General features: G+C 69.8%; 52 protein-coding genes, 2 tRNA genes and 3 pseudogenes (2 of these 57 running past the window's edge). 35 read left to right on the forward strand and 22 right to left on the reverse strand.

Annotated elements, in window-relative coordinates; translation table 11 throughout:
- Positions 1-422, forward strand: the 3' end of a protein-coding gene (locus ACRVYW_RS07425; RefSeq protein WP_431803186.1) for a DNA polymerase III subunit gamma and tau. 1819 nt of this gene lie to the left of the window's left edge; the window shows 422 of its 2241 coding nt (coding positions 1820-2241); the start codon falls outside the window, past its left edge; its stop codon occupies positions 420-422.
- Positions 423-425: 3 nt separating this feature from the next.
- On the forward strand, positions 426-1019 hold the full coding sequence (recR, locus tag ACRVYW_RS07430; RefSeq protein WP_431803188.1) for a recombination mediator RecR: 594 nt from the start codon (positions 426-428) through the stop codon (positions 1017-1019).
- Positions 1020-1060: 41 nt separating this feature from the next.
- Here the strand turns inward: recR and ACRVYW_RS07435 are convergent, their stop codons facing one another.
- A complete protein-coding gene (locus ACRVYW_RS07435; RefSeq protein ID WP_431803190.1) occupies positions 1061-1549 on the reverse strand; it encodes a hypothetical protein in 489 nt (162 codons plus the stop codon).
- A 153-nt stretch (positions 1550-1702) separates the two neighbouring features.
- Here ACRVYW_RS07435 and ACRVYW_RS07440 point away from each other — a divergent pair, with 153 nt between their 5' ends.
- The 4 genes from ACRVYW_RS07440 (at position 1703) to ACRVYW_RS07455 (ending at position 6469) form a co-directional block, all read left to right on the forward strand.
- Positions 1703-3001, forward strand: coding sequence for an aspartate kinase (locus ACRVYW_RS07440; RefSeq protein WP_431803192.1), 1299 nt, complete (start codon positions 1703-1705; stop codon positions 2999-3001).
- Between the two features lie 210 nt (positions 3002-3211).
- On the forward strand, positions 3212-4285 hold the full coding sequence (locus ACRVYW_RS07445) for an aspartate-semialdehyde dehydrogenase (protein ID WP_431803194.1): 1074 nt from the start codon (positions 3212-3214) through the stop codon (positions 4283-4285).
- A gap of 125 nt (positions 4286-4410) precedes the next feature.
- Positions 4411-5859 carry a malate dehydrogenase (quinone) gene (gene mqo / locus ACRVYW_RS07450; RefSeq protein ID WP_431803196.1) on the forward strand — a complete coding sequence of 483 codons (1449 nt, stop codon included), beginning with the start codon at positions 4411-4413 and terminating at the stop codon, positions 5857-5859.
- Positions 5860-5866: 7 nt separating this feature from the next.
- Positions 5867-6469 (forward strand): thymidine kinase, encoded by a 603-nt coding sequence (locus tag ACRVYW_RS07455; protein WP_431803198.1) that lies wholly within the window; start codon positions 5867-5869, stop codon positions 6467-6469.
- On the opposite strand, the gene ACRVYW_RS07460 is transcribed toward ACRVYW_RS07455, so the two are convergent.
- Positions 6462-7301: a DUF1295 domain-containing protein gene (locus ACRVYW_RS07460; protein WP_431803200.1), complete on the reverse strand. Its 840-nt coding sequence runs from the start codon at positions 7299-7301 to the stop codon at positions 6462-6464. The two genes, ACRVYW_RS07455 and ACRVYW_RS07460, sit on opposite strands and share 8 nt — an antisense overlap.
- A gap of 124 nt (positions 7302-7425) precedes the next feature.
- On the opposite strand from ACRVYW_RS07460, the gene ACRVYW_RS07465 reads away from it, so the two are divergent.
- Both ACRVYW_RS07465 and ACRVYW_RS07470 read left to right on the forward strand, forming a co-directional pair.
- Entirely contained in the window at positions 7426-8169 is a 744-nt protein-coding gene (locus ACRVYW_RS07465) for a FadR/GntR family transcriptional regulator (protein WP_431803343.1), read from the forward strand.
- 52 nt (positions 8170-8221) lie between these two features.
- Positions 8222-9484 (forward strand): alpha-hydroxy acid oxidase, encoded by a 1263-nt coding sequence (locus ACRVYW_RS07470; RefSeq protein ID WP_431803202.1) that lies wholly within the window; start codon positions 8222-8224, stop codon positions 9482-9484.
- A gap of 15 nt (positions 9485-9499) precedes the next feature.
- Here ACRVYW_RS07470 and ACRVYW_RS07475 read toward each other — a convergent pair whose 3' ends face one another.
- The 4 genes from ACRVYW_RS07475 to ACRVYW_RS07490 form a co-directional block, all read right to left on the reverse strand.
- Positions 9500-10264, reverse strand: a complete 765-nt coding sequence (locus ACRVYW_RS07475) for an HAD-IIB family hydrolase (protein ID WP_431803204.1) — start codon at positions 10262-10264, stop codon at positions 9500-9502.
- Positions 10265-10345: 81 nt separating this feature from the next.
- A tRNA-Pro gene (locus tag ACRVYW_RS07480) sits at positions 10346-10419 on the reverse strand.
- 48 nt (positions 10420-10467) lie between these two features.
- Complete coding sequence (locus ACRVYW_RS07485) at positions 10468-11427, reverse strand: metallophosphoesterase (protein WP_431803206.1); 960 nt, start codon at positions 11425-11427, stop codon at positions 10468-10470.
- On the reverse strand, positions 11424-14042 hold the full coding sequence (locus ACRVYW_RS07490; RefSeq protein WP_431803208.1) for a transglycosylase domain-containing protein: 2619 nt from the start codon (positions 14040-14042) through the stop codon (positions 11424-11426). Before ACRVYW_RS07490 ends, ACRVYW_RS07485 begins: the two co-directional genes overlap by 4 nt.
- An 86-nt stretch (positions 14043-14128) precedes the next feature.
- On the opposite strand from ACRVYW_RS07490, the gene ACRVYW_RS07495 reads away from it, so the two are divergent.
- Both ACRVYW_RS07495 and ACRVYW_RS07500 read left to right on the forward strand, forming a co-directional pair.
- Complete coding sequence (locus tag ACRVYW_RS07495; RefSeq protein ID WP_431803210.1) at positions 14129-14347, forward strand: hypothetical protein; 219 nt, start codon at positions 14129-14131, stop codon at positions 14345-14347.
- A complete protein-coding gene (locus ACRVYW_RS07500) occupies positions 14344-14811 on the forward strand; it encodes a RidA family protein (RefSeq protein WP_431803212.1) in 468 nt (155 codons plus the stop codon). Before ACRVYW_RS07495 ends, ACRVYW_RS07500 begins: the two co-directional genes overlap by 4 nt.
- A gap of 44 nt (positions 14812-14855) precedes the next feature.
- Here the strand turns inward: ACRVYW_RS07500 and ACRVYW_RS07505 are convergent, their stop codons facing one another.
- On the reverse strand, positions 14856-16700 hold the full coding sequence (locus ACRVYW_RS07505) for a hypothetical protein (RefSeq protein WP_431803214.1): 1845 nt from the start codon (positions 16698-16700) through the stop codon (positions 14856-14858).
- Positions 16701-16840: 140 nt separating this feature from the next.
- Between ACRVYW_RS07505 and ACRVYW_RS07510 the strand changes: the two genes are divergently transcribed.
- Positions 16841-17431 carry a TetR family transcriptional regulator gene (locus ACRVYW_RS07510; RefSeq protein WP_431803216.1) on the forward strand — a complete coding sequence of 197 codons (591 nt, stop codon included), beginning with the start codon at positions 16841-16843 and terminating at the stop codon, positions 17429-17431.
- Between the two features lie 46 nt (positions 17432-17477).
- Here the strand turns inward: ACRVYW_RS07510 and acs are convergent, their stop codons facing one another.
- Positions 17478-19442, reverse strand: coding sequence for an acetate--CoA ligase (acs, locus tag ACRVYW_RS07515; RefSeq protein WP_431803218.1), 1965 nt, complete (start codon positions 19440-19442; stop codon positions 17478-17480).
- Positions 19443-19869: 427 nt separating this feature from the next.
- Here acs and ACRVYW_RS07520 point away from each other — a divergent pair, with 427 nt between their 5' ends.
- The 5 genes from ACRVYW_RS07520 to ACRVYW_RS07540 all read left to right on the forward strand — a co-directional run bounded on the left by ACRVYW_RS07520 (position 19870) and on the right by ACRVYW_RS07540 (position 22907).
- Complete coding sequence (locus ACRVYW_RS07520) at positions 19870-20976, forward strand: TadA family conjugal transfer-associated ATPase (RefSeq protein ID WP_431803220.1); 1107 nt, start codon at positions 19870-19872, stop codon at positions 20974-20976.
- The gene (locus tag ACRVYW_RS07525) at positions 20973-21914 is read left to right on the forward strand and encodes a type II secretion system F family protein (RefSeq protein WP_431803222.1); all 942 of its coding nucleotides are present in this window, start codon (positions 20973-20975) and stop codon (positions 21912-21914) included. The genes ACRVYW_RS07520 and ACRVYW_RS07525 overlap by 4 nt, the downstream gene beginning before the upstream one ends.
- Before the next feature lie 98 nt (positions 21915-22012).
- Positions 22013-22249, forward strand: a complete 237-nt coding sequence (locus tag ACRVYW_RS07530; RefSeq protein ID WP_431803345.1) for a DUF4244 domain-containing protein — start codon at positions 22013-22015, stop codon at positions 22247-22249.
- Complete coding sequence (locus tag ACRVYW_RS07535) at positions 22246-22584, forward strand: TadE family type IV pilus minor pilin (protein ID WP_431803224.1); 339 nt, start codon at positions 22246-22248, stop codon at positions 22582-22584. Before ACRVYW_RS07530 ends, ACRVYW_RS07535 begins: the two co-directional genes overlap by 4 nt.
- The gene (locus ACRVYW_RS07540) at positions 22584-22907 is read left to right on the forward strand and encodes an Rv3654c family TadE-like protein (RefSeq protein ID WP_431803226.1); all 324 of its coding nucleotides are present in this window, start codon (positions 22584-22586) and stop codon (positions 22905-22907) included. The genes ACRVYW_RS07535 and ACRVYW_RS07540 overlap by 1 nt, the downstream gene beginning before the upstream one ends.
- A gap of 88 nt (positions 22908-22995) precedes the next feature.
- Here ACRVYW_RS07540 and ACRVYW_RS07545 read toward each other — a convergent pair whose 3' ends face one another.
- Positions 22996-23754: an alpha/beta hydrolase gene (locus ACRVYW_RS07545; RefSeq protein ID WP_431803228.1), complete on the reverse strand. Its 759-nt coding sequence runs from the start codon at positions 23752-23754 to the stop codon at positions 22996-22998.
- A 74-nt stretch (positions 23755-23828) separates the two neighbouring features.
- Between ACRVYW_RS07545 and topA the strand changes: the two genes are divergently transcribed.
- The 4 genes from topA to ACRVYW_RS07565 all read left to right on the forward strand — a co-directional run bounded on the left by topA (position 23829) and on the right by ACRVYW_RS07565 (position 29979).
- Positions 23829-26567: a type I DNA topoisomerase gene (gene topA, locus ACRVYW_RS07550; protein WP_431803230.1), complete on the forward strand. Its 2739-nt coding sequence runs from the start codon at positions 23829-23831 to the stop codon at positions 26565-26567.
- Positions 26567-27199 carry a dTMP kinase gene (gene tmk / locus ACRVYW_RS07555; RefSeq protein WP_431803232.1) on the forward strand — a complete coding sequence of 211 codons (633 nt, stop codon included), beginning with the start codon at positions 26567-26569 and terminating at the stop codon, positions 27197-27199. Before topA ends, tmk begins: the two co-directional genes overlap by 1 nt.
- Before the next feature lie 51 nt (positions 27200-27250).
- Positions 27251-28405, forward strand: coding sequence for a DNA polymerase III subunit delta' (locus tag ACRVYW_RS07560; RefSeq protein ID WP_431803234.1), 1155 nt, complete (start codon positions 27251-27253; stop codon positions 28403-28405).
- Between the two features lie 68 nt (positions 28406-28473).
- Positions 28474-29979 carry an alpha/beta hydrolase gene (locus ACRVYW_RS07565; RefSeq protein ID WP_431803347.1) on the forward strand — a complete coding sequence of 502 codons (1506 nt, stop codon included), beginning with the start codon at positions 28474-28476 and terminating at the stop codon, positions 29977-29979.
- A 39-nt stretch (positions 29980-30018) separates the two neighbouring features.
- Here ACRVYW_RS07565 and ACRVYW_RS07570 read toward each other — a convergent pair whose 3' ends face one another.
- From ACRVYW_RS07570 to ACRVYW_RS07580, 3 genes and pseudogenes are all read right to left on the reverse strand, one after another.
- A complete protein-coding gene (locus tag ACRVYW_RS07570; RefSeq protein ID WP_431803236.1) occupies positions 30019-30678 on the reverse strand; it encodes a methionine ABC transporter permease in 660 nt (219 codons plus the stop codon).
- Positions 30671-31709: pseudogene (locus tag ACRVYW_RS07575) on the reverse strand (methionine ABC transporter ATP-binding protein). Before ACRVYW_RS07575 ends, ACRVYW_RS07570 begins: the two are co-directional and overlap by 8 nt.
- 112 nt (positions 31710-31821) lie before the next feature.
- Positions 31822-32726: pseudogene (locus ACRVYW_RS07580) on the reverse strand (MetQ/NlpA family ABC transporter substrate-binding protein).
- 278 nt (positions 32727-33004) lie between these two features.
- On the opposite strand from ACRVYW_RS07580, the gene ACRVYW_RS07585 reads away from it, so the two are divergent.
- A tRNA-Thr gene (locus ACRVYW_RS07585) sits at positions 33005-33080 on the forward strand.
- A 70-nt stretch (positions 33081-33150) separates the two neighbouring features.
- On the opposite strand, the gene ACRVYW_RS07590 is transcribed toward ACRVYW_RS07585, so the two are convergent.
- On the reverse strand, positions 33151-34269 hold the full coding sequence (locus ACRVYW_RS07590; protein ID WP_431803238.1) for an alcohol dehydrogenase catalytic domain-containing protein: 1119 nt from the start codon (positions 34267-34269) through the stop codon (positions 33151-33153).
- Between the two features lie 245 nt (positions 34270-34514).
- On the opposite strand from ACRVYW_RS07590, the gene ACRVYW_RS07595 reads away from it, so the two are divergent.
- Entirely contained in the window at positions 34515-34922 is a 408-nt protein-coding gene (locus ACRVYW_RS07595; protein ID WP_431803240.1) for a hypothetical protein, read from the forward strand.
- Between the two features lie 19 nt (positions 34923-34941).
- On the opposite strand, the gene ACRVYW_RS07600 is transcribed toward ACRVYW_RS07595, so the two are convergent.
- Positions 34942-35850 (reverse strand): EamA/RhaT family transporter, encoded by a 909-nt coding sequence (locus tag ACRVYW_RS07600; protein WP_431803242.1) that lies wholly within the window; start codon positions 35848-35850, stop codon positions 34942-34944.
- A gap of 75 nt (positions 35851-35925) precedes the next feature.
- On the opposite strand from ACRVYW_RS07600, the gene ACRVYW_RS07605 reads away from it, so the two are divergent.
- From ACRVYW_RS07605 to ACRVYW_RS07640, 8 genes and pseudogenes are all read left to right on the forward strand, one after another.
- A complete protein-coding gene (locus ACRVYW_RS07605) occupies positions 35926-38274 on the forward strand; it encodes an MMPL family transporter (RefSeq protein WP_431803244.1) in 2349 nt (782 codons plus the stop codon).
- A 39-nt stretch (positions 38275-38313) separates the two neighbouring features.
- Positions 38314-38895, forward strand: coding sequence for an isochorismatase family protein (locus tag ACRVYW_RS07610; RefSeq protein WP_431803246.1), 582 nt, complete (start codon positions 38314-38316; stop codon positions 38893-38895).
- Positions 38892-38987, forward strand: a pseudogene (locus ACRVYW_RS07615) (DUF2510 domain-containing protein); the annotation flags it as partial. The gene ACRVYW_RS07610 and the pseudogene ACRVYW_RS07615, both read left to right, overlap by 4 nt.
- 255 nt (positions 38988-39242) lie before the next feature.
- Positions 39243-39761 (forward strand): hypothetical protein, encoded by a 519-nt coding sequence (locus tag ACRVYW_RS07620; protein ID WP_431803349.1) that lies wholly within the window; start codon positions 39243-39245, stop codon positions 39759-39761.
- Positions 39758-40606, forward strand: coding sequence for a PhzF family phenazine biosynthesis protein (locus tag ACRVYW_RS07625; protein WP_431803248.1), 849 nt, complete (start codon positions 39758-39760; stop codon positions 40604-40606). Before ACRVYW_RS07620 ends, ACRVYW_RS07625 begins: the two co-directional genes overlap by 4 nt.
- Positions 40607-40725: 119 nt before the next feature.
- Positions 40726-41202, forward strand: a complete 477-nt coding sequence (locus ACRVYW_RS07630; RefSeq protein WP_431803250.1) for a DUF2975 domain-containing protein — start codon at positions 40726-40728, stop codon at positions 41200-41202.
- On the forward strand, positions 41202-41438 hold the full coding sequence (locus ACRVYW_RS07635) for a helix-turn-helix domain-containing protein (protein WP_431803252.1): 237 nt from the start codon (positions 41202-41204) through the stop codon (positions 41436-41438). The genes ACRVYW_RS07630 and ACRVYW_RS07635 overlap by 1 nt, the downstream gene beginning before the upstream one ends.
- Before the next feature lie 510 nt (positions 41439-41948).
- Entirely contained in the window at positions 41949-42431 is a 483-nt protein-coding gene (locus ACRVYW_RS07640) for a hypothetical protein (protein WP_431803254.1), read from the forward strand.
- 153 nt (positions 42432-42584) lie between these two features.
- On the opposite strand, the gene ACRVYW_RS07645 is transcribed toward ACRVYW_RS07640, so the two are convergent.
- Positions 42585-43247: a fasciclin domain-containing protein gene (locus ACRVYW_RS07645; RefSeq protein ID WP_431803256.1), complete on the reverse strand. Its 663-nt coding sequence runs from the start codon at positions 43245-43247 to the stop codon at positions 42585-42587.
- Between the two features lie 163 nt (positions 43248-43410).
- Between ACRVYW_RS07645 and ACRVYW_RS07650 the strand changes: the two genes are divergently transcribed.
- From ACRVYW_RS07650 to ACRVYW_RS07670, 5 genes are all read left to right on the forward strand, one after another.
- Positions 43411-45138 carry a cytochrome c biogenesis protein CcdA gene (locus ACRVYW_RS07650; RefSeq protein WP_431803258.1) on the forward strand — a complete coding sequence of 576 codons (1728 nt, stop codon included), beginning with the start codon at positions 43411-43413 and terminating at the stop codon, positions 45136-45138.
- Positions 45139-45194: 56 nt separating this feature from the next.
- Positions 45195-45806 (forward strand): ECF RNA polymerase sigma factor SigK, encoded by a 612-nt coding sequence (sigK, locus tag ACRVYW_RS07655; protein WP_431803260.1) that lies wholly within the window; start codon positions 45195-45197, stop codon positions 45804-45806.
- On the forward strand, positions 45803-46597 hold the full coding sequence (locus ACRVYW_RS07660) for an anti-sigma factor (RefSeq protein WP_431803262.1): 795 nt from the start codon (positions 45803-45805) through the stop codon (positions 46595-46597). The genes sigK and ACRVYW_RS07660 overlap by 4 nt, the downstream gene beginning before the upstream one ends.
- Positions 46598-46646: 49 nt before the next feature.
- Complete coding sequence (locus ACRVYW_RS07665; protein ID WP_431803264.1) at positions 46647-47285, forward strand: DNA-directed RNA polymerase subunit beta; 639 nt, start codon at positions 46647-46649, stop codon at positions 47283-47285.
- Between the two features lie 215 nt (positions 47286-47500).
- Positions 47501-48385: an aminodeoxychorismate lyase gene (locus ACRVYW_RS07670; RefSeq protein WP_431803266.1), complete on the forward strand. Its 885-nt coding sequence runs from the start codon at positions 47501-47503 to the stop codon at positions 48383-48385.
- A 125-nt stretch (positions 48386-48510) separates the two neighbouring features.
- On the opposite strand, the gene ACRVYW_RS07675 is transcribed toward ACRVYW_RS07670, so the two are convergent.
- The 7 genes from ACRVYW_RS07675 to ACRVYW_RS07705 form a co-directional block, all read right to left on the reverse strand.
- Complete coding sequence (locus tag ACRVYW_RS07675; RefSeq protein ID WP_431803268.1) at positions 48511-49335, reverse strand: DUF559 domain-containing protein; 825 nt, start codon at positions 49333-49335, stop codon at positions 48511-48513.
- Positions 49336-49566: 231 nt separating this feature from the next.
- Positions 49567-50346 (reverse strand): phosphate ABC transporter ATP-binding protein PstB, encoded by a 780-nt coding sequence (pstB, locus tag ACRVYW_RS07680; RefSeq protein ID WP_431803270.1) that lies wholly within the window; start codon positions 50344-50346, stop codon positions 49567-49569.
- 41 nt (positions 50347-50387) lie between these two features.
- Entirely contained in the window at positions 50388-51485 is a 1098-nt protein-coding gene (gene pstA, locus ACRVYW_RS07685; RefSeq protein ID WP_431803272.1) for a phosphate ABC transporter permease PstA, read from the reverse strand.
- Position 51486: 1 nt separating this feature from the next.
- Positions 51487-52437 carry a phosphate ABC transporter permease subunit PstC gene (gene pstC, locus ACRVYW_RS07690; RefSeq protein ID WP_431803274.1) on the reverse strand — a complete coding sequence of 317 codons (951 nt, stop codon included), beginning with the start codon at positions 52435-52437 and terminating at the stop codon, positions 51487-51489.
- Positions 52438-52529: 92 nt separating this feature from the next.
- A complete protein-coding gene (pstS, locus tag ACRVYW_RS07695) occupies positions 52530-53636 on the reverse strand; it encodes a phosphate ABC transporter substrate-binding protein PstS (protein WP_431803276.1) in 1107 nt (368 codons plus the stop codon).
- A gap of 113 nt (positions 53637-53749) precedes the next feature.
- Positions 53750-54688 (reverse strand): NUDIX hydrolase, encoded by a 939-nt coding sequence (locus ACRVYW_RS07700; RefSeq protein ID WP_431803278.1) that lies wholly within the window; start codon positions 54686-54688, stop codon positions 53750-53752.
- Positions 54685-56082, reverse strand: partial view of an RNA degradosome polyphosphate kinase gene (locus ACRVYW_RS07705; RefSeq protein ID WP_431803280.1) — the 3' portion only. The gene runs 780 nt beyond the window's last position; 1398 of the gene's 2178 nt are visible here — the last part of the coding sequence; its start codon lies off the right edge, out of view; it ends in the stop codon at positions 54685-54687. Before ACRVYW_RS07705 ends, ACRVYW_RS07700 begins: the two co-directional genes overlap by 4 nt.

Below are 56082 nucleotides of genomic sequence, written 5' to 3' on the forward strand. Positions count from 1 at the left end.
CCTCCTCCCCGGGCCCCGCGCAGGCCGCGGCGGCGCCCGTGACCGAATGGGCCGTCGCGGCCATCCCCGCCGGCGACGGTCCCGCCCCGCAGTTCGCGGTCGACGACGAGCCCGAGGACGCGGCCGCCCCCGCGGGCACCCTGACCCTCACCCGCACGGCTCTTCCCGATCGCGACGGCGAGATCATCCCCGACGCCGACGTCCCGCCCGACGAGGACGACGCGCCTCCGCCGCCCGACGACGACGCCCCCGTGCCGCCGCGCGCCCCCGTCGCGCGCGAGAATGCCGCTCCCGTCGCGCCGGCGGCGCGCGCCCCGCGCACGAACGGCATCGAGAGGGTCGGCGAGTCCGTCGTCCGCCAGGTCCTCGGCGCGACGTTCGTGCGCGAAGAGCCGCACGCGACCCCCACGAGGTTCAACTAGTCCATGTACGACGGCATCGTCCAAGACCTGATCGACGAGTTCGGCCGCCTTCCCGGCATCGGCCCGAAGTCGGCGCAGCGCATCGCGTTCCACATCCTGCAGACCCCGACCTTCGACGTGACGCGCCTGTCGCAGCTGCTCGGCGAACTCCGCGAGCGCGTGCGCTTCTGCGAGATCTGCGGCAACGTCAGCGAGCAGGAGCGGTGCGCCATCTGCCGTGACCCCCGCCGCGACCAGACCTTCATCTGCGTCGTCGAGGATGCGAAGGACGTCTCCGCGATCGAGCGCACGCGCGAGTTCCGGGGCCTCTACCACGTGCTCGGCGGCGCGATCAGCCCGATCGCGGGCGTCGGTCCCGACGACCTCCGCATCACCCAGCTCATGCAGCGCCTCGCCGACGGCACCGTGCAGGAAGTCATCCTCGCGACCAACCCGAATCTCGAGGGCGAGGCGACGGCGACCTACCTCAGCCGACTGCTGCACTCGCTCGAGATCCGGGTGACCCGCCTCGCCTCGGGCCTGCCCGTCGGCGGCGACCTCGAGTACGCCGACGAGGTCACGCTCGGCCGGGCCTTCGAGGGGCGACGGAGCATCTGAGGCGCGACCCGCGCGATCCGAGGCCTCAGCGATCCGAGACCTCAGCGCAGCACTTCGACCAGCACGACCCACGAGATGATGAGCGCCGCGATGATCGCGAGGATCGACCCGGCTGCGAAGAGCACGTAACCGGACGGCGCTCCGGCGATGAGCAGCACCGCGCCGACGAGATATGCCAGCGGCGCGACGAAACCCACGCCCGCCTTCACCGGTCGCGCCCTATGCGTGTGATCCGGATTCTGGTACACCCGCCGGGTCGCCTCGACCGGGAAGACCAGCGCGAGCACCGCGGCGACGGCGACGGTCACGCCGTAGGCGAGCGACGAGATGCCCGGGAAGAGGCCCACCGCCGAGGCCGTGAGCGCCAGGACCAGACCGGCGATGCCGGAACCCAGTCGAGACGTGAGCGAGGGAACCTTGACGATGTAACCGATGTTCACGCTCGCGGCGACGATGACGAGACCTGCGAGAGCGGAAGTCGCCCCCACCATCGCGACATCGAAGTCGTGCCAGCCCTCCGCGGCATCCATTCTCGGATCGTAGCGGGACCCACCTGCGCCGGCGAGCGTCACATGGTCGGGTGCGAATGCGCGCGTCCCTAGAATGGTGCGCGGAGCGCCCGATCGCGCTCGGCGCGGCATCCCGCCGCCCCCTCTCCTCCCGCCTTCATCGGAGTTCCACACGTGGCGCTGATCGTCCAGAAGTACGGCGGCTCGTCCGTCGCCGACGCCGAGAGTATCAAGCGCGTCGCCAAGCGCATCGTCGACACCCGTCGCGCCGGACACGACGTCGTCGTCGCCGTGTCGGCGATGGGCGACACGACCGACGAGCTCCTCGACCTCGCCCACCAGGTGGCGCCCATCTCCGCCCCGCGCGAGCTCGACATGCTGCTGAGCTCGGGGGAGCGCATCTCGATGGCGCTCCTCGCGATGGCCATCCACTCGATGGGCTTCGAGGCGCGCTCGTTCACCGGCAGCCAGGCGGGCATGATCACCGACGCCACTCACGGCGCGGCGCGGATCGTCGATGTCACTCCGGTGCGTCTGCGCGAGGCGCTCGACGAGGGCGCGATCGTCATCGTCGCGGGGTTCCAGGGCTTCAACCGCGACACGCGGGACGTGACCACCCTCGGCCGCGGCGGGTCGGACACGACCGCCGTCGCCCTCGCGGCGGCGCTGGATGCCGACGTGTGCGAGATCTACAGCGACGTCGACGGCATCTTCACGGCCGATCCGCGGGTCGTCCCGCGGGCCCGCAAACTGAGCGTGATCTCCGCCGAGGAGATGCTCGAACTCGCCGCGAACGGCGCCAAGGTCCTCTACATCCGCGCCGTCGAGTACGCGCGCCGCCACGGCGTCATGATCAACGCCCGCTCCACCTTCAGCCTCAGCCAGGGCACCTTCGTGCTCGGCGCCGGGATGTCCGTTCCGGCCGCGATCGCGGCCACGTCAGAGGAGACCGCCATGGAAGAACCCATCGTCGCCGGTGTCGCCACCGACCTGGGGCAGGCGAAGATCACGGTCATCGGTGTGCCGGACGTGCCCGGCAAGGCCGCCGAGATCTTCTCCGTCGTCGCCAAGAGCGGCGCGAACGTCGACATGATCGTGCAGAACGTCTCGGCCGCAGCGACCGGGCGCACCGACATCTCGTTCACGTTGCCGAAGTCGGATGCCTCGACGGCCCTGCGCGCCCTGGCCGGCGAGCAGCCCTCGATCGGATTCGAGAGCCTCGTCCACGACGACCAGATCGGCAAGCTGTCGGTCGTTGGTGCGGGCATGCGCACCCACTCGGGGGTCTCGGCGACGCTCTTCGAGGCGCTGTCGACGGCGGGCGTGAACATCGAGATGATCTCGACCTCCGAGATCCGCATCTCGGTCGTCGTCCGCGGCGACGACCTCGCCGAGGCGGCGCGCGTCGTGCACAGTGCGTTCGGCCTCGACGGCGAGATCGAGGCGACCGTGTACGCCGGCACCGGCCGCTGAGGCATCCTTCACCCTTTCGCGGGGCTCCGCGCCGCGCGCGTTCTTCGGAGATCGGGCGTTCTTCGGACGTTCCGGCGCGAAAACCTCCGAAGAACCGAGGATCTCCGAAGATCTCGCGCCAGCCCCTCCCGCCGCGCACGCCAGTAGACTCACCGACAACCCGCGCACCACACCGCCCGCACCCACCCGACCCCACTTCGAGGACCCGCCATGACCCGCATCTCCGATTCAGGACTCACTGTCGCCGTCGTCGGCGCGACCGGACAGGTCGGCACCGTGATGCGCGAGATCCTCGCCGAGCGGTCGTTCCCGATCCGCGAGCTGCGCCTGTTCGCCACGGCTCGCAGCGCCGGCCAGGCGATCGAGTTCGGCGGCGAGACCGTGATCGTCGAAGACGTCGCGACCGCCGACCCGCGCGGCATCGACATCGCCCTCTTCTCCGCGGGAGCGACCGGCTCGCGCGCGCACGCCCCGCGCTTCGCGGAGGCGGGCGCCGTCGTCATCGACAACTCCTCCGCCTGGCGCATGGACCCCGAGGTCCCCCTCGTCGTCAGCGAGGTCAACCCGCATGCGATCGACGACCTCCCGAAGGGCATCATCGCGAACCCGAACTGCACGACGATGGCCGCGATGCCCGTCATCAAGCCGCTGCACGACGCCGCGGGCCTCGAGCGCCTCATCGTGAGCACCTACCAGGCGGTCTCGGGCTCCGGCCTCGCCGGTGCGCAGGAGCTCCTCGGCCAGGTCGAGGGCGTCCTCGCGCAGAACCACACGCTCGACCTCGTCCACGACGGATCGGCGGTGGACTTCCCCCAGCCCGAGAAGTACATCGCGCCGATCGCGTTCGATGTGATCCCGTTCGCCGGCAACCTCGTCGACGACGGTCTGAACGAGACCGACGAGGAGAAGAAGCTCCGGAACGAGTCGCGGAAGATCCTCGAGCTCCCGGACCTCCGGGTCGCCGGCACCTGCGTGCGCGTTCCGGTCTTCACTGGTCACTCGCTGTCGATCCACGCCGAGTTCGCGGGCGACATCACGCCCGACCAGGCGCGCGAGATCCTGGCGTCCGCCCCCGGCGTCGCCCTCGAAGAGGTGCCGACGCCCCTGCAGGCCGCCGGTGCGGACCCGAGCTTCGTGGGCCGCATCCGCGTCGACCAGTCGGCACCCGAGGGCAAGGGCCTCGTGCTGTTCCTCTCGAACGACAATCTCCGCAAGGGCGCTGCGCTCAACGCCGTGCAGATCGCCGAGCTCGTCGCAGCCCGCCTCGGCGCACACGCCGCCTGAGGATCCCGGCGGACTCGGTCCTCACGGGGCCAAGCTTCACGGAGGGGCAAGAAGTTCGATCCTTGACGCGCGTGGATGCCGCGGACGTCGATCCTCTCCGGAAACGCGGCCTAGACTGGGACATCGTGAGTGAACCCGTAGACGTCGTCCTGATCGGCGGTGGCATCATGAGTGCCACCCTCGGAACCCTGCTCAAGCACCTCCAGCCGGACTGGAAGATCGTGGTGCTGGAGCGTCTCAGCGAGGTCGCCGAGGAGTCCTCCAACGCGTGGAACAACGCCGGCACCGGCCACTCGGCCCTGTGCGAGCTCAACTACATGCCCGACCCGTCCGACCCGGCGAAGGCCGTCGGCATCAACGAGCAGTTCCAGGAGAGCCGGGAGCTGTGGACCTCGCTCGTCGAGCGGGGTGTCCTCGACGCGCCGAAGACGTTCATCAACCCGACGCCGCACATGACGTTCGTCCGGGGCGAGAAGGACGTCGCCTACCTGAAGGCCCGCTACGAGACGCTCAAGAAGCAGCCGCTCTTCTCGACGATCGAGTACTCCGAGGACTCGCGCGTCATCAACGAGTGGGCACCGCTGCTCATGGACAAGCGCCGCAAGGCGGACGAGCCGTTCGCGGCGACCCGTGTGACGGCGGGCACCGACGTCGACTTCGGCTCGCTCACCCGTCAGCTCCTCGCGCACCTCGGTGAGCAGGGCGTCGATGTCCTCACGAACATCGAGGCCAAGAAGCTCCGCAAGCAGAAGGACGGCACCTGGAAGGTGTCGTACCGGCACTCCCTCGGCCGCACGCCGGGCGAGCTGAACGCGCGGTTCGTCTTCGTCGGCGCGGGCGGCTGGGCCATCAAGCTGCTGCAGTCGTCGGGCATCGACGAGATCAAGGGCTACGGCGTCTTCCCGATCGGCGGCCAGTGGCTGAAGACGTCCAACCCGGCGATCGTCGCCCGCCACAAGGCGAAGGTGTACTCGCAGGCCGCGGTCGGCGCCCCGCCGATGTCGGTGCCGCACCTCGACACGCGCGTCGTCGACGGCGAGACCTCGCTGCTGTTCGGCCCGTTCGCGACGTTCAGCCCCAAGTTCCTGAAGAACGGGCACTGGTGGGACATCATCGCGCAGGTGCGTCCGTCGAACCTCTTCAGCATGCTGAAGGTCGGGGCCACGAACCTCGACCTGGTGAAGTACCTCGTCTCCGAGCTCGCCAAGACCCACAAGCGCAAGGTCGACAGCCTGCGCGAGTTCATGCCCACGGCGAAGGATGCCGATTGGGAGCTCCTCAACGCGGGCCAGCGCGCCCAGGTCATGCACGGGGGGCAGCTCAAGTTCGGCACCGAGGTCGTCGCGGCAGCCGACGGCTCGATCGCGGGGCTGCTCGGCGCGTCGCCCGGCGCGTCGACCGCGGCATCCATCATGCTCGGTCTCCTGAAGACGTGCTTCCCCGACCGCACCGCGGAGTGGGAGCCGAAGCTGCGTGAGCTGATCCCGAGCTACGGCGAGACGCTGAACGATCGCCCCGAGGTCGCGAAGAAGGAGATGGCGATCACCGCCGACGCGCTCTCCATCGCGCTCTGAGGCTCTCGTGGCGAAGCTCTACTTCCGCTACGGGGCGATGAACTCCGGCAAGTCGACGGCGCTTCTGCAAGCCGCGTTCAACTACGAGGAGCGAGGGCAGCACGTGCTGCTGGCCAAGCCCGCCATCGACACCAAGGGCGCCGAGAAGATCTCGAGCCGCCTCGGCGTCGAGCGCGACGTCGACTTCCTCATCGGCGCGGGTGACGACGTGCGCTCGCTCGTCGCCCAGCACGGTGCGCGGTACATCGGCTCGGTCGCCTGCCTGCTGATCGACGAGGCGCAGTTCCTCTCGCCGTCGCAGGTCGACGATCTCCTGCGCCTCGTCGTCGAGGACGGCATCCCGGTGCTCGCCTACGGCATCCGCACCGACTTCCAGACCCACGCGTTCCCCGGCTCCGCGCGCCTGCTGGAGATCGCGCACAGCCTCGAGGAACTGAAGACGATCTGCCGCTGCGGACGCAAGGCGCTCTTCAACGCCCGGCTGGTCGGAGGCCGGTTCGTCTTCGACGGCGACCAGGTCGCCATCGACGACCTCGACCACGATCAGGTCACCTACGAGTCGCTCTGCGCGCAGGACTACCTGCTCGCCTCCGGCGGCCGCCTCAGCTGAGCGCGCTGCCCGCCTCTTCTCGGCGGCGAGGGGGGAGCGGTACGAGCATCGACGTCGTGCGCTGATACTGCGCGTAGGCGGGGTACTTCGCCGCGGAGAGCGACTCGGTGAAGATGGTCGAACCGATGAACAGCACCGTCAGGAGCACCGCCCCGACGATCGACGGATTCACGACGCCGCCCCAGAAACCGAGCCCGTCGCCGACGGCGGCGCTCGCGCCGAGCGCGTAGAACATCCACCACTGCGCCTGCTCGCAGAAGAAGTTGGGATGCCTGCTGTACGCGAACAGGCCCGAGGAGAGGAAACCCTCGGCCTCGCCGCGCTTCTTCGCCTGGTGGAAGTCCCACTGCTGCTGGTCGGCGATCGTCTCGCCGACGAGGAACGTCAGGAACAGGGCCGCGAAGAGGACATCCCATCCAGTCAGCGGCGAGGGGTGCAGGAACGCGACGTAGGCGGGGAGGGTGATGAGCACGAGGAGCGCCATTTGATACAGGACGATGAAGAGCAGATTGAAGATCTGGAACTGCCAGGGCTTCATCCGCCCGCGCAGGACCGCCCAGCGGTAGTCCTCGACGCCGGTGTAGCCGCCCTTGCGCGCGAAGTTGAACGTCAGTCGTGCACCCCAGAGGGTCACGAGCACCGCCATGATGAGCAGCCGGGCGGCATCCTCGCTCCGCACGATGCCGGCGATCGCGAAGATCCACACGTAGACGACCGGGACGACCGACCACAGCCGATCGACCCACGACGTGTCCTTCGTCACGAGAGAGGCGATCCACGCGCACACGGACGCGACCGCAGCGACGATGAGCACGATGACGAGCGGATCCATGCGTTCAGCGTAGAGTGCTGTATCGTTTCAACATCGTATCGCGCACCTCCGGCGCGGTCGGCGGTCGGACCACAGGTGCTAGCGTGGTCGGACCATCGAGAGGACAAAGATGACGGACGTGACGATCACGGAGACCGGCGACGCCGAGAAGCCGGCGCCGACGCCCGCGCGCGCCTGGCGCGTCGTGCTCGAGAAGATCGAGAACGACCTCCTCGAAGGGACGCTCGGTCCGGGGGACCGCCTGCCTCCCGAACGCGAACTCGCCGCGACCCTCGGTGTGGGCCGGTCGAGCGTCCGCGAGGCGCTGCGCGTGCTCGAGGTCATGGGCCTCATCCGTACGGCCACCGGATCCGGACCGACGGCGGGCGCCATCGTCACCGCGACCCCGCAGGGCGGTCTCGCCCAACTGCTGCGCCTCCAGGTCGCCGCGCAGGGCTTTCCGATCCCCGACGTCTACGAGACGCGGCTCCTGCTCGAAGAGTGGGCGGTCGCCCACCTCGCCGGCCTCTCCGACACCGACCTCGCCGACGCGCGCGCGACCCTCGCCGCGATGGACCACCCCGACGTGACCATCGAGGAGTTCCTCTCCCTCGACTCGCAGTTCCACCTGCGACTCACCGAGGCGGCGGGCAACGTCGTCGTCTCGGCGACGATGGCGGGCCTGCGCACCACGATCGAGAGCTACATCCGCTCGGGCGCCGACCGCATCCCCGACTGGGGCACGACCGGTGAGCGCCTGCGCCACGAGCACGCCGACATCCTCGCCGCGATCGATCGCGGGGATGCCGAGGCAGCGCGCAGCCTCGTGCGCTCGCACATCACCGGGTACTACGCCGACGCGGGGCTGCCGATGCCCACCGACGCCTGACCCCCACCCTCCACCGAATCGCCACCGAACCGCCACCGAAGGACGACACCGCATGGTCCAGCGTCAGCTGCCGAAGATCCCCGAACTGCTCGAGCTCATGCAGTTCAAGAAGCCCGAGCTGGATGCCGTGAAGCGACGCCTCGACGGTGCCCTCACGATCGCGGACCTCCGGAAGATCGCGAAGCGCCGCACACCCAAGGCCGCGTTCGACTACACCGACGGCGCGGCCGAGGGTGAGATCTCGATCGAGCGGGCACGGCAGGCCTTCGAGGATGTCGAGTTCCACCCCGACATCCTGCGCCCCGCGACGAGCGTGAACACCTCGCTGGAGATCCTGAGCGGCCGCTCCGCGCTGCCCTTCGGCATCGCGCCCACGGGGTTCACCCGCCTCATGCAGACCGAGGGCGAGGTCGCCGGCGCAGGCGCGGCGGGAGCCGCCGGCATCCCCTTCACCCTGTCGACCCTCGGCACGACGTCGATCGAGAACGTCCGTGCCGCGAATCCGCACGGGCGCAACTGGTTCCAGCTGTACGTCATGCGCGATCGCGACATCTCGTACGGTCTCGTGGGGCGCGCCGCCGCGGCAGGCTTCGACACCCTCATGTTCACCGTCGACACGCCGGTCGCCGGTGCGCGCCTGCGCGACAAGCGCAACGGCTTCTCGATTCCGCCGCAGCTCACCGTCGGCACGATCGTCAACGCGATCCCGCGGCCGTGGTGGTGGATCGACTTCCTCACGACGCCGAAGCTCGAGTTCGCGTCTCTCACGACGACCGGCGGCACCGTCGGCGAGCTCATCGACGGGGCGATGGACCCGACGATCAGCTACGAGGACCTCGACGTCATCCGCTCGATGTGGCCGGGGAAGATCGTCGTGAAGGGCGTGCAGAACCTCGAGGACTCGAAGCGGCTGATCGACCTCGGCGTCGACGGGATCGTGCTGTCGAACCACGGCGGGCGACAGCTCGACCGCGCGCCCATCCCGTTCCGGCTGCTCCCGGAGGTCGTCCGCGAGGTCGGGAAGGATGCCACGGTCATGATCGACACGGGCATCATGAACGGGGCCGACATCGTCGCCGCCGTCGCCCTCGGGGCGAAGTTCACCCTCATCGGCCGCGCCTACCTGTACGGGCTCATGGCGGGCGGACGGCGCGGCGTCGACCGGACGATCGAGATCCTGCGGTCGGAAGTCGAGCGGACCATGAAGCTCCTCGGCGTCTCGACGCTCGACGAGCTCGAACCGCGCCACGTGACGCAGCTGCAGCGCCTCACCCCGGTGCCCGGCGTCGGCGCCGCGGCGCGCACCGAGAGCTGACGACCAGGCGCGGCGTCAGCGCGCCGGAAGCGTCGGGATGAGTCGCTCGAGGAACTCCGCCGTGTCGGGCCAGCCCTCGACAGCCTGGCACGCGACCCCCATCGCGAGCACGGGGTAGTCGTTGCCGTGCTCGTCGAGGCGGTCGCCGACGAACAGCATGTCGTCGAGCGCGATGCCGGTCTGCTCCGCGAGCTGTCGCATGCCGTACGCCTTGTCGATCCCGCGCTCGGTGATGTCCACCGACGTCGACCCGCCCGAGCGGACTTCGAGGTCGGGGACGCGGGCCGCGACGGCATCCCGCAGGGCGTTCTTCTTCTCACCGGTCGGGTCCCAGGCGCTCTTGGCGTCGACGGGCGCGGACTGACCGAGCGCCGAGAAGGTGATCTGCGAGCCGCGGTCCTCGAGGATCTCGCCCCACGTCTCCGACTCCCACAGGCCCAGCCGCCGGGCTTCCTCCTCCACGGCCGCCAGCGCGCGCTGCTTCTGGTCGTCCGTAAGCGACCGGGCGTAGACGGTCTCGATGCCGGCGGGGGTCAGGCGGTAGTACTGCGTGCCGCACGTGGGCAGCAGGTGCATGCGGGCCAAGACCTCGTCGCTCGCCTGCGGCAGGCGGTCGACGACCTGCGCCGTGAACTGGCCGAGCTGTCCACCGGAGATGATCGCGACCTCGACCCGCGCCGCGAGGGCGACTAGCAACTCGCCGATCCGCGGGTCGATCGCGCTCTTCGACGGCGCGAGGGTGTCGTCGAGGTCGAAGGCGACGAGGCGGGGAGTGGACATCGGTCTCCGTTCGGGGATCGCGGCGCGACTATGCCGAGAAGAAGGGCTCCGCCCGATCTCTCCGGCGGAGCCCTTCTGCTGTCGGGGTGACAGGATTTGAACCTGCGGCCTCGTCGTCCCGAACGACGCGCGCTACCAAGCTGCGCCACACCCCGTGGCAACCCTCCGAGTCTACCCCGTCACGGCGCACATACCGAATCGAGTCACGCCGATTCGCGCGCGCGCAGGACGAGGACGGATGCCTCGGGGCGGCACCCGAAGCGCACGGGCGCATAGATCGAGTGGCCGAGTCCGGCCGAGACGTTGAGAGGGACGGTGCGTCCGCCGTGCGACCAGGTGCTGAGCCCGCGCGCCTGATCGAGCGGGATGTCGCAGTTCGCGACGAGCGCCGAGGGGGAGAAGGGGATCCGCACCTGGCCGCCATGCGTGTGGCCGCCGAAGATCATGTCGGCTCCGAGGTCGACGAAGCCGTCGAGGATGCGGCGGTAGGGCGCATGCGTGACGCCGAGCGTGACGGCCGCTGCATCCGCGCGGCCGAACATCGGACGCCGACGGAGGGCGGCGAGGCGGTCGGGCAGCGCGGCGAGGTCATCCCAGTCGCGGTGCGCGTCGTCGACGCCGAAGCCGTCGACGCGCAGACCCGCTGCCGTCACCGACGCCGCCGTGTTGTCGAGGTCCGTCCAACCGAGGTCGTCGGTGAAGTAGGCATCCATCGCCGCCGTGTCGAGCAGGTCGACGTCGGCGTGGCGCTGGGAGGGGCCGCGGAAGTACTTCAGCGGGTTCCGGGCCGACGGGCCGACGACGTCGTTCGAGCCGTGCACGAAGAAGCCCGGCACACCGCGAAGCGGCGCGAAGGCACGACGGATGCCGTGGAGTCCGTCGGCGTGGCCGAGATTGTCGCCCGTGTTGATCACCAGGTCGGGCTGGACCGTCTCGGCGACGCGGGCGATCCACGTCTGCTTCGCGTGCTGCCAGGGCGCCATGTGCGCATCGGAGAGGTGCAGCACCGTCAGCGGCGCCGACCCCGGCGGCAGGATCGCGACCTCGTGCTCACGCACGGTGAACAGGAACCGCTCGATGCACGTGCCCCAGACGGCCGCGGAGAGACCTGCCGCCCCCACCGCGGCGGCGGTGGTGAGGGCGGCGTGTGAGCCTCGACTCACGGGCACTTCTTCGCTTGGAACTCGACCGTGATGGCGGATCCACGGCCGACGATGGCGCCTGCGGCGGGGTTCGTGCCGGTCACCACGCCCTTGTCGGGCGCATCGTCCTTCTGGGTGCACTGACCGCTCACGTCACCGAATCCGGCCGACTTCAGCTGGGCGACGGCTGCGACGGGGTCGCCGCTGACGGCGGGCACGGCGACGCCCTGACCGTTGCTCGGGCGGATCGTGACGTTCGTGCTTCCCGCCACGCGACCGGCCCCCGGGTCCTGCTGGACGATCGTCCCCGGCGCCTCGACGCCGTCGACCGCGTCGCCGACCGTGACGGAGAACCCGGCGGTCGTGAGCGTCTGCGTCGCCTGGTCGACCGACATACCGATGACCGAGGGGAGATCGACGAGGACCTGCTTGGTCAGGCTGGTGTCGGGCTTGGGGAACGCGTCGCCGCCGTAGATCTTGTTCGCGGCGCCCTGCATCTTGGGCCAGATGCTGTTGCGGATGCGCGAGAGCGGGTACCCGCTCTCGCGGTACTTGTCGATCTTGACGTTCTGCCACTTGCCGTTGATCTGGATGGAGTTCACGTTGCCGACCCAGACGACCGTGGTGACCTTCGTGGACGAGCCATCCATCCACGTCTGCTCGTACTCGTGGATGCCGGTCTTGCCGAACACCGGCACCCCGTCGCCGATCCGCGCGCCGACACCGGTGCCCGACATGACGCCCTCGAGGGTGTAGGCCGCGGTCGACGCGACGGCTTCGGTCATCACGCGCTCGCACGTCGTCTGCGGGGTGATGTCGTTGCCCTGTGCGTCGACGGCGCGGTCGATGGCCTTCGGCTTGCAGAGCATGCCGTTCGCGGCGATCGACGCATACGCGGCGGCCATGTCGATCGGCGCAACCGCCGCGTCACCGAGCACGTTGTATGCCTGGTTGGGCGAGATCGACGAGCCCGGCGGCACCTCGTCCAGCGGCGTTCCGTCGTCGCGCATGACGCCGAGCTTCATCGCGACGCGGTTCGTGCTGCAGACGGAGATCTTCTCCGCCATGGCGATGAAGCCGGAGTTCAGCGAGTCGCGGGTGAAGTTGTACACCGAGCCGTTGTAGCCGGGGTTGTTCTCGAAGTTGCCGACCGCGCCGTCCGTGTTGTTGGCGGTCTTGACGGTCTGGGTCTGACCGTCGCAGTTGATGACCTTCTTGGTCCCGATGCGGCCGTTGAGGGTCTCGTTGACGGAGTGCCCCTGCTCCAGCCAGTTGATGAGGCTGAACACCTTGTAGGTCGAGCCGGCCGAGTGGCCGCCGCCGCCGTTGGCTTTGCGCACGTTGTAGTTGAGCTGCGTCGTCGGGCCGTTGTCGCCGACGTTGTCGGTCGAGTAGGGGCGGTTCTGGACCATCGAGAGGACGCGTCCCGTGCCGACCTCGATCTGGACGCCGGAGGCGCCCAGATTCATGTAGGGCACGCTGCCGGGGACGACCGAGATCGCGTCGAGCGCGTTCTGCTGCAGGTCGGCGTTGAGGGTGGTGTAGATCTTCATGCCGCCGCGGCGAAGGTTCGCCGCCCGCTGGTCCGTGTCCTCACCGAACGCGGGGTCGCTCTTGACGATGCTCACGACGTACTCGCAGAAGAACTCCGCGCCGGTCGCCATCTGGCAGCCCTGCGGGCGGGGTTGGATGTTCGGGGTGATCGGCGTGGCCTTGGCCTCGTCGTACTCCGCCTGCGAGATCTTGCCGTCCTCGAGCATGCGTCCCAGCACGTAATTACGGCGGTCGAGCGTGAGCGAGTAACCGTCCGCCTCGCCGTTGACGGGGTTGCCCGCCTTGTCCGTCGTGGTGCCGCCCGGCCGGTCGATGCGGAGGGTGTTCGGTTCTTGCACCATGCCGGCGATCGTGGCGGCCTGCGCGATCGAGAGGTCGGAGGCGTTCACACCGAAGTACGTCTGGGCGGCGGCGCCGATGCCGTAGACCACCCCGCCGAAGTTCGTGATGTTGAGGTAGCCGACGAGGATGTCCTCCTTCGGGTACTCCTTCTCCAGCTGGATCGCGTAGCGCATCTCCTGGATCTTGCGCTGGTACCCGGCCGAGCCCTTGTTCACCGTCGTCGAAGTGAAGCAGGCATCCACCTTCTCCTGGTCGCCCGCCGCCTCGGACTCGCAGTTCTGCTGCAGGATGTTCTTCACGTACTGCTGCGTGAGCGAGGAGCCTCCGCGGTTCGAGCCGCTCGAGGCGTTACCCGCGAGCGCGCTGATCGTACCGACGAGGTCGACGCCGCCGTGCGTGTAGAAGTTCTTGTCCTCACTGGAGATGATCGCGTCGTACATGACGGGGGCGACCTGGTCGTACGTCACCGGAATGCGGTTCTGGTCGTAGAACTGCGCCATGAGAACGTCGTTGCCCGCGCTGTCCTTGCGGTAGATCTCCGTCGGCAACATCAGCGGGTCGATCTCGAGGAAGCCCGGCAGCTTGTTGAACGTGTCGACAGCGCTGGATGCCGCGTACCCCGTCACAGCGATCGCGGGGGTGACCGTGGCGCTGATCAGCACGCCGGCGACGGCGCTGAGACCGACGAGACCGAGCACGCCGCCGAGCACGCCGGTGGCCGTCCTTTTCACATGAGGCATAGGCTTGATCGTAGGGGAGAACCCTGGGGGAACCCTCGGTGCACCGGGGCGCGCCCCCCACGCCGAGACCATACCGGGAGTTCCGTATGACCACGTGGGAATACCTCACCACGCCGCTGCTAATCCACAACACCGCCGCGATCCTCAACAACTGGGGTAAGCAGGGTTGGGAGCTCGTGCAGGTGGTGACCGGCCCCGAGGGCGGCCTCGTCGCCTACTTCAAGCGGCCCGTCGGCGGCGGCTCGGCCAACGCCGGCCTGGATGCCGCAGCGCAGGCATCCCGCCAGTTCGAGGGCCAGGCATGAGCGTCTCGGCGCGGCTCGCAGAGCTCGGCATCGAGCTGCCCCCGGTCGTTCCGCCGGTGGCGGCGTACGTTCCCGCCGTGGTCCACGGCGACCTCGTCTACACGTCGGGGCAGCTCCCGATGATCGCGGGGGCGCTCCCGGCGACCGGCAAGGTGGGCGAAGGGCATGCGCTGGTCCCGGCATCCGACGCGAAGGACTATGCCCGGCAGTGCGCGCTCAACGCGATCGCCGCCGCGGCGGATGCCGTCGGCGGCGTCGACCGGCTCGTGAGAGTCGTCAAGGTGACCGGCTTCGTGGCCTCGGTGCCGGAGTTCACCGGTCAGCCCGGTGTCGTCAACGGCGCGAGCGAGGTCCTCGGCGAGATCTTCGGCGAGCAGGGCCGGCACGCCCGCTCGGCGGTCGGGGTGCCGGTCCTGCCGCTCGACTCTCCCGTCGAGGTCGAGGTCGTCTTCGCCTGGGAGTGAGCCCTCCCTCACCTGCACCGACGGCCTCGATGCATGCCGCAGGATCAGACGCTCACGTTGCGCCGCGCCCGGAGCGACGAGCCGATCAGCGCGCCCGCTCCCAGCACGATCAGCGCTGCCCCGACCCAGAGCGCCGCACTCAGCTCACCTCCGGTCGCGGCTAGTTCACCGCGCCTCACGGTCACCTCGGCGATGACCGTGAGGCCGATGTCGTCGAACGTAAGGATGAGGTGGTGCGCGCCGTCCGCGACGCCCGCGAGGTCGAAGGCGCCGGTGACGGCTCCACGGTCCCATTGCACAGTGCCGATCGAGACGGGAGTCGATCGCATGTTGCCGATGATCGATGACCGCGAGTCCTGCATCTTCTTGAAGAGGGAGGACATGCCATCGAATGCTTCACGGCGTTCGTCGGTCAGGCCGGCCAGTCGCAGCATGTCCATCTGTTGAGCGTTGGTGATGCTGTCGAGTTCGGCGCGCAGCGATGCGAGGAGCTCGACAGCGGCCGTTCTCGCCTCGGTGGAGTTCGACGTCGCCGAAAGGAAAGCATGCGACTGCTCGGCCGTGCCTGCGGCCGCGATCGCGGCCGCCAGCGACGCGTCGGTCGGCGCGGCGACGTATGCGTTCAGCGGCGTGACGGCCGCGTTGAGTGTGGCCACGCGGGCGTTACGCTTCTGCACATCCGCGATCTGTGAGGAGATCTGCTGGTCGAGCAGCTGTGCGCGCTGGTCCTGCACGGCGAGCAGAGCCCCTTCGAGATCGAACGCGGTGAGCGAGATCTGGTTCACGGTCACCCCCGGCAGGTGGGAGATCACCGGTGACAGCAGCTGGGATGTGGCGGCCGCCGTCTCCCGAGCCGGGGTCTGCGCGAGGCCGAGAGCCTGTCCCGAGCCGTTGAGGAGAGGTAACGTGCTGTTCGGTGTGCTCGCCGCGGTCTTCAGTAGAGCGGCAAGCTCGGACTCCGATATACCGCTGAAGACGTTGGTGAGATCGGTGTTGTCGGGGCGCTGAAAGATCGCGATGCGGGGCTGCTGAACTGGGTCGATGGACGGCTGAGTCGGTGTCGGTGCAGGTGTATCCGTTGGTGTGGGTGTCGGGGCGCTCGTGGGTGTCGGTGTCGGTGTCGGTGCGGGTGTGTCCGTCGGCGTGGGCGTCGGCGTCGCACTGTCTGAGATGAGTGCGAAGGAGCGGGTCAAATCGATGAGGCTGGGACTCACCTCGCCCCGAGGGAGCGAGAAAGCAGGGTTGGCCGACGGCTGCGCATCCGCGAGCGTGAATCCCGTGGGCGGGTCAAGGCGGATGCTGTAGTCGTCGGTGGACGTCGTCGGCAACGAGCCTGATCGGAAAGTACCGTCTGCGGCGACGGCGACGCGCTGCACAGCCGTCCCACCGCTGAGAATGGTGACGCTCGAGCCCGACAGGTCGGCGAGCGGGCGGCTATCCGACGTCGCGGTGACAGCCCCGTCGATCGCGCCGAATGAGCCCTCGAGCGCGATGGTGACGGAGTTCCCGAGCGCGGGGTTGAACTCGCTCCTCGCCGCGGAGTCGAGGAGATCGCCGACAGCTCCGGGCCAGGATGCCTCGGCGATGAAGCTGGTGTCCGTCGCGGGTACGCGGACGGACACGGTCCCGTCTGCCGAGGTGGTGCCGGTGGCAATGACCTGATCGAGGCCGTCGGCGGAGAGCACCGTCACGGCAGCACCGCCGAGCGGTGCGGATGCGGTCCCGTGGGAGAGGGTCGTCGTGATGAGCACGTCGTCTGCTTCTGTTTCTGCCGCGCTGGCGATCGCCGGCAGACCCATCAGGATCAGGCCGGTGACGGCGGACAGCACGCCCACAGCGCCGAGGGGTGAGATCAGATCCCGACGTCGTGATGTGGCGGTGGGGGGCATGGGGGTCCTTCCTGACGATTCATTCCTGACTCTTGAGTATGGACTTAGTCCAAACTTGTATGCAAGCCAAGAAGGTTGACCTACAATTGCCTCGAGGGCGAGGAGGGACGGCGATGACGGAAGGACTCCGAGAGAAGAAGATGCGCATCGCGCGTCGCACCATGGAGGATGCCGCGGTCGGAATCGCCTACGACGAAGGCGTTGGCGCCGTGACGGTCGACCGCGTCTGCGAGGTGGCGATGGTCTCGCGCAGCACGTTCTTCAACTACTTCCCCTCTCTCGACCATGCGATCTTCGGATCCCCTCTGGTCTACGACCCGGCGCTCACCGAACGCATTCTGCGGGCGAACGGAGACGACCTCGTGATCGCCGCCTCGCGGATCGTGATGGAGTCCGTCCGTGGGCAGGGCGACGATGAGCTCCTACGCAAGCGGTTCGCGCTCTTCGCCCGGGAGCCGGGCACGACGACGACGGTATCGTGGTCGGCCGGGACAAGCCGCACCGGACTGGTGGACGTGATCGAGGCCTGGCTCGATGCACATCCGGCATCGGCTCGCCTCGTGGACGCCGATCACGCCACCGAAGCGCGGATGATCGTGAATTTCTCCATCACCCTCGGCGACGAGGTCATGCGGCTGGTGGGTGAAGACGGCGGGGACTTTCCGTTCGAGCCCGCGGTGTTTCGCACGGTGCGTGAGCGGATGCTGGCGCTGAGTGCACCCGCACGCTGAGTGCCCCGCACCGCGATCAGCGGCGCGGGGCACTCAGCGACCGCCGCTACTTGACCTGCGCTGAGATCACGCTCATGACCGCGGTGTCGGCGAGGGTCGTCGTGTCGCCGACCTCGCGGCCCTCGGCGACGTCGCGCAGCAGGCGCCGCATGATCTTGCCCGAGCGCGTCTTCGGCAGCTCACCCACGATGTACACGTCGCGCGGGCGGGCGATCGGGCCGATCTGCTCGCCGACCCAGCGGCGCAGCCCGTCGGCAAGGCCCTCGGGGGAGTGGGCGTCGAGGTAGCTCTGCTTGATGATGACGAATGCGACGACCGCCTGACCGGTCGTCTCGTCCGAGGCTCCGACCACGGCTGCCTCGGCGGTCGCCTCGTGCCCGACGAGGGCGGACTCGATCTCGGTCGTCGAGAGGCGGTGCCCGGAGACGTTCATGACATCGTCCACGCGCCCGAGGAACCACACGTCGCCGTCGTCGTCGAGGCGCGCGCCGTCGCCGGCGAAGTAGTAGCCCTTGTCGCGGAACTTCTCCCAGTAGGTCTCGACGAACCGCTCCGGGTCGCCCCAGATGCCGCGGAGCATCGAGGGCCACGGCTTCGTGATGACGAGCAGTCCTCCGTTGCCGTTGCCGACGTGGTTCCCCTCCTCGTCGACGACGTCGACCGAGATGCCGGGGATCGGCACCTGAGCGCTGCCGGGCTTGGTCTCGGTGACGCCGGGGAGAGCGGAGATCATGATCGACCCGGTCTCGGTCTGCCACCACGTGTCGACGATGGGGGCGACGCCCGCGCCGATGATCTCGCGGTACCACATCCACGCCTCGGGGTTGATGGGTTCGCCCACCGAACCGAGCAGGCGGATCGAGGAGAGATCGAACTGCTGGGGGATCTGGCGCCCGAGCTTCATGAACGAGCGGATCGCCGTCGGCGCGGTGTACAGGATCGTCACGCCGTACTTCTCCACGATCTCCCACCACCGTCCGGGGTGCGGCGTCTCCGGCGTGCCCTCGTAGAGCACCTGGGTCGCGCCGTTGGCCAGCGGGCCGTACGTCACGTACGAGTGGCCCGTGATCCACCCGATGTCGGCCGTGCACCAGAAGACGTCTGTCTCGGGGTGGAGGTCGTGGACCACCTTGTTGGTGAAGGTCGCCTGCGTCAGGTATCCGCCGGAGGTGTGCAGGATCCCCTTGGGCTTACCCGTGGTCCCCGAGGTGTAGAGGATGAAGAGAGGGTTTTCGGCGGGGAAGCGCTGGGCCTCGTGCTCGGCGGATGCTGCGGGCACCGCGTCGTGCCACCAGAGGTCGCGACCTTCCGTCCACGACACCTCGTTGCCGGTGCGCTTCACGACGAGCACGTGCTCGACGGTCGCCTGGGGCCCGGCGCCCCGGTCGGCGAGCGCCTGGTCGACGGCGGGCTTGAGCGGCGAGACGCGGCCCTTGCGGTAGCCGCCGTCGGCGGTGATGACGAGCTTCGCGCCGGCGTCATCGATGCGGGTGCGCAGGCTGTCGGCCGAGAAGCCGCCGAAGATGACGGAGTGCACGGCGCCCAGGCGCGCGACGGCGAGCATCGCGGCGATGGCCTCGGGGATCATCGGCATGTAGATCGCGACGCGGTCGCCGGCCTCGACGCCGAGATCGGTCAGGACATTCGCGAGGCGCTTGACCTCGTCGGTGAGCTCCGCGTACGTGATCGCGCGCGCGTCGCCCGGCTCGCCCTCCCAGAGCAGCGCCGTACGGTCGCCGTTGCCTGCCTCGACATGACGGTCGAGGCAGTTGTAGGCGACGTTGAGCTCTCCGTCGGCGAACCACTGCGCGAACGGCGGGTTCGACCAGTCGAGTACCTGTGTGAAGGGCGTGTGCCAGTGCAGGTCGCGGGCCTTGTCGGCCCAGAAGGCCTCACGATCGGCATCCGCCTCTTCGTACAGCGCGGCGGTCGCGACGGCGTGGGCGGTGAAGTCCTCCGACGGGGCGAAGCGACGGTCCTCCGTGAAGAGGTGGTCGATCTGGCTGCTCATGATGCGCGCTCCTTTGCGGCGGTCCTCCACGGGGGAGGGGTGGGGCGGGTCGGACCGATCTCCCGCGGAGCCGGGCTCTCGGAGGATCCAGGCCATTGACCCACAGCGTCCGAAATCCGCACTACCGCCGATAGTAGGGGGTGGGTCCGACACGCCCGGGACCGATATATCGGACCGATGCGCGGGTTTTGTCCACCGCCCTCACAATCGCCCCCTATGATCGATCCCGGCCGAACTCTTGATTCTGGCGTCGCGATGCACCGCACCCCCCGGCGGGTATCGCGTGAGGCGGCATCCCATTCCCCCCAATGGGATGCCGCCCTTCTCTTTTTCATCGTCCTCTCCACAGGCCGCCGATTTCGGAATCTGTCCACCGATTGTGCATCGCGCTCGCCGCCGGCGCCGGCGGACGCCTACCGTCGTGGCCATGTCCGAGCCGTTCATCGTCCGTCGTCGCAGTCCCGAGGCCGTCCGCCGACCGGTCACGACCGCGGAGACTGCGCCTGCGCGCGAACGAGCGGATGCCGCGTCGCGCGCGCCCTCGGCCGCGTTCACCCCGACGGCCCCGACGCGGACGCTCCCCACCGCGCGGGAGCGCCGAGAGCTCCCCGATCACCCCGCCCTCGATCCGCTCCGGGAGGTGCTCGCCGATCCGGCGGTCACCGACGTCTTCGTCAACGGCACCGACGGCCTCTTCGTCGACCGCGGCGCGGGCGTCGAGCAGGTCACCGGGTGGCAGGCGGGGGCCGACGAACTGCGGCGCCTCGCCGTCGCGCTCATCGGCATCGGCGGGCGGCACCTCGACGACGGCGCGCCCCTCGTCGACGTCCGCTGGGAGCACGGCGCGCGCGTGCACGCCGTGCTCCCGCCGGTCGCGTGCTCGGGCGCCGCGATCTCGATCCGCCTCCCCTCGACCGACCTGCCCGATCTCGATGACCTGGGGCGGCGCGGGATGTTCGATCCCGTCACGGCCGCCCGACTCGAAGCCCTCGTCGCCGCTCGCACCAACCTTCTCGTCACCGGCGCGACCGGGGCGGGCAAGACGACGCTGCTCGCCGCCCTCCTCGGCCGAGTTCCGCCCTCGGAGCGGATCGTGACGATCGAGGACGTCGCGGAGCTCCGACTCGCCCACCCCCACCATGTGCGACTCGAGGCCCGGCAGCCGAACCTCGAGGGTGCCGGGGCGGTGCCGCTGGCCCGTCTCGTGCGTGAGGCGCTGCGGATGCGGCCCGACCGGCTCGTCGTCGGTGAATGCCGCGGCGAGGAGGTGCGCGAACTGCTGACGGCGCTCAACACGGGCCACGCGGGCGGCGCGGGCACCGTGCACGCCGGGAGCATCCGCGACCTGCCGGCGCGATTGGAGGCGCTCGGAGCGCTCGCGGGTCTGAACGATCAGGCGATCGCGCGGCAGGTCGTGAGCGCGATCGGCGCCGTCGTCCACGTCGAGCGCGCGGCCGACGGCATCCGCCGCATCGCCGGGCTCGCGCGCCCGACGCTCGCCGAGGGGCGGCTCGCGATGGAGGCGCTCACATGACCACCGTGCGCATGGTCCCCGGACGCGCCGCCGCCGCAGGGAAGGCCGGCGCGCAGGACGTGTCTGCGGTAGCCGCGGTGGTACAGCGGCTCGCGGTGCTCCTCGAAGCGGGGATCGCGCCCCCGCGCGCGTGGGCGCTGCTCGCCGAATCGGGCGAGGAGACGGCCGCGGCCATCGTCGCGGCGCCTCCCGGTGCCGACACCGGCGACCTCCTCGCCGCGCGCGGGGGAGCTTGGGCGGAGGTCGCCGTCGCATGGCGCGTCGCGGCGACCGTCGGTGCCCCTCTCGCTCCCAGTCTGCGTCGATTCGCCGACGCCCTGCGCGAGGCGCAGGAGACCCGTGACGACGTCGCCGTCGCGCTGGCCGACCCCGCCGCGACGGCGCGGCTCGTGGGGTGGCTTCCGCTCGTCGCGATCGGCCTCGGATTCGTCCTCGGGTTCGACGTCCTGACGACCCTCACCCAGCCTGCCGGCATCGCGTGCGCGCTCGCCGGCCTCGGCCTCATGTTCGTGGCGCGACGCTGGAGCCGTCGGCTCGTCGCGCGTGCGCAGCCCGCTCCGGGCCTGCCCGGTGTCCAGGGTGACACCGTCGCGATCGCGCTGTCGGGCGGTGTGTCGGTCGACCGCGCGCTCGAGGTCGTCCAGGCCTCCGGAGGTGGGGACACCGAGCCGGAGACCGGCGACGTGCTCGACCTGTCCGAACGCGCCGGCGCGCCCGCCGCCGACCTCCTCCGGGCGACCTCGTCCGACGCGCGACGCCGCGCTCGCACCGAGGGGCGCCTCGGAGCCGCGCGCCTCGGCGCGAGGCTCCTGCTGCCCATGGGGCTGTGCACTCTGCCCGCCTTCCTCCTGCTCGGTGTCGGGCCCATGCTCCTCTCGGTGCTCGCCGGCTCGGGCTCGCTCCTGCCCCTCGCCGGTCCGCCCGGTGCCCTCCCGTGACCGCGCCTCCCATGAGTGCGCGCTGGCCTCGACGTGCCCACCCATCCATCACAGAAACGAAGGAGTCACCCATGACCGTCATCCCCCTCTTCCCCTCCGTGCCCTACCACACAGCGCCGCCGCGCGGCGCGCACGCGTTCCCTCCCCTTCCGCCCCTCACGCGTCGTCGCGCCGCATCGCTCTACGGCGAAGAAACCGGTGCCGCGACGGCCGAGTACGCCGTCGCCACGATGGCGGCCGTCGCGTTCGCGGGGCTGCTGGTGGTCATCATGCGCTCAGATGAGGTGCGCGGCATCCTCACCGATCTCGTCCGGCGTGCGCTGACGGTGGCGTGAGCGTGCGCGGCGACGAGCGCGGGTCGGCGACGGCGGAGTTCGCCGTCGTCGTGCCCGCCGTCGTCCTCCTCATCGCCCTGACGGTCGGCGGCCTCTCCGCCGCCGGCCGTCAGGTGCGGCTCGAGCAGGGCGCCGCACAGGCAGCGCGTCTGGTCGCCCGCGGCGAAGACGCGGGCCGCGCCACGGGGATCGTCGCCGCCGTCGCCGGAGGGGGAGTGGATGCCGTGACCACCGAGGGCGACCTCGTGTGCGTCACTGCGAGCGCCCCCGCCGGCGTCCCCCTGCCGCTTCCTCCGCTGCGTGCGCGGTCGTGCGCGCTCTCGGAGGGCCGCTGATGGCGGGCCTGTCCGCCGCGGTCGGCGCGCTCGCCGTCGCGACGGCCCTCGCGGTCGGCGTGAGCGCCGTCGGTGCCGCCTCGGTCCGCTCGGCACGCGCGGCGGGCGCCGCCGATGCCGCCGCGCTCGCCGCCGCCGATGCGGCGAGCGGGGCGGTCTCGGGGGTGCCGTGCGAGCGGGCCGACCAGGTCGCCCGCGCCGCGGGCGCCGACCTCGCCGCGTGCGAGCTCGACGAACTGATCGTCACCGTCCGCGTGCGTGTCGGCGCCGGGCCGTTCGCCGCCGAGGCGCGGGCGCGCGCGGGGCCGCCGCCGGGGTCCTGACGGCCGGCCGCTCGGACATCGCGTCGCCCGCGTCGCCTCCTACCTCCCCGCCGCCCGTTCTCCCGCCGCCCCCGTCGCGCGCCGGCGCTCACACGGCGAGGAACCGGCGGAGGTGTCCGATCGCTTCGGCGAAACCCGCACGCAGGAACATGTGGCGTGCGCCGGGGATCAGGTGGAGCTCCGCCTGCGCGTAGCGCGAGGCTGCTTCGGCCGAGTAGCGCGAATCGACGATCCGGTCGGCCGTCCCGTGGCACAGGAGCACCGGGCCGACGTACGGCGTCATCTCGCGCCACGGTTCGAGCGATTGGGCGTCGCGGACGTAGCGTCGCCCCAGCCGGACGTACAGCGCGCGGAAGGATGCCGGCGGATCGCTCGGATCGATGCGCACCCCGAGGATCGTTCCCCGGCGCGCATCGTCGGGGATCGACAGGGCGGGGTACAGGAGGAAGAGCTTCGCGACGTCGCCGGGACGCTCGGCCGCGACAAGGGCCGACACCAGGCCGCCTTGCGAGCACCAACCGAGGATGACGTGGTCCGCGTCGACCTCGGGCCGCGCGCGGACGGCATCCAGCACGGCGTTCAGGTCGTCCTTCTCGGTCAGCACCGACATGTCCACCGACGTGCGGCCGCGGCTGCGCCCCGAACCGGAACCGGCGAAGTCGAAGAGCACGACGTGGTATCCGAGGTCCACGATCCGACGGGCGTAGCGCGCGGTGGAGAGCATGTTCAAGCCGAACTCGTGACTGATCACGACGGCCGGGAGCACGTCGCGCTCGCGACCGGACGGCGAATACACGCGCCCGGCGAGCGACACGTCTCCATACGAGATGCGCATGCGGCGTGGCATGCGCTCATCCTGACACTCACAGCCTCCTCATGTGCGGCACGTGTGTATGGTGTGCATCGAAGAAAGGAGCCACTGTGGCTCAGAGCACACGGCCGTCGACCGCGAAAGCGGCGGCATCCAGCGCCTCCAAGGGCAAGAAGCTCGTCATCGTCGAATCGCCGACGAAGATGAAGTCGATCCAGGGATACCTGGGCGACGGCTACGAGGTGCTCAGCTCCGTCGGACACATTCGCGACCTCGCCGACAAGAAGGACATCCCGGCCGAGCTGAAGAAGACCTCCGTCGGCAAGTACTCCATCGACATCGAGAACGACTTCACTCCTCTTTATGCGGAGAGCGACCGGAGCAAGAAGACGGTCGCCGAACTCAAGCGCGCACTCAAGACCGCCGACGAACTCATCCTCGCGACCGATGGCGACCGCGAGGGCGAGGCCATCGCGTGGCACCTGTACGAGACGCTGAAGCCGAAGGTCCCGGTCAAGCGCATGGTGTTCCGCGAGATCACCCGCGACGCGATCCAGGCGGCCGTCGAGCACCCCCGCGAGCTGGACCTCGCGCAGGTGGATGCCCAGGAGACCCGCCGCATCGTCGACCGCCTCTACGGCTGGGACGTTTCGGACGTCACGCGTCGCAAGGTCGGTCAGGGGACGAGCGCCGGCCGCGTGCAGTCGGCCGCGACCCGTCTCGTCGTCGACCGCGAGCGCGAGCGGATGGCCTTCGTCTCCGCGTCGTACTGGGATGTCGAGGCCAGGGCGTCCGCCCCCGCCGCGCCCGCCGACGCCTTCGGTGCCCGCCTCACCCGCATCGACGGCGCCCCGCTCGCCCGCGGCACCGACTTCGACGATGCCGGGCAGCTGAAGAAGGCCGTCGTCGTCCTCAGCGAGGACGAGGCACGGGAACTCGCCGCCGCCCTCGAAGCGGCCGGCGAGATCACGGTCGTCGGCGTGGAGGCGAAGCCCGGCACGCGCAGCCCGAAGCCGCCCTTCACGACCTCCACGATGCAGCAGGAGGCGGGGCGCAAGCTCTCGATGAGCGCCAAGCACGCCATGGGCGTCGCGCAGCGGCTCTACGAGAAGGGCTACATCACCTATATGCGCACCGACTCGACGGCGCTGTCGACGCAGGCCGTCGCCGCCGCGCGGGCTCAGGCCGTCGCGCTGTACGGCGACCGGGCGGTGCCGCCGAACCCGCGCAGCTACCGCAACACCTCGAAGAACGCCCAGGAGGCGCACGAGGCCATCCGGCCCTCAGGTGAGGAGTTCCGCCGTCCGTCATCGGTGGCCGCGCTCCTCGATCGCGACGAGGCGCGGCTCTACGAGCTCATCTGGATGCGTACGATCGCCTCGCAGATGTCCGACGCAAAGTATGAGACGACCACGGTCACCCTCGACGCCGAAGCGGGCGGCAGGACGGCGACGTTCACGGCATCCGGCACCGTCTACACCTTCAAGGGCTTCCTCGAGGCGTACGAGGAGGGCCGCGACGAAAAGCGCAACGACGCCGACAAGGCCGATGACCAGTCGCTGCCGCAGTTGGCGGTGGGTGACGTGCTCGACCTCCGCGACGTCGAGCCGAAGGGTCACGCGACGAGCCCCAAGCCCCGCTACACCGAGGCGAGCCTCGTCAAGGCGCTGGAGGAGAAGGGGATCGGGCGGCCGTCCACGTTCGCGTCGATCATCGACGTCATCCTGAACCGCGAGTACGTCACCAAGCGCGGTCAGGCGCTCGTCCCCAGCTGGCTCGCGTTCAGCATCGTGCGCCTGCTCGAGCAGCACTTCTCGGACCTCGTGGACTACGACTTCACGGCCGCGATGGAGGACGACCTCGATGCCATTGCGCGTGGCGAGCAGCAGCGTGTCGCCTGGCTGAACGAGTTCTACTTCGGCTCCGACGGCCACGTGGGTCTCCGCAACATCATCGACAACCTCGGCGAGATCGACGCGCGCGAGATCAACACGACACCGATCGGCGACGTCGCCGCCCTCCGCTTCGGTCGCTACGGACCGTACCTCGACGTCCCGAACGGCGACGGCACCTCGCGGATCGTGAACGTCCCCTCCGACCTGGCGCCCGACGAACTCACGCCGGAGAAGGCGCGCGAGCTCATCGACGCGCCCGTCGCGGGCGATCGCGTGCTGGGGCAGAATCCCGAGAACGGCCGCGACATCGTCGTGAAGGATGGCCGGTTCGGTCCGTACCTCGAAGAGGTGCTGCCCGCCGAGCCCGAGCCGGAGCCCGTGCCAGAGGCGGCGGATGCCCCGAAGAAGCGCACCGCGAAGAAGAAGGTCGAGGCCCCCAAGCCCCGCCGCGCCTCGCTGTTCAAGAGCATGTCGCCCGAGACGATCGACCTCGAAACCGCGCTCAAGCTCTTCTCGCTGCCGCGTACCGTCGGTGTCGACCCCGAGACCGACACCCCGATCACGGCGCAGAACGGTCCGTACGGCCCGTACCTCAAGAAGGGCACCGACTCGCGCTCGCTCTCGGGCGAGGAGCAGATCTTCGACATCACCCTCGAGCAGGCTCTCGAGATCTACGCGCAGCCGAAGTACGCCAACCGTGCCGCGACCTCGCTCAAGGAGTTCGAGGCCGACCCGGAGAGCGGCAAGCCGATCCGCATCAAGGACGGCCGGTTCGGCGCCTACGTCACCGACGGCACGACCAACGTGACGATCCCGAAGGGCCAGACGCCCGACGACATCACGTTCGAGGTGGCCGTTCAGATGCTCGCCGACAAGCGCGCGAAGGGCCCGGCGCCCAAGCGCACGACCCGGCGTACGTCGACGGCGCGCAAGCCCGCCGCCAAGAAGAAGTGATGGCGGCCGCGGCGCGGCCCGGCGTCTGGATCACCTTCGAAGGCGGCGACGGCGCGGGCAAGACGACGCAGGCGACGCTCCTCGAGGAGTGGGTGCGCGCGCAGGGCCGCGAGACGCTCCGCACGCGCGAGCCGGGCGGCACCGAGGTCGGGGTGCTCGTCCGCGACATCGTCCTGTACCACCGCGGCGAGGTCGCGCCGCGCGCCGAGGCGCTCCTCTACGCCGCCGACCGAGCCCAGCACGTCGCGACCCTCGTCCGCCCGGCACTCGCCCGCGGCGAGGTCGTGATCCAGGATCGCTATCTCGATTCGTCGGTCGCCTATCAGGGGGCGGGGCGTGTGCTGGATGCCGGGGAGATCCGCGACCTGTCGCTCTGGGCGACCGAGGGCGCCCTCCCCGACCTGACGGTGCTGCTCGACCTCGACCCGGCGGCGGCGCGCGAGCGTCTCGACGCCGACGACAAGCCCTTCGACCGCCTCGAGGCCGAAGAGGCCGACTTCCACGCTCGCGTCCGCGAGTCGTTCCTCGGGCTCGCCGCCGCGGAGCCGGAGCGCTTCCTCGTGCTGGACGCGGCCCGGCCCGCCGCCGACCTCGCCGCCGCCGTCCAGGCCCGGCTCGCCGCCCTCCTCTGACCCCCGGCCCCGCGCCCCGGCGTGTCGCACCCACCCCTTAGGCTGGTCGGCATGACCGACGTCGCCCCCTCCCCGCTCCCGTGGAGCGATGTCTGGGGGCAGGACGATGCGCTCACCCAGCTGCAGGCGGCGGCATCCGACCCCGCGCAGCTCGCGCATGCGTGGCTCATCACGGGACCCGCCGGCTCGGGGCGCTCGACGCTCGCGGCGGCGTTCGCGGCGGCGCTCATCGCCGAGCCGGGTGACGAGGCGGCGATGCGCCAGGTGCTCGCGGGCACGCATCCCGACCTCACGACTCTCCGCACCGAGGGCGTCATCATCACGATCAAAGACGCGCGGGCCCTCGTCGAGCGCTCGTACTTCTCGCCGTCGCTCGGCCGCTATCGCGTCATGCTGATGGAAGACGCCGACCGCATGGTCGAGCGCACCTCGAACGTGCTCCTGAAGGCCCTCGAAGAACCTCCGGAGCGGACGGTCTGGATCCTCTGCGCCCCGAGCGAGGCGGACCTGCTGCCGACGATCCGCTCGCGCGTGCGGACGCTCCGCCTGCGCGAACCGGACGTCGCGGACGTCGCGCGCCTCATCGTGGCGCGCACCGGCGTCGATGCCGCCGTCGCCGAGCAGTCGGCCCGCCTCGCGCAGCGTCACATCGGCATGGCGGTGCGCCTCGCGACGGATGCCGACGCCCGCGCCCGCCGGGAGGAGACGCTCCGCGGCGTGCTCGCCGTCCGCGGGGTCGGAACCGCCGTCGAGACCGCCGCCCGCATCGTCCAACTCGCGACCGAAGACGCCAAAGCCCTCACCGCAGAGCGCGATGAGGCCGAGCGCGAGGCGCTCCTGCGGACTCTCGGCGTCGCCCCCGGCGCCGCCGTGCCGCCCGCCGTCCGCGGCCAGCTGAACGCCCTCGAAGACGACCAGAAGCGTCGCGCGACGCGGAGCCTCCGCGACGGCCTCGACCGTGTGCTGACCGACCTCGAGTCGATGTTCCGCGACACGCTCATGATCCAGTTCGGTCAGTCGGGCGACCTCATCAACCGCGAGCTCGCGCCCGACCTCGAAGGACTTGCCGCCGCCTGGACGCCCGAACGCACGCTCACCGTGCTCGACCGGATCTCAGCGACCCGCACGAACCTCGAAGGCAACGCGGCCCCGGCCCTCGCCCTCGAGAGCCTGCTCATCACCGTCGCCAGCGGAAGGACCCCGTGAACACTCTCCGACGCTCCCCCCTCCGACGTGTCGCGGTCGCCGCGGCCGGCCTCGTGCTGGCTGCGACGATGCTCTCCGGATGCCTGTATGCCGCGATCCCGCCGGACGGGTCGCCGACTCCGGCGCCGAGCCGAGAGCCCGACGTCGACGGCGCCCCCGCCGGCTTCGAGGACTTCTACGCGCAGCCGCTCGACTGGTCGGCGTGCGACGGCTCCGACGCCGGCAGCTACGACTGCACGAGCGTCACGGCGCCGCTGGACTGGTCCGATCCCCGCGGCGAGACGATCCAGCTCGCCGTCATCCGTCGAGCCGCCTCCTCCGGCGACGCGATCGGCTCCCTCCTCACCAACCCCGGCGGCCCGGGGGCCAGTGGTTACGATCTCATCGCCGACTCCGCGTCGTTCGCCGTCGGACAGCCGCTCCTCGATGCGTACGACGTCATCGGGTTCGACCCGCGCGGTGTCGGGCGGTCGACAGCGGTGAGCTGTCTCGACGGTACGCAGATGGATGCCTACCTCTACGACATCCCCGCCGACCCGCGCGGGTCGGACGGCTGGCGCGCCGAGCTGACCGAGCGTAACGAGGAGTTCGTCGCCGCGTGCGAAACCAACTCCGACGGCATCCTGGGCGACATCACCACGGACAACGCGGCGCGCGACATGGACCTGCTCCGGGCCGTGCTGGGGGACCGCGAGCTGCACTATCTCGGCTACTCGTATGGCACCTTCCTCGGGGCGACGTACGCGAAGCTCTTCCCCGAGCGTGTCGGGCGTCTCGTGCTCGACGGCGCGATCGACCCGTCGGTGTCTGGGCTCGAGGTCGGCACGACGCAGGCCGTCGGGTTCGAGTCGGCGCTCCGCGCCTACATGGCCGACTGCCTCGACGGGCGCGGGTGCCCCTTCACGGGCTCGGTGGACGACGCGATGGACGACCTTGCGACACTGCTGGCGAGCGTCGACGCGAAGCCGCTGAAGGCATCCGACGGACGGATGCTCGGCGCCGACTCGCTCATGACGGGCATCATCGCCGCGCTCTACTCCGAAGACAGCTGGAGCTACCTCAGCCAGGCGCTCTCCGACGCCCTCACCGGAGACCCGGACGTCGCCTTCCAGCTCGCCGACTTCTACAACGGGCGCATCGGGAAGGGCCTGTACCAGGACAACTCGACCGAGGCCTTCCGTGCATACAACTGCATGGACTACCCGGTGGACACCTCGCAGGCCGACAAGGATGCCTCCGACGCGCTCATCGCGGAGAAGGCCCCGACGATCGCGCCGTACTGGGACGGCGTCGACGTATGCGAATCGTGGCCCTTCCCGCCGACGGGCGTGCGGGAGAAGATCGCCGCCGAGGGCGCTGCGCCGATCGTGGTCGTCGGTACGACGAACGACCCGGCGACGCCGTACGCGTGGTCGGTGTCGCTCGCCGAGCAGCTCTCGTCCGGCGTGCTCGTCACCCGCGAGGGCGAGGGTCACACCGGCTACAACAAGGGCAACCGGTGCGTCGACGACGCGGTCGAGCAGTACCTGCTCGAAGGCACCGTTCCTCAGGACGGTCTCACCTGCGCGCGCTGATCGATGCGTGCGCAGGGCGAGGCTCGCTCCGGTGCTCCGTCAGCGGCGGAGCACCCGGCGGGCCAGTGCGTTCCCGGCGAACTGCACGGCCTGCACGATGACGACGATCACGAGGACGGCCGCCCACGTCACCCACGGGTTGAACTGCTTGAAGCCGTAGTTGATCGCGAACTCTCCCAGTCCTCCGGCGGCGACGGCGCCCGCCATCGCGGTCATGTCGACGAGGGCGACGACGACGAACGTGTAGCCGAGGATGAGGGGACCGAGCGCTTCGCGGGGGATGAGACGGAAGAGGATGCGTGAGCGGCTCGCCCCCGCAGCGCGCGCGGCTTCGATCACGCCCGGCCGCACGGTCAGGAGGTTCTGCTCCACGATGCGGCTGATCGCGAAAAGCGACGCGATGGTGATGGCGAAGATCGCGAACGGCGCTCCGATGCCGGGAAGTCCCAGCCCGCGCGCGAGCGGCTGCACCGCCGCAAGCAGGATGATGAACGGAATCGGACGGAACGTGTTCACGATCACGTTGAGGACCCCGAAGACGGTCCGATTCGGAAAGAGACTCCCCGGGCGCGTCGCATAGAGCGCCATGCCGAGGGCGAGTCCGGCGAACCCGCCCAGGATGAGCCCGGTGGTCGCGACGTACAGCGTCTCGACGGTCGCGTCCCAGAGCTCGGGCAACAGGTCGACGAGCCTATCCATGGGTGACCTCCTCGGTCAGGTCGGCGTAGGCGGAGGCGCCCGCGATCGCGCGCGCCACGGCATCCGCCTCACCGGTCACGGCGAGGGTGAGGTGACCGAACACTCGCCCGCGGATGTCGTTGATGCCGCCGTGCACGACTTCGAACCGCACGCTGTGGGCGGCGAGCTCGGCGAACACGTCAGCCTGGGTGGTCGTGCCTTCACGGACATCGAGGGTGATGAGGCGGCCGGGGTGACGGGCGTGGAGCGTCGCCAGGTCGTCGCCGGAGGGGACGTCTTCGATGATGCTCGAGACGAACCGCGCCGTGGCGGGGTGGGCGGGGGCGGAGAGGATGTCGAACACGGTGCCGCTTTCGATGACCCGTCCGTCCTCCATCACGACGACGCGATCGGCGAGCGTGCGGATGACATCCATCTCGTGGGTGATCACGAGGATCGTCACGCCCAGCTCCGTATTCACGCGGCGCAGCAGCGCGAGCACGTCGGCGGTGGTGTCGGGGTCGAGCGCACTCGTCGCCTCGTCGGCGAGGAGGATGCGGGGGTTCGTCGCGAGCGCGCGGGCGATGCCGACGCGCTGCTTCTGTCCTCCCGAGAGCTGCTCGGGACGATTTCGTGCTTTGTCGGCGAGGCCGACGAACGCGAGCAGCTCGTCGACACGCGCGCGGATCTCGGCGCGGGGACGCCCGGCGACCTCCAGCGGGTACGCCACGTTGCCGGCGACCGTCCGCGAGTCGAACAGGTTGAACTGCTGGAAGATCATCCCGATGTCCCCGCGGAGCGCCCCGGAGGTCGCGCTCGCCCAGGCGCGTGATGTCGACACCGTCGATCTCGACGCTGCCCGATGTGGGGACTTCGAGGGCGTTGACGAGGCGCAGCACGGTCGACTTGCCGGCGCCGGAGTAGCCGATGATGCCGCAGATCTCCCCGGCGGCGATCTCGAGGGTGACGTCGTCGACGGCCGTCACGGGGGCCGAGCTGCGATCTGCGGCGGGAAAGGTCTTGGTCACGCCGTGCAGGCGGATGAGGGTCATGAAGAGTCCTTATGGAGAGCATCGGTGGGTCGGTCCGGACGCGTGGGGACATCCGGGCACGCGTACGCGGCCCGCCCCGCGGGTGACCGGGGACGGGCCGCACGCACCGGTGTCACTGCTGGGAGCGGATGCTCTCTTCGGTCTTCTTCAGCGACGCGACGAGGTCGGCGACCGGAGTCTTCACGAGCACGCCCGTGCCGCCGGATGCCTCGAGCACGCCGTCCTGGACGGCCTTCGTGTCCTGGTAGATCTCGACAAGCTTCAGGTACGTCGGGTTCTCGGCATCCTCGGCCTTCGCGGCGAAGATGTTGATGTAGGGGAACGCCGACTCGTCGGCGGGGTCGTCCTGCGCGAGCAGCTCGTCGCTGGTGAGACCGGATTTGGCGACGAAGTCGTTGTTGACGACGGCGCCGGCGAAGTCGGGGAGGGACGAGGCGGTGAAGTCGGCCGCGACCGCTTCGACCTTCACCTTCGACGAGTCCTCGATGTCGGCGACGGTGGAGAAGATCGACCCCCGTCTTTCAGTTCGATGAGGCCGGCCGATTGCAGGACGAGCAGGGCGCGCGCCTGGTTCGACTCGTCATTGGGCACCGCGATCGTCTCGCCGGCGGGGATGTCGGCGACGTCGTCGTACTTCGTCGAGTAGAGGCCGAGCGGGTAGATCGCGGTGGCACCGATGGGCTGCAGGTCTTCGCCCGCGGCGACGTTGTAGGTTGCGAGGTAGATGATGTGCTGGAACTGATTGAGGTCCAGCTCGCCTGCCGCGAGGGCCGGGTTGGGCTGGTCGTAGGAGTCGAAGTTCACGATCTCGACGTCGATGCCCTCGTCGGCCGCGGCTTCGGTGAAGGTCTCCCAGTACGGGTCGCCGGCGCCGACGACGCCGATCTTGACGGTCTCGGTCGTCGCACCGTCGTCGGAGCTCCCGGCGGTGTCGCCGCCGCCCGACGCGCACGCGCCGAGCAGGAGGGCGAGGGGCAGGGCCGCCGCGACGGCGATGAGGGATTTCTTGCTGGGCATGGTGGTGCGCTCCTTGTGTCGGGCCTCTTGGGTCGGACACTGCGCTCGCATGATCACCGCGGTCGGGTCTCACGCTCGCCTCGTCGCAGTGCCTCTCCGACCGTACGAGCGGCTCACAGTCCGCCGAAATCTGCGCGTAACACGCGGACACCTTGTCGCGAGGGTGGGGCGAGGGGACGCCGCCGCGCGCCGGGCTCCGCGCCGGCGACCGTGACGGTTCGCGGGACCTCTCCCGGTCCTGTAGGATCGATGATCGTGCACGGCGCGTCGCGTCATGCGCCGCCCTAGCTCAGTCGGCAGAGCATTTCACTCGTAATGAAAAGGTCAAGGGTTCGATTCCCTTGGGCGGCTCCACGAAAGAACCACGACGAAACGGCCCCGGATCACCGGGGCCGTTTCGCGTTCGTGCGGTGTCGGTGCGGCGTCAGAAGACGATCACCTGGCGGAGGGCAGAGCCGTCCGCGAGGGCATCCATTGCGGTGTTGATGTCGTCGAGCGCGATGCGGGCGGAGATCAGGCGCTCGACCGGCAGGCGCCCCTCGCGCCAGAGCTGCGCGTAGCCGGGGATGTCGCGGGACGGGACCGCCGAACCGAGGTACGACCCCACGATCGTCCGCGCCTCGGCGGTGACGGTGAGAGGGGAGATCTCGGAGCGTGCCGATGGCGCCGGCAGCCCGACCGTGACGGTGCGCCCGCCGGGGGCGGTCAGCGCGAACGCGGTCTCGAACGCCCGGGGGTGCCCGGCCGCCTCGACGACCAGGGGCACCCGGATGCCTGCTTCGGCCGCCTCGTCGGGGGTGTAGACCTCGTCCGCGCCGAGCGCGCGTGCGATGTCGAGCTTGGAGCGGACGGCATCGATGCCGGTGACACGTCCGTGCCCGAGGGATGCGGCGGTCAGCAGCGCGGCCATGCCGACGCCGCCGAGGCCGACGATCGCGATGTCGTCACCCGGCTTCGCGGCGCCGGCATTGACGACGGCGCCGCCCCCGGTGAGGACCGCGCACCCGAGGATCGCCGCCACCTCCGGCGGCACGTCCGAGCCGACGACGACGGCCGAGCGACGGTCGACGACGGCGTGGGTCGCGAAGCCGGACACGCCGAGATGATGCGAAACGCGTTCGCCGTCCGGCCGGTGCAGGCGCGTACCGCCGGAGAGGAGCAAGCCCGCGTTGTTCGCCGCCGTGCCGGGGGTGCAGGGCATGATGCCGCCGGTGCGGCATCCGTCGCACTCGCCGCAGCGCGGCAGGAACGCCATCACGACGCGGTCGCCGACGGAGAAGCCGTCGGCGGCGGCCCGCTCGCCGACCTGCTCGACGATGCCGGAAGCTTCGTGGCCGAGGAGCATCGGCACCGGCCGCACTCGATTGCCGTCGACCACGGAGAGGTCGGAGTGACAGACGCCGGCCGCCTCGATGCGCACGAGCAGTTCGTCGGCGTGCGGGTCATCGAGTTCGAGCTCCTCGATCCGGAGCGGCGCCGACCCGGCGTACGGCGGTTCGGCGCCGATGCGCGTGAGGACGGCGCCGCGGATGGTCCTCGTCATTGCTTCGCACCCTTCGATGTGGCGTCGGCCGGAAGGCGAGGGCGCGATGAGCTGCCGGCCCTGAGCCTCCATCACGGTACCGTTCTTCCGAGTGCGCCGCGTATGCGAGACTCGCTTGACAACGCTGCTGGGGCTCTCGACGGTGCAGGCGGTGACGCGACGGCTCCGCGGGAACAGGATGAGGATTCACCCATGACTTCCGACGCAGGAATGCGCTCGACCGTCGCCCGCCGCGCGGGGGACGCATGAACGCGTCCGCCCCCGCGAGCGTCGACATCCTGCTCGAGATCTTCACCTGGATCGGCCTCGGCGGCGCGGTCGCGCTGATCGTCGTCCTCGTCGCGCTGTGGGCGGCGGATGGAACCTGGCTCTCCGCGACGGCGTTCGTCGACCGCGAGGGCGATGACACCGTCGTCCGGTGGTACGACGCCGACGGCGACGCAAACCGCGCGGTCGCGACCCCGGCGGAGGCCGAGGCGCTGTCGGGGCGCGACGAGGCGACGATCTGGTACCGGCACGGGTGGAGCGGACGGATGCGGCTCACCCATCGCCCTCCGGGCTTCCGCCGGATCGTCTGGGCGGCAGCGGGGATGGCGGCTCTGGGCATCCTGAGTCTCGTCGCGAGCTGGGTCCTGTACTTCGCGCGGGGCTGACCCTGCTGGCGGCGGATCCTCAGCCGACGGCGAGGAGCACGCCGGCGACGAGCGCGAGCGCGAGTCCCACCCACTGCGCAGGGACGAGTCGTTCGTGCAGCACGAGCGCCGCGAGGATGACCGTGCCGGCCGGATAGAGCGCGGTGAGCGCCGCGACGACCGACAGGCTCTCTCCGGCTCGCAGCGCCGCGAACAGCAGAGCGTTGGCAGATGCAACGGCGAGCCCGCAGGCGACCGTGAGGACGACGGCGGTGCGCAGTGGCCCTGGATCAGGTTCGACGCCCTCGACCGGGGGCCGCAGGGCACCCGATCGCGTCTGGCCGGCGCGAACGGCGAGGGCGACGATGACGAGCGCGACGGAGCCGGTGAGGATGGCGCTGAGTGCCCGCCCTGCCGCGAGGGGCGCAAGCCCTGCAGCCGGTGAGATCTGGTCGAGGAGGATGACGAAGGCTCCGATGCCGAGCCCCGCCCCGACGGCCATCGCGAGAGCCCGGAACGAGGGACGCGGGCGCGCTCGGCCCGGCAGGAACGCGACGAGCACGATCGCGACGACCGCGAGGGCGAGCCCCGCGAGCGCCCCGGCGCCGAGGGGTGCGCCGCCGGTCGCCGCGTCCCACGCGACGGGGGCGAGGGCGGACACGACCGCGGTGATCGGGGAGAGCACGCTCATCGGCCCGAGGGCGAGGCAGCCGTAAAGCAACGAGATGGCGATCGCGGCCGCGACGCCGGAGAGGGCGCCCCACACGAGGTCCGCGGACGTGGGCGTCCCGCCGGCGACGAGCAGGAGCGCGGCGAGAAGCGCCGTGCCGGCGGCGGCCGAGATCGATGTCACGACCACCGCGCGGAGCCGTTGTGCGGCCAGTCCCCCGAGGAAGTCCGCGGAGCCGTAGACGAGCGCGCCGACGAACGCGAGAGCGGCGGGGACCATGGCGTGAGCCTATCCGGCGGGCGGACTCATGACTTCCAGATGCGCATCGCGCAAATTGCTAGCTAAGCTAGCGATATGACCTCTCGCGTTCGCTCGTCGTCCACGCCCTCGCGGTGGCTTCGCATCGGCATCCCGGTGCTCCTCATCCTCATCTGGCTGGTCGGCGGGTCGATCGGCGGGCCGTACTTCGGCAAGGTCGACGAGGTCGCCACGAACGACCAGTCGAGCTTCCTGCCGTCCTCGGCGGAGTCGACGCAGGTGCAGGAGCGGCTGGCCGACTTCACCGGCGGCGACACGATCCCCGCCGTCGTCGTGATTACGGGAGACGGCGCGCTCACGGAGGCACAGCTCGCCGACGTCACCGACCTCGCCGACACGATCGGCGCCGTCGAGGGGGTGGGGGAGATCTCGCCCGCGCTGCCGTCCGACGACGGAGAGGCCGTGCAGCTGTTCGTCCCGATCGAGTCGTCGGGCGACGTCGGGGAGACGGTCGAGGCGGTGCGCGGGAGCATCGCCGAGAACCTGCCGGACGGCCTGGATGCCTGGGTCACGGGCCCCGCCGGCTTCACCGCCGACCTCGTCGCCGGATTCCTCGGCATCGACGGGCTGCTCCTCGCCGTCGCCCTCGGCGCGGTGTTCGTAATCCTGGTGATCGTCTACCGCTCGCCGCTCCTGCCGATCCTCGTGCTCATGACCTCGACGTTCGCGCTCTGCGTCGCGCTCCTCACCGTGTGGTGGCTCGCGAAGGCGGGGGTGTTCGTCCTCAACGGGCAGGTGCAGGGCATCCTCTTCATCCTCGTGATCGGCGCCGCGACCGACTACGCGCTCCTCTACGTCGCACGCTACCGCGAGGCGATCGCGCGCGGGAAGACGAGGTGGGACTCGACGCTGAGCGCCTGGCGCGGCGCGTTCGAGCCGATCGTCGCGGCAGGCGGTACCGTCATCGCCGGGCTCCTGTGCCTGTTGCTGAGCGACCTCGCGACGAACCGGGCGCTCGGCCCCATCGCCTCGATCGGCATCGTCTTCGCCGTGCTCTCGGCCCTCACCTTCCTTCCGGCGCTCCTCGCGATCTTCGGGCGCGCGGCCTTCTGGCCGTTCATTCCGGAAGCCGCGGACTTCCGCGACACGGGGGATGCCGCAGAGGCGCTGGTCGAGAACCCGGATGCCCCGGTGAAGGGTTTCTGGGCGCGTCAGGCGCGCCTCATCGCCCGGCACGCGCGCCCGGTGTGGATCATCACGACGGTCGTGCTGCTCGCGGCATCCGCGGGTGTTCTGCAACTGAAGGCCGACGGCGTGCCGCAGAGCGACCTCGTGCTCGGCGCGTCGGAGGCGCGCGACGGGCAGGACGTCCTCGCCGATCACTTCCCGGCGGGCTCCGGAAGCCCCGCCTACGTCATCGTGCCCGAGGACCGGGTCGCGGATGCCGTGGGCGTGCTCGACGAGGCCGACGGTATCGACAGCGTCGCGGCGGTCTCGCAGGATGCGCTCTCGGGCCAGCTGGAGGTGACCGTCGAGGACGGGGCCCCGGTCTACACGCAGGCCGGCCCTCCCGGAACCCCGGCGGCCGAGCCCACGGTCTCTGACGGCGACGTGCTGCTCGTGGCGACCCTGAGCGACGAGGCCGACTCGCTTGCCGCCGAGGACACGATCCGCGACCTCCGCACGAGGTTCTCCGACGAGCTCGGTGAGGGCACGGCGCTCGTGGGCGGGCCGACCGCGATCGACGTCGACACCAACGACACCTCGATCCGCGATCGGACCGTGATCATCCCGGTGATCCTGGCCGTGATCCTCGTGATCCTCATGCTGCTGCTGCGCTCGATCCTCGCGCCGGTGCTGCTGACCGCGAGCGTCATCCTCTCGTTCGGGGCGGCGCTGGGAGTCAGCGCCCTGGTCTTCGACCACGTTCTCGATTTCCCGGGCGCAGACCCCGCGGTGCCGCTTTACGGATTCGTCTTCCTCGTCGCGCTCGGCGTCGACTACAACATCTTCCTGATGTCGCGCGTGCGGGAGGAGTCGCTGCGTCACGGCACGCGCCCCGGCATCCTGCGCGGACTCGTCGCCACCGGCGGCGTCATCACGTCGGCGGGGCTCGTCCTCGCCGCGACGTTCGCGGCGCTCGGGGTCATCCCGATCCTGTTCCTCGCGCAGCTGGCGTTCATCGTCGCCTTCGGGGTGCTGCTCGACACGTTCGTCGTGCGTTCTCTGCTCGTGCCGGCGCTGTCGTACGACATCGGGCGTGCGATCTGGTGGCCGTCGCGCCTGTCGAAGCCGGGGATCCCGACGGTGGAGGCGCACGCCGCGCTGCACGCGCCTGTGCACGCCTCTTCGACGCCGGACGTTCAGAACTCCGGAGATGCGGCTCCCGAGAAGGCGACACGCCGGTCCCTGCGCCGCGCACGCACCGGATCTCCGGAGGTGTGAACACCGCGCGCCGCGCACGGGAGCCGATAGCCTCGGAGCATGACCAGAGCCCTCTTCATCGTCGACGTGCAGAACGACTTCACCGAGGGCGGCGCACTCGGCGTCGCGGGAGGTGACGCGGTCGCCGCGGGCATCACCGCTCACCTCGCCGCGCACGCGGGGGAGTACGACCTCATCGTCGCATCGCGTGACTGGCACGACCCGGACTCCGACAACGGCGGGCACATCGCCCTCGAGGGAACCCCCGACTTCGTGGACACCTGGCCCGTGCACTGCATCGCCGGCACCGAGGGGGCCGCCTACGACCCGGAGCTCGACACCTCCGCCGTCACCGCCGAGGTCAAGAAGGGGCAAGGGAAGCCCGCCTACTCCCTGTTCGAGGGCACGACCGAGGAGGGGAAGACGGTCGCCGAGCTCCTCGCCGAGCACGCCGTCACCGACGTCGACGTGACCGGCATCGCGACCGACTACTGCGTCCGCGCGTCGGCGCTGGATGCCGTGGCCGCAGGTCTGCAGGTGCGGGTTCTCACCGATCTCATCGCGGGGGTGGCGCCCGAATCGTCCGAGGCTGCGCTCGCCGAACTCGCCGCCGCCGGCGCGGACGTGGAGGCATCCGCATGAGCGCTCAGGCCGGTTGGTACCCCGACCCGTCCGATCCGGCACGCCAGCGCTGGTGGGACGGCGCCCAGTGGACGGCGCATGCCTGCCCCGTCCCTCCCGCGACCGAGTCCGTGCCCGCTGCGCCACCGTCGCCTCTGGTCACGGCTCCCGAGCCGACACCCGACGTGCGGCCGGCGCCCCGGTACGGCGAGTACGCCCCAGCGGCCCCGGCACCCGCGCCCCCTGCGGCACCCGCGCCCCCTGCGGCACCCGCGCCCCCTGCGGCCACCGTCCCGGGGGCCGTCGCCCATCCCGGCGGGGCGGGATATCCCGCAGCCCCGTCTTATCCCGTGGCACCGTCCTATCCCGTGGCACCGGCCTATGCGCCCGCGGCGCCGAAGGCCGATGTCGACACCAACACCGTGTGGGTGTGGCTCGCGATCGCGGCGAGCATCGTGCCGTTCTTCAGCATCTTCCTGATCGACTGGAACGAGTACATCGACATCCTCGTCCGCTCGGCGAGCGATCCGAGGGCGACCTCCGACGTTCTGCAGTGGCAGGTGGCCTCGCTCTGGATCTCGTTCATCAGCTGGGGAGCGATCGCCGCGTTCATCGTGTTCTCCTGGCTCGACTGGCGAGAGCTCCGCCGGCGCGGCGTCGTGCAGCCCTTCCACTGGGCGTGGTCGTTCTTCGCGCTCGCGAGCCCCGGCGCCGCCGTCTACATGATCGGCCGCGCCGTCGTGCTCCGCCGTCGCACCGTGGCGGGAGGCTGGACGCCGCTATGGGTCTGGATCGGGGGAACCGTCATCGGCACCGTCGTGGTCGTCATCTGGGCCGTCAACCTCGCCGGAACGATCATCACGCGCATCGGCGGACTGTACGCGTGACGCAGGTGCTCCGGTACGCGGCCTTCGCGACGTCGGCGGGCGGCGGGAACCCGGCCGGCGTGGTGCTCGATGCGGGGGCGATGACGGATGCCGAGATGCAGCGCGTCGCCGCCGACGTCGATTTCGCCGAGACCGCGTTCGTCACGGGGGAGACCGCTGACGGGGCGGTGGCGATCCGCTACTTCTCGCCGATCGCCGAGGTCCCCTTCTGCGGACACGCGACCATCGCGACCGCCGTGGCGCTCGCCGAGCGGGGACGAGCGGATGCCGCCGGTGCGATCCGCTTCGCGACGCCGGTCGGGCCTGTGGACATCGCCGTGTCGACGGATGCCGGGGGCGTCCGGGCCGCGTTCACGAGCGTCGCTCCGCGGGTGAGCGACCTGCCCGGCGCCGACCTCGACGGCATCCTCACGCTCGTGGGGCTGGATCAGGACGCGCTCGATGATGCATTGCCACCTCGCCTCGCGGATGCTGGAAACCCGCACCCCGTGATCGTCCTCGAGGATCGCGACGTGTTCGACGGGTTCACGTTCGACCCCGATGCCGTCCGCGCTCTGATGGATGAGCGGGGCTGGCCCGCGACGATCACCCTCGCGCACCGCCTCGCGCGAGGTCGCTTCGCCGCCCGGAACCTCTTCCCCGTGGGCCGTATCACGGAGGATCCCGCAACCGGCTCCGCAGCGGCCGCCTTCGGCGCCTATCTGCGCGACCTCGGCGCGGTGCCGGTGCCCGGCCGCATCATCATCGAGCAGGGTGCCCACGTCGGACGACCGGGTGAGCTGACGGTCGACATCCCCGCGGAGGGCGGCATCGTCGTGTCGGGCTACGCCGTGGCGATGGAGTGACCCTGCGGCACTGATCCCCTTTCTCACGTCGCAGCGTGAGTCACGCGCACCTTGTGTCGACACCAGGGAGCATCTATCGTTTATCGATATCTGAACAACGATAAACGAGAGGAACGCGCATGGGGTCTTCGCTCATCGGGGTGACGAAAGCACTGATCGTTCTCCTGTTCGCCGCACTGGTGGGGTGTCAGACGCTGCTGGTCCCGATGATCGCTGCGGGCCTCGCGCGGACGGCGCCGGAGTTCTCCGAGCTCCAGGTCCCCGGCATCCTGCTCGTCGCCGCGCTGCTGGCGAGCGGCCAGGTCATCCTCGTGTGCGTCTGGAGGCTTCTGACGTTCGTCTTCCACGACACCGTCTTCGCCCCGCAGTCGTTCCGCTGGGTCGACGCGATCATCGCCTCCCTCGTCGTCGCCGGGGTCATCGTCGTCGTCGGGATGACGGTGATCAGCGACGCGCAAGCCGGCAGCCCGTTCCTTGCCCTCATGGGGATGCTGGCGCTCATCACCCTCGCCGGCCTCGCCCTCGTGGTGTTCGTCATGCGCGGGCTTCTCGTGCAGGCGACGTCGCTCCGTCAGGAGATGGCGGAGGTGGTGTGATGCCGATCATCGTCGACCTCGACGTCGAACTCGCCCGCAAGAAGATGAGTGTCTCCGACCTCGCCGTCGCCATCGGCATCACGCCCGTCAACGTCTCGGTGCTCAAGAACGGGCGTGCGAAGGCGGTGCGGTTCACGACGCTCGACGCGATCTGTCGCGTCTTGGGCTGCCAGCCCGGCGACATCCTCCGGTGGGAACCGGACGTCGTTGAGGCGCCGGCAGGCTCACGGGCGTGACGCCGGAGCCGGTGCGATCGCGATTTCTGCGCCGTCGTCGCTGGTCTCCGGCGGCCGGACATCGCCACCACAGGGTAGGAGGTGCGCCTCCGTCCGGAACGCGGGCGCGACAACGCCTGTACGTGACTTGGTAGGCTGGTGGAGCCCCTATAGCTCAGTTGGTTAGAGCAACGGACTTCAACACAATAAAGATGGAGCGCCGGCGTCGAAATACGTCGGATGACCGCCGCTATATGCTGGGACGCCCTGAGAGCCCGAGGTACTCGCCGGATTCATTCCGGCAGTGACAATCCGAGGGATTGGGTAATCAGCAGGTAACCGCCAGGGAACCTCAGAGACTACACGCGGCGCACCTGACCGGCTCGGCCGAAGGTGAAGATATAGTCCAGACTGCAAGCCGTATCGGTGGCTGGGGAAAGCCCAGTGCAGCAGGTTAATCCGTGGGTCCAGGGTTCGAGCCCCTGTGGGGGCACCACCGCGAGTGTCGGTAGGTCCTGATAGTCAGGAGCTATGCCGACCGCACCCAGCGACAGCGTGACGCCGTCGACGACTGTTTCGCCACAGACTTCCAAACGATGCTCCATGTGCAAAATCCAGAAGCCGTGCGCAGCATTCAACCGAAAGCGCGCCCGCACCGACGGTTTGCAGGAAGCATGTCGCGACTGCAATCGCGAAGCCTCGCGACGCTACTACGCGGAAAACCGTGAGAAGCACGTGCGCACAATCGTCGAACGGACAGCCAGACGTCGACGGGAGCTCAAGGCGTTCCTTGCGGAGTATCTCTTCCGGCATCCGTGCGTCGATTGTGGCACCGACGACATCCGAGTGCTTGACTTCGATCATCGTCCTGCCCTGAAGAAGCGGAAGGATGTCATGCGGATGGTCAAGGAAGGCTTCAGCCGCGTGGCCCCGGAAGCCGAGGTGGCGAAGTGCGACGTCCGATGTCGAAACTGCCACGCGATCGTGACGCTGGAGCGCGCGCCGGAGAACTAGCGGGTGCGCGCAAGGCTCGGCTCCATATGACGGACTGAAGTACGCCAGCGGCCGTCGGCATCGCGAGCCTAGCGCGCGCACGCGACAGCGGCCGCCGGCACCCCCGCGCCGACGGCCGCCCTACCCGCGTGATCGATCAGGCCGAAGGATCGATCAGCTCGCGGGCATCAACACCGTGTCGATGAGGTACACGGTGGCGTTCGCGGTCTGCACGCCGCCGCAGATGACCTTGGCGTCGTTCACCATCCAGTCATCCCCGGAGCCGGTGACGTTCACGTCGCCGCCCTGGAGGGTGGTGTGCATTCCGGCGATGTCGGACGGCTCGATCTGACCTTCGACGACGTGGTACGTGAGGATGTTCGTCAGCGTCGTGCTGTCGGTCTTGAGCGAGTCGATCGTGGCCGAGTCGATCTTCTTGAAGGCGTCGTCGACCGGCGCGAAGACGGTGTACTCGCCGCTGTTGAGCGTGTCGACGAGGTTCACGTCAGGGTTCAGCTGGCCGCTGACGGCCGCCGTGAGGGTCGTGAGCATGGGGTTGTTGGATGCCGCTACGGCGACAGGCTCCTGCGACATGCCCTCGATCGAGCCGGCGCCCGAGGGGACCGCCTCGGCGTAGTCGGCGCAGCCGGGGCCGACGAGGTTCGCCATCGCGTCGTCCGTCATGCCCTCGGGCGTCGCCGACGGACTGGACTCCTCGGTCATAGCGGGAGTGGTCGCCTCGGGCTCCGCAGACCCCGAGGAACACGCCGAGAGGGCGAAGGCTCCCGCGAGGGTCAGAGTGAGAGCGGCGGTGATCTTCTTCTTGCTGCTGAGCATGATTGCCTCCGATTGGTCGGAAGCCGCGGAGCGCGGCCTCGAGGGTTCTTCGGAGACCGGTCGGAATCGGATGGGGGAATTCTCGGATCGATCCGAAAACCCGCCCGCCTCGAACGACCCCTGACATCGACCCCCGACAGGGCGGGGCCAGGAACGGGGCGTCATGGAACTCATCATCATCGGCCTGCTGGGCGGACTCATCACCGGGATCTCGCCGTGCATCCTGCCGGTGCTGCCGGTCATCTTCCTCACCGGCGGCGCCCAGTCAGCGCGCTTCGAGAGTGCGGATGCCGGGGCTCCCGCGCCCGCCCGCCGCAGCCGCCCGTACCTCGTGATCGCCGGTCTCGTCGTGAGCTTCACCCTCGTGACGCTCGTCGGCTCGCTCCTCCTCGGGCTCCTCAACCTCCCGCAGGACGTCATCCGCTGGGTCGGCATCGCGGTGCTCGTCCTCATCGGCGTGGGCCTGCTGATCCCGAAGGTCGAGGAGCTCCTCGAGAAGCCCTTCCAGTGGATCCCGCGCAAAGAGGTCGCCAACGGCGGCAGCGGGTTCGGTGTCGGCCTCGCCCTCGGGGCGGTGTTCGTGCCGTGCGCCGGGCCTGTCCTCGCGGCGATCATCGTCGCGGGCGCGACCGGACGGATCGGACTCGACACGGTGCTGCTGACGGCATCCTTCGCAATCGGCGTCGCGATCCCGCTCCTCGTGTTCGCCCTCGCCGGGCGCGGCGTCGTCGAGCGCATCCGTGCGTTCCGCACGCGCGAGCGGGGTCTGCGCATCGCTGCGGGCGTCGCGATGCTCGCGCTCGCCGTCGGGCTGCTCTTCAACGTCCCGCAGCAGCTCCAGCGCCTTCTGCCCGACTACACCGCGCAGCTGCAGCAGGACCTCACCGACAACGAGCAGGCCGCGAAGGCTCTGAATCTCGGCGGCATCGTCACCGACGAGAACCGCGAGCTCGACAACTGCACGAACGGTGCCGAACAGCTCGAATCATGCGGCACCGCCCCCGAGATCCGCGGCATCGAGAGCTGGCTGAACACGCCGGACGGCGCGGGCGTGCAACTCGCCGACCTCCGCGGCAAGGTCGTGCTCATCGACTTCTGGGCGTACTCCTGCATCAACTGCCAGCGCTCGATCCCGCACGTCGTCGCGTGGGACGAGGCGTACCGCGACGCGGGGCTGGACGTCATCGGCATCCACTCGCCCGAGTACGCGTTCGAGAAGGATGCCGGGAACGTCGCCGCGGGAGCGGAGGACTTCGGCATCACCTATCCCGTCGCGCTCGACAACGCGCTTTCCACGTGGACCGCCTACCGCAACCGCTACTGGCCGGCGTACTACCTGATCGACGCGTCCGGCACCGTGCGGCACATCTCCTTCGGCGAGGGCAACTACGCCGCGACCGAGAAGATGATCCGCGAGCTCCTCGAAGACGCGAACCCCAGTGTCGCCCTTCCTCCCGCGACCGACGTCGCCGACGAGACCCCGCAGAACGGTTCGACGACGCCCGAGACCTTCCTTGGATCGGGCAAAGACGTCAACTTCGCCGGGCCGGACGCCTACCGTGCGGGCGAGCGCACCTACGCCTTTCCCGCCGAACAGGCCGGGGACACGTTCGCGCTCGAGGGCCCGTGGCGGGTCGAAACCCAGTTCGCGACGCCCTCCGGCGAGAGCCCTGCCGGCATCCGCCTGCACTACCGGGCGGGCGAGGTGCGCATGGTGATGGCCGGGAGCGGCCAGGTGCAGGTGACGGATGCCGACGGTGCCCGCACGCGCATCGAGGTCTCCGGCACGCCGCGGTCGTACGAGGTCGTGGCGCCGGGCGGCAATCGCGACGGCACCCTCACGGTCGAGGTCGCACCGGGCGTGGAGGTCTACTCGTTCACCTTCGGATGACGGATGCCGAGGCGCCGCCGGTCGAGCGCTGCGCGACAATGATCGGGGGATGAGGCATGCTGGGGGAGATGGTCATCGATGGCGTGGATGTGACGGAAGATCCGGACGGGGACTCGCCGCCGCGCGACCACGCCGCGGAGTTGCTCGCCCGCATCGCCGCGCACGACCACGGCGCGTTCGCCGAGCTCTACGACATGCTCTCGGCGCGCGTCTTCGGCCTCATCCTGCGTGTCGTCGTCAACCGCGCCCAGAGCGAGGAGGTGCTGCAGGAGGTGTTCCTCGACGTGTGGCAATCCGCTGCGTCGTTCGCTCCGAACAAGGGGCAGGGGAGGACGTGGGTCATGACGATCGCGTATCGGCGGTCCGTCGACCGGGTGCGGTCGGCGCAGTCGAGCGCCGACCGTGACGAGCGGGCAGGGCTGCGAGAGCTGAACACACCGCAGGACGGGGTCGCCGAGCAGGTCGAACTGCGCGTCGAGAGCCGACGCGTCGCACGGGCGCTCGAGGCGCTGTCCGGCCCGCAGCGCGAAGCGCTGACCCTCGCCTACTTCGGCGGTTACAGTCAGAGCGAAATCGCGGCGCTCACCGCGACGCCGGTGGGAACGATCAAGACGAGAATGCGAGACGGACTCTCGCGACTGCGCCAGGAAATGGGGGTGACGCCGTGAACCACGACGAGTTCGCCGAGCTCTCGGCCGGGCACGCCCTCGGGGCGCTGTCGCCCGACGACGAGAAGGCCTACCGCGACGCCCTCGCGGCGCACCCTGAGTGGGAGCACATCGCGGGGATGGATGCCGAGACCGCGGCATCCCTCGCCGACGTCGTCGCGCCGGTCGCTCCCCCGCCCGAGCTGCGCGGGCGCCTGCGGGAGATGGTCGGCGCGCCTGTGGAGCCTGCCGCGCCTGTGGAGCCTGCAGAGGAGACACCCGACCCCGCCGGCGAGACCGCTCCCGAGACGGCCGAGCCGGCGCCGAACACGGAGATGATCCAGACGATCGAGCGCCGCAACTGGAGCCGAGGGCTGTTCGCGCTCGCGGCGTCCATCGTTCTGCTCGTGGGCATCGGCTGGGGCGCGGGGGCGCTGTCGCACCTGTGGCAGACGCCGGCGTCGGTCGTCGCGCTCGAAGAGATCCAACGTGCGCCGGATGCCTCGATCGCCGCCGCGACCTTCGACGGTGGCAGCGCCACGCTGCACTGGTCGGAGAGCGTCGGCAAGGTCGTGCTCGTCGCTGACGGGCTGCCCGCGATCGATGACGACCAGACGTTCGAGCTCTGGTACGTGCGCGATGACACGCCCATCCCGGCGGGGACCTTCGACGCGTCGGACGGCGCGAGCACGGCGGAACTCGCCGGCAGGATGGAGCCGGGCGACACGATCGCCGTCACGGTCGAGCAGGCCGGGGGGGCGCCCAGCGGTGTGCCCACGACGACGCCGATCGTGGCCGTCCCGACCGCCTGATCGGTCGCGGCACCGGGCCGCCCACGGCGCCCGCGGGTACCCTGGATGGATGACTGACGACCGCCGGGACTACCACAGGCCCGTCCAGCGGCCCGCGTCGACGTTCGACCGCCGCTTCGGATCGACCGACCCGGCGGAGGTGTCGCGCGCGGCGCACGCGACGGCCGCCGCGCTCCTCACCCGCGTGCGCGACGAACCCGAGGACGATGTCGTCGACCGACTCGTGACCTTCACCGACACGCACGGCATCGACACCCTCGCGGAGCTGTGGTCGCACTCGGCGGCCCTCTCGCTTCCGGGCGCTCTGTGGCGCCTGTACCTGTTGCAGCTCATGGTGCGCGACGATCCCGAGACCGCGGCGTACCTCTACGAGCGCGGCCGCGCGGCGCGCAACACGGTCGACGACGTCGTCGCGGGCGCTCCGACACCCGCCGGGCCCGAAGAGCTCATGGAGCTCGTCGACGTGATCCTCCGGGGCGTCTTCGTGGGCGATTTCGCCGTCGCGCTCGAGCGTGCGGCATCCTTCTGCCGGGTCGTCGCCGCCGGGGCCGCCGACCTCGCCGACGACTACGACGCGACCGAGCCCGAGCGGGCCGCCGTTTTCACGACCCGCGCCCTGCGCCTCGACACCTACGCCGGCGATCTCACGGCGAGTGCGGGGCTGTGGCGACGGGATCAGCTGCGCTGACGCGCGGATGCGGTGGCTGCAGAACGCCCGGAGTCTGCGGCCGCTGCGCGGCAGAGGCGTTCCGAGTCCCCGCACGAAAGTGCCGGGCCGCAGAACGCCTCTCGGCGCGAGGCCGCTCGGAGCGGCGAAAGATGGAGCCCGGGGTTACTGCGGCCCGGCTGAATCAGTGTAACAAGCGGTGCGGCCAGGTTCATTCCCGGGCGTAGGCTCGGCACATGGTCTGGTACGGCGCGCTCATGATCGATCCGGCGGACGACGGCGAGCAGCGCGCCGACTGGACCGACACCTTCACGTCGCTCGACCCGGCTGCGCCCGCCCTCACCGTGGGAGAGCTGAGCACCCAGCGGGGCGACGGCATCTTCGAGTCGATCGGCGTCGTCGACGCCCACCCGCAAGAGGTCACGGCCCACCTCGAACGCCTCGCGCACTCGGCGCGCCTCTGCGAACTCCCCGCCCCCAACCTCGACCAGTGGCGCGCGGCGATCGAGGCTGCTGCCGCGCACTGCGGGCCGGGGGAGGCGGTGATCAAGCTCATCCTCAGCCGCGGCGTCGAGCACGGCCCCGCACCGACCGCCTGGGTGACGGCGGCTGCGGCATCCGACTTCCATCGTGCGCGTACCGAGGGCGTCCGCGCCGTGACGCTCGACCGCGGGTACGCCATCGACGTACCCGCCCGGGCTCCGTGGCTGCTCCTCGGCGCCAAGACGCTGTCGTACGCCGTCAACATGGCGGCCCTGCGTGAAGCGAAGCGCCGCGGCGCCGACGACGCGATCTTCCTCTCGAGCGACGGGTACGTCCTCGAGGCGCCGACCGCGTCGCTCATCGTCCGCCGCGGCGACACGTTCCTGACGCCCGCGCCGAACGGCGGCATCCTGCACGGCACGACGCAGCTCAGCCTGTTCGAGCACCTGTCGGAACGAGGGTTCGTCGTGGGCTACGACACGATCCCCGCCGCGGCCCTCGCGGACGTCGACGCGGCGTGGCTCGTCTCGAGCATCCGGCTCGCCGCTCCGCTCACCGCGATCGACGACACGTCACTCCCGACGGATGCCGAGTTCACGGCATCCCTCAACGCCTACCTCCTGAGCCCGCGCGACTGACCTCACCCGCCCGCCCGGGCTCGCCCCGTCTCCTGACGTAACTGCAAGGCTTCGTGGCCGACACGCCGGTGTCGAGCGGCACCCCGCGGCGTGTCGCCCCTGATCCCTTGCACTTCGGTTCGCACTCACGGCCGCGCGCCTCCCAACGTGCGGAGCGCCCCGAGGATCGCCGCCTCCACGAGTTCCCAGTCGTGCACGACCATCGCGTAGTCGAAGCGCAGTGTCATGTATCCCCACAGTGCGGCGTGAGCGTCGCGGACGAGGTCCTTATGCCGGTGGGGTGCGGAGTTGTGGCCTTCGACACCGTCGGTCTCGACGAGCAGCCGGTCGCCGATCAACGCGTCGACGACACCGACGCTCGCGATGCTCCGCTGTGTCCGCACACGCAGCCCGTGACGCCTCAGACGCCAGCGCAGCAATGATTCGAGACCGCTGTCGGCGTCGTCCCGCGCGAGCGTCAGAGCCTCGCGCATCACCGCGTTTGATCGCTTCCGCAGCCACCGCAACCCCTCCTCGGTGATCATGCGCTGCCGGAGCGCTGACTCCAGAACGACGAAGAACTCCTCGACGCCGACGCAGCGGAAGATCTGGCAGAGAATGCGGGGCACGCTCGGTGTCGCGCCGGCATCGCCGCGCGGGCCGTCATCCCAGTGCTCGACGCATCCGCATCCGGTGTCGTGGTAGCGGCGTTGCCCGTCGCACATCCACACGTGGGGCGCACCCGGAGGGGAGAGCGTCCACAGCCCGAGGTGCCGTGCAGCGGTGAGGCATCCGACACGTCCGCCGTGTGCGGCGACCGCCCGGATCGCCGGGCACGTCGCGGGTGTCGTGTAGACACCGCGCCGGGCCCGATGGATCGTTCCGGCATCCACCATCTGTCGCAACGCCTGTCCACTCACCCCGCTCCGGCGCAGACGCGCCGTCGTCACGATCTCTCCGCGTTCGCACATGCCCATACCGTGCCCGCACCGCACACATGGCGGGCGGCGCGAGGTGGCATCCGTGGACAAATCCGCCGATTCGCCGCCTGTGGAGGAGTCGATGGCGCGAGGGCGGGTCGGACCGAACTGCAAGGTCAGGCGCGCGACACGCCGGGGCATGCCGAGACACACCCGGCGTGTCGACCACGAAGCCTTGCAGTTACGACTTCCGCCCGCCGGCCGCCGCCGGCCGCCCCCGCCTCACCCGAAGCGGCCGGAGACGTAGTCCTCGGTGGCCTGCACGGACGGCGTCGTGAAGATCGTGTTGGTGTCGTCGTACTCGATGAGCTTGCCGGGCTTGCCGGTGCCGGCGATGTTGAAGAACGCGGTCTTGTCCGAGACGCGGGATGCCTGCTGCATGTTGTGCGTCACGATGACGATCGTGTACTCCTGCTTGAGCTCCTGGATGAGCTCCTCGATCGCGAACGTCGAGATCGGGTCGAGGGCCGAACAGGGCTCGTCCATGAGGAGCACGTCGGGGGAGACCGCGATCGCGCGCGCGATGCACAGGCGCTGCTGCTGGCCGCCGGAGAGGCCCGAGCCCGGCTTGTCGAGGCGGTCCTTGACCTCGTTCCAGAGGTTCGCACCCTTCAGTGACTTCTCGACGAGCGTGTCGGCGTCGCTCTTCGAGATGCGCTTGTTGTTGAGCTTCACCCCCGCGAGGACGTTCTCCTTGATCGACATCGTCGGGAACGGGTTCGGGCGCTGGAAGACCATCCCCACCTGGCGGCGCACGAGCACAGGGTCGACGCCCTGGCCGTACAGGTCGTCGCCGTCGAGGAGCACCTCGCCCTCGACGCGGGCGCCGGGGATGACCTCGTGCATGCGGTTGAGGGTGCGCAGGAAGGTCGACTTGCCGCAGCCGGACGGCCCGATGAAGGCTGTGACGCTCCGGGGCTGGATCTCGAGGGACACGCCCTCGACGGCGAGGAAGTCGCCGTAGTACACGTTGAGGTCGTTGACTTCGATGCTCTTGGACACGAGGTTCCTTCGGGGTGTTCCGGGTTCGGGCGGGCGCGGGCTCAGCGGCCGGTCTTCGGGGCGAACAGCTTCGCGACCAGGCGTGCGATGAGGTTGAGCGCCATGACGATGAGGATGAGGGTGAGGGCGGCGGCCCACGCGCGCTCGACGTACGCCTCGGGAGGGATGCCCTTGTAGGCGTACTGCGAGTAGATGAACACCGGCAGGGTCTGCATGCGCCCGTCGAAGAGGTTCATGTTCATCGCGTCGGTGAACCCCGCGGTCACCAGCAGCGGGGCCGTCTCGCCGATGACGCGGGCGATCGCGAGCATGACGCCGGTCGTGATGCCGGCGATCGAGGTCGGCAGCACGACCTTCGCGATCGTCAGCCACTTGGGGACGCCCAGTGCATAGGATGCCTCGCGCAGCTCGTTCGGGACCAGTCGCAGCATCTCTTCGCTCGAACGGACGACGACGGGGGTCATGAGCACCGACAGCGCGATCGCGCCCGCGAGCCCCATGCGCACGCCCGGTCCGAAGATGAGCGCGAACAGCGCGTAGGCGAACAGACCCGCGACGATCGAGGGGATGCCGGTCATCACGTCGACGAGGAAGGTGATCGCCCGGGCCAGGCGCGAGTTCTGTCCGTACTCGATGAGGTAGATCGCCGTCATGAGCCCGATGGGGATCGAGATGATCGCGGCGGCCCCGGTGACCAGGACGGTGCCCCAGATCGCATGGACGGCGCCGCCGCCCTCGCCGAGGACGCCGCGCATCGAGCTCGAGAAGAACGTGCCGTCGAAGCGCGCGAGACCGTTGGAGATGACCGTCCACGCGACGGAGACGAGCGGCACCATCGCGATCGCGAAGGCACTCGACACGATGCCGGTGATGAGCCGGTCGAACGCGCGGCGGCTTCCTTCCACGATGCGAGAGACGACGTAGATCAGCACGAGGAATGCGATCACCGAGACGACGATCCAGCCGGCGATCGAGAACTCACTGCCCGAGGCGGCGGAGAGGACACCGAAGACGGCGCCGAACACGGCGAGCGAGCCGACCAGGAGCGCCCACGGCGCCCAGCGCGCGAGGTGGCCGCTGGTGAGCGAGACGTGCGTGCGCGTCGCGGAGGGTCGCGTCGGGGCGGGTGCGGTGGTCATGTCAGTTCGCTCCCGAGAATTCCTTGCGGCGGTTGACGATCCACCGCGCGACCGCGTTGACGGCGAAGGTGACGACGAAGAGGATCAGGCCCGTCGCGATGAGGACGTTGATGTTGAGTGCGTACGCCTCGGGGAAGGTGAGGGCGATGTTCGCCGCGATCGTCGACGGGTTCTGCGACGTCAGCAGGCGGAGGGTCACGACGTTCGTCGCGGAGAGGACCATGGCGACCGCCATCGTCTCGCCGAGCGCGCGGCCGAGGCCGAGCATGGATGCCGACACGATGCCCGACCGGCCGAAGGGGAGCACCGCCATGCGGATCATCTCCCAGCGGGTCGCACCGAGGGCGAGCGCCGCCTCTTCGTGGAGGACGGGCGTCTGCAGGAAGATCTCGCGGCAGATCGCGGTGATGATCGGCACGACCATGACGGCGAGGACGAGGGCGGCGGTGAGGATCGTGCGGCCGGAGTTGAGCACCTGACCGGAGAAGAGCGGGATCCAGCCGAGGTTCTCGTTCAGCCACTTGTAGGTCGGGACGACCGAAGGGGCGAAGACGAGGATGCCCCACAGGCCGTAGACGACGGAGGGGACGGCGGCGAGGAGGTCGACGATGTAGCCGAGGGTCTGCGCGAGCCGGCGCGGCGCATAGTGCGTGATGAACAGGGCGATGCCGAGCGAGAGCGGCACCGCGACGATCAGCGCGAGGAAGGCGGCCCAGATCGTGCCGAACAGAAGCGGCATGACGTAGGACCAGAAGTTGGAGGTCAGCAGGGATGCCGTCTCGTTCGTCGCCCCGAAGGCAGGCAGCGACTGGACGATGAGGAAGATCGCGACCGCCGCGAGCGTCACGACGATCATCGACCCCGCGAACACAGCGGTGCCCGAGAACCAGAGGTCCCCGGCGCGTTGCTTCGCCGCACCCCGCCGGGGAGCGGTGGCGGTGGTTGCTGTCATCGGGGTCTCTCTCGTCGGGCGCGGAGGGGGTGTGGTGCGTGGCGACCGGACGGCCTCCCGGGGCGATGCGCTCCGGGAGGCCGTCCGTCGGCTCACTTGATGAGGTCGATCGCAGCGAGCGACTTCGTGCGGAGGTCCTCCGAGATGGGAGCGCTGCCCGCGTTGTCGGCGGCCAGCTTCTGGCCGTCTTCGCTGACCGCGGTCTGGAAGAACGCCTTGGTGAGGGCGGCGACGTTCTCATCCTCGTACTGCTCGCAGCCGATGAGGTAGCTGACCAGGAGCACGGGGTAGGCGCCCGCCTCGGTCGTCGTGCGGTCGATTGTGAAGGCGAGGTCGCCCTCGGTGCGGCCCGACTCGATCTCCGATGCGTCGAGCGTCTTCGAGGCGCCCTCCGGGGAGTGCGCGACGAACTCGTCGCCCACCTTGACGGCGACCGACGAGATGTCGCCGGCCTGCGACGAGTCGGCGTAGCCGATCGAGCCCTCGCCCGCCTTGACGGCCTCGACGACGCCCGACGTCTTCTCGGCGGCTTCGCCGACGACGCCGGCGGGCCACTCCTCGACGGAGCCCCACGTCCAGATGTTCTCCGCGTTCGCCGACAGGTAGTCGGTGAAGTTGCCGGTCGTGCCCGACTTGTCGGAGCGGTGGACGGGGTTGATCGGCAGGTCGGGAAGAGTGGCGTCGGCGTTGTCGCGGGCGATCGCCGGGTCGTTCCAGTTCGTGATCGTGCCGGCGAAGATGCCTGCGACGGTCTCCGCGTCGAGGTTGAGCGAATCGACGCCGGGAACGTTGAAGATGATCGCGATGGGCGAGATGTAGGCGGGGATCTCGACGATGCCCGAGTCCGCGGCGCACGCGCCGAAGCCGCCCGCGGCGATCTCGTCCGTCTTGAACGCGCGGTCCGAGCCCGCGAAGTTCACGGCACCGGCGAGGAACGACTCGCGGCCCGTCCCCGAACCGGCGGGGTCGTAGTTGATGACCGCGTCGGGGTTGGCCTGGTTGAAGGCGGACGTCCACGCCTGGACGGCGACCTGCTGCGACGACGCGCCCTGTCCGTTGAGCGTTCCGCTGAGAGCGGCGGCGGCGGACTCGGTGTCGGTCGGGGCGGTCGTGCCGCCCTCGTTGGCCGCGCAGGCGGTGAGAGTGAGTGCCGCGACGGCGGCGACAGCGCCCAGCTGGGCGATGCGGGTGAGCTTCACTGTGAATCCTTCACATGTCAGGGATGATCGGCCCGGTGCGGGGCACGTCCGTGACGGTAGACATCGACTCTTACGAGAGTGCGCTGTCTCGGTGAACGACAGGTGAACGGGATTCAGACGGTCGGCTCGTGCGTTTCTATCGACACGATGCCGGAGCCGGGGTGATCGGCCGACAGATGGACGACGGAGAACCCCCCGACCTCGAGCGAGGACGCACTGCCGAGGTAGGAGCCGCGGAGCGTGCCGGTCGCGAGGGCGAGCTCGGCGAGGATGCCGGGGATCACCGGACCGTGACTGCACAGCACCGCGGGCTTGCGGGCCCGCACGCGCTTGCCCACGACGGCGCGGACGTCGGAGGTGCCGTCGGCCCAGGCATCCTGCGACACGAGCGGCGTCCGGGTGATCTGGCGTCCCAGTGCCTTCGACAGCGGCGTGACCGTCGACACGCACCGCACGGCATCGCTCGAGACGATCTTGCGCACGCCGTAGGAGCGGATCGGTCCGACGATCGCCTTCGACTGGCGGGTGCCGCGCGCGGTCAGCGGTCGTGCGGCATCCTGCCCCTTCCACTCCTCCCGGGGGAGGGCCTTCGCATGCCGCAGCACGACGACGGGGAAGGTCGAGAGGATGCCGTCGTCGACATAGGTCAGGAACTGCTCGAGGATTTCGACGTCGACCGGGTAGGAGAGATATCCGAGCGCTTTGCGCGGCGTCACCCACTCGAGGGCGGCGACCTCCTTGTTGGGGATGAACGTCGACGCCCGGATCGCGGACTCGGTCGCCTCCGCCGCCCAGTAGTGGACGATCTTCTGACGTCCGCGCGGCATGCGGTAGCGCGAGACGCCCACCGGGATGCCGAGCGAGACGCGGATGCCGGTCTCCTCATGGATTTCGCGCACCGCCGTCTCGACGAGTGTCTCGCCCGGGTCCACCTTTCCCTTGGGAAGGGTGACGTCGGAGTACGCGGTGCGATGGATGACGAGGATGTGGAGCTTGCCCTCGACCAGGCGCCAGATGACGCCGCCGGCAGCGTAGACGGCCGTCTCGGTCATCGCACCGCCCGCGCCCGGCGTCGGCGCTGGATCTGGGCCATCGTCCGATCCTGCAGGTCGACGAGGGGCTTGCCGTCCTCGCCGACGCTACGACGCACCCACCCGCCCTCGGCCTCGAGGTGCCACGAGCTCGTCGTCTCGCTCATCGCGACCTCGAACAGGTCGATCAGCTCCTTGACGTGCCCAGGAGCGACGACGCGAACGAGCGCCTCGACCCGGCGGTCGAGGTTCCGGTGCATCATGTCGGCGCTGCCGATGTACACCTGCGGGTCGCCGTCGTTCTCGAACGCGAAGATGCGCGAGTGCTCGAGGTAGCGGCCGAGGATCGAGCGCACGGTGATGTTGTCGCTCACACCGGGAAGCCCTGTCTTGAGCGAGCAGATGCCCCGCACCCAGACATCCACCCGCACACCGGCGGCACTCGCCCGGTACAGCGCGTCGATGATCTGCTCGTCGACCATCGAGTTGACCTTGATGCGGATGTGCGCAGGCTTGCCCTCCAGGGCGTTCCGGCGTTCTTTGTCGATGAGGCGCAGGAGCCCCTTGCGCAGATGCAGCGGTGCGACGAGCAGGCGCTTGAACTTCTTCTCGATCGCGTAGCCGGAGAGCTCGTTGAACAGGCGGGTGAGATCGCGTCCGACCTGCTCGTCGGCGGTGAAAAGGCCGAAATCCTCGTAGAGGCGACTCGTCTTCGGGTTGTAGTTGCCCGTGCCGATGTGGCTGTAGCTGCGGAGCATCCCGTCCTCCTCGCGGATGACGTGCAGCAGCTTGCAGTGGGTCTTCAGTCCGACGAGTCCATAGACGACGTGAACGCCGGCCTTCTCGAGCTTGCGCGCCCACACGATGTTCGCCGCCTCGTCGAACCGCGCCTTCACCTCGACCAGAGCGAGCACCTGCTTACCGCGTTCGGCGGCGTCGATGAGGGCCTGCACGATCGGGCTGTCGCCGGAGGTGCGGTAGAGGGTCTGCTTGATCGCGAGGACGTGGGGGTCGCGAGCGGCCTGCTCGAGGAACGCGACGACGCTCGTGTTGAAGGATTCGTACGGATGGTGCACGAGCACGTCGCCCTTGCGGATCGCGGCGAACAGATCGGCGCGACCGTTCTGCTCTGCGGGCTGGAACGCGGTCGCGGTCACCGGCACGTGCGGCGGGTAGTGCAGCTCCGGTCGGTCGATCCGGGCGAGGTCGAACAGGCCCCGGAGGTCGAGCGGTCCGGGGAGGCGGTAGACCTCCTGATCGGTGACCTCGAGCTCGCTGATGAGGAGGTCGAGGGTCACGTCGTCCATCTGCTCGGTGACCTCGAGTCGGATCGGCGGGCCGAAACGGCGACGGAGGAGCTCAGCCTCGAGCGCCTGGATGAGGTTCTCGGTCTCGTCCTCCTCGATGACGACGTC

Origin of the sequence: Microbacterium sp. bgisy203 (genome assembly GCF_965345155.1) — a bacterium.
In the GTDB taxonomy this organism is placed as follows: Bacteria; Actinomycetota; Actinomycetes; order Actinomycetales; family Microbacteriaceae; genus Microbacterium.

Excerpts from the sequence above, each read along its gene's own strand:
- ACRVYW_RS07540 (WP_431803226.1), top strand. The coding sequence starts at position 22,584 with ATGGCGGGCCTGTCCGCCGCGGTCGGCGCGCTCGCCGTCGCGACGGCC.
- ACRVYW_RS07460 (WP_431803200.1), bottom strand. The coding sequence starts at position 7,301 with ATGGATCCGCTCGTCATCGTGCTCATCGTCGCTGCGGTCGCGTCCGTG.
- ACRVYW_RS07565 (WP_431803347.1), top strand. The coding sequence starts at position 28,474 with ATGCTCTCCGGATGCCTGTATGCCGCGATCCCGCCGGACGGGTCGCCG.
- ACRVYW_RS07435 (WP_431803190.1), bottom strand. The coding sequence starts at position 1,549 with ATGGATGCCGCGGAGGGCTGGCACGACTTCGATGTCGCGATGGTGGGG.
- ACRVYW_RS07520 (WP_431803220.1), top strand. The coding sequence starts at position 19,870 with ATGTCCGAGCCGTTCATCGTCCGTCGTCGCAGTCCCGAGGCCGTCCGC.
- ACRVYW_RS07490 (WP_431803208.1), bottom strand. The coding sequence starts at position 14,042 with ATGCCTCATGTGAAAAGGACGGCCACCGGCGTGCTCGGCGGCGTGCTC.
- ACRVYW_RS07650 (WP_431803258.1), top strand. The coding sequence starts at position 43,411 with ATGGAACTCATCATCATCGGCCTGCTGGGCGGACTCATCACCGGGATC.
- ACRVYW_RS07665 (WP_431803264.1), top strand. The coding sequence starts at position 46,647 with ATGACTGACGACCGCCGGGACTACCACAGGCCCGTCCAGCGGCCCGCG.
- ACRVYW_RS07570 (WP_431803236.1), bottom strand. The coding sequence starts at position 30,678 with ATGGATAGGCTCGTCGACCTGTTGCCCGAGCTCTGGGACGCGACCGTC.
- ACRVYW_RS07475 (WP_431803204.1), bottom strand. The coding sequence starts at position 10,264 with ATGTCCACTCCCCGCCTCGTCGCCTTCGACCTCGACGACACCCTCGCG.
- acs (WP_431803218.1), bottom strand. The coding sequence starts at position 19,442 with ATGAGCAGCCAGATCGACCACCTCTTCACGGAGGACCGTCGCTTCGCC.
- tmk (WP_431803232.1), top strand. The coding sequence starts at position 26,567 with ATGGCGGCCGCGGCGCGGCCCGGCGTCTGGATCACCTTCGAAGGCGGC.
- ACRVYW_RS07645 (WP_431803256.1), bottom strand. The coding sequence starts at position 43,247 with ATGCTCAGCAGCAAGAAGAAGATCACCGCCGCTCTCACTCTGACCCTC.
- pstA (WP_431803272.1), bottom strand. The coding sequence starts at position 51,485 with ATGACCACCGCACCCGCCCCGACGCGACCCTCCGCGACGCGCACGCAC.
- ACRVYW_RS07635 (WP_431803252.1), top strand. The coding sequence starts at position 41,202 with ATGCCGATCATCGTCGACCTCGACGTCGAACTCGCCCGCAAGAAGATG.
- ACRVYW_RS07525 (WP_431803222.1), top strand. The coding sequence starts at position 20,973 with ATGACCACCGTGCGCATGGTCCCCGGACGCGCCGCCGCCGCAGGGAAG.
- ACRVYW_RS07595 (WP_431803240.1), top strand. The coding sequence starts at position 34,515 with ATGAACGCGTCCGCCCCCGCGAGCGTCGACATCCTGCTCGAGATCTTC.
- ACRVYW_RS07640 (WP_431803254.1), top strand. The coding sequence starts at position 41,949 with ATGCCGACCGCACCCAGCGACAGCGTGACGCCGTCGACGACTGTTTCG.
- ACRVYW_RS07495 (WP_431803210.1), top strand. The coding sequence starts at position 14,129 with ATGACCACGTGGGAATACCTCACCACGCCGCTGCTAATCCACAACACC.
- ACRVYW_RS07675 (WP_431803268.1), bottom strand. The coding sequence starts at position 49,335 with ATGTGCGAACGCGGAGAGATCGTGACGACGGCGCGTCTGCGCCGGAGC.
- ACRVYW_RS07545 (WP_431803228.1), bottom strand. The coding sequence starts at position 23,754 with ATGCCACGCCGCATGCGCATCTCGTATGGAGACGTGTCGCTCGCCGGG.
- ACRVYW_RS07445 (WP_431803194.1), top strand. The coding sequence starts at position 3,212 with ATGACCCGCATCTCCGATTCAGGACTCACTGTCGCCGTCGTCGGCGCG.
- ACRVYW_RS07500 (WP_431803212.1), top strand. The coding sequence starts at position 14,344 with ATGAGCGTCTCGGCGCGGCTCGCAGAGCTCGGCATCGAGCTGCCCCCG.
- ACRVYW_RS07510 (WP_431803216.1), top strand. The coding sequence starts at position 16,841 with ATGCGCATCGCGCGTCGCACCATGGAGGATGCCGCGGTCGGAATCGCC.
- ACRVYW_RS07600 (WP_431803242.1), bottom strand. The coding sequence starts at position 35,850 with ATGGTCCCCGCCGCTCTCGCGTTCGTCGGCGCGCTCGTCTACGGCTCC.
- ACRVYW_RS07505 (WP_431803214.1), bottom strand. The coding sequence starts at position 16,700 with ATGCCCCCCACCGCCACATCACGACGTCGGGATCTGATCTCACCCCTC.
- ACRVYW_RS07700 (WP_431803278.1), bottom strand. The coding sequence starts at position 54,688 with ATGACCGAGACGGCCGTCTACGCTGCCGGCGGCGTCATCTGGCGCCTG.
- ACRVYW_RS07670 (WP_431803266.1), top strand. The coding sequence starts at position 47,501 with ATGGTCTGGTACGGCGCGCTCATGATCGATCCGGCGGACGACGGCGAG.
- recR (WP_431803188.1), top strand. The coding sequence starts at position 426 with ATGTACGACGGCATCGTCCAAGACCTGATCGACGAGTTCGGCCGCCTT.
- ACRVYW_RS07470 (WP_431803202.1), top strand. The coding sequence starts at position 8,222 with ATGGTCCAGCGTCAGCTGCCGAAGATCCCCGAACTGCTCGAGCTCATG.
- ACRVYW_RS07590 (WP_431803238.1), bottom strand. The coding sequence starts at position 34,269 with ATGACGAGGACCATCCGCGGCGCCGTCCTCACGCGCATCGGCGCCGAA.
- ACRVYW_RS07605 (WP_431803244.1), top strand. The coding sequence starts at position 35,926 with ATGACCTCTCGCGTTCGCTCGTCGTCCACGCCCTCGCGGTGGCTTCGC.
- pstC (WP_431803274.1), bottom strand. The coding sequence starts at position 52,437 with ATGACAGCAACCACCGCCACCGCTCCCCGGCGGGGTGCGGCGAAGCAA.
- ACRVYW_RS07630 (WP_431803250.1), top strand. The coding sequence starts at position 40,726 with ATGGGGTCTTCGCTCATCGGGGTGACGAAAGCACTGATCGTTCTCCTG.
- ACRVYW_RS07610 (WP_431803246.1), top strand. The coding sequence starts at position 38,314 with ATGACCAGAGCCCTCTTCATCGTCGACGTGCAGAACGACTTCACCGAG.
- sigK (WP_431803260.1), top strand. The coding sequence starts at position 45,195 with ATGCTGGGGGAGATGGTCATCGATGGCGTGGATGTGACGGAAGATCCG.
- ACRVYW_RS07560 (WP_431803234.1), top strand. The coding sequence starts at position 27,251 with ATGACCGACGTCGCCCCCTCCCCGCTCCCGTGGAGCGATGTCTGGGGG.